Below are 47,829 nucleotides of genomic sequence, written 5' to 3' on the forward strand. Positions count from 1 at the left end.
TAGACGGTACGATATTCATTAGAAGACGCAGGATGTTTCATTAATTTACAAGAAAAAAGAAGGAGATTTAAGGTTTTGGGTTTTTTGCTATCATTTTGGAGAGCGAAGATTACCGTGAAACCTCATGTTTTTTTTTGATTTTTTTTCTTTCGTTCATTGAGATTAGCTCTTATTACTAAAAAATTTGGCTCATTAAAAGCGAAGTTTTTTATAAAATTCAATCGTTTTTTCCACACTATGATAGATATATCAAAATTAGATCTAAAATTACTAGAACGCTTAACAAATGCTTTCGGTCCAAGTGGTTGGGAAAATGAAGTTCAGAAAATAGTCCGAGATTATGCAAAACCATATGCTGATGAAATACTTTTTGATCGAACAGGTTCGGTTATTTTACGAAAAGGAAATTCAGGACCAAAATTAATGATGGCAGGACATGCAGATGAAATTGGATTCATTGTTTCTTCAATTGAAAAAAATGGATATTTGAAAGTATCAAATATTGGAGGAATTGTGGGACCTTGGATGTTGGGTACACAAATTCGCATCCGGCCTCTCTCTGGAGGTGAAGATGTTATCGGAATCGTTCAAATTGGATTTCCAAAATCTAAGGATGATATAAAGAAAATGGCTAAGCTTGAAGCTTATCATGTGGATATTGGATGCTCCAGTGCTGAAGAAGTGGAAGCTTTAGGTATACAAGTCGGTGATCTGGCTGTTCCTTATGCTTCTTATCGCCAATTTACTCGAATGAAGAAAAAAGGAAAAAAGGATAAATCAAAAAACAATGGTGATATGAAATCCGAGAAAAAAGATGAAATGATTCCTGTTCCATTAGCTGTGGCCAAAGCATTTGATGATCGAATTGGTGTTTTCATTATATTGGAAGTTCTACGCAGAATAAAAGAAGAAAATTTAGTTCACCCAAATACTGTTTATTTTGTTTCTACTGCACAAGAAGAAGTGGGTGTCCGCGGTGCACGTACTGCAGCTCAAATGTTAAATCCAGATATTGGCTTTTCTTTGGATGTTACACTTGCGGGAGATGTTCCAGGAACGAATGCACCACAGAAAATGGGTGATGGTGTCGCAATTTCCACTTTTGATAATTCAATGATTCCAAATCCAAAAATGCGAAGATTTGTAACCAATTTAGCCAAAGAAAAAGAAATTAAGTACAAAAATGCATTTTTGAAATTTGGAGGAACTGATGCAGGAGCGATTCACTTAACAGGTTTTGGTGTTCCATCTTTGTTTCTAGGAGTTCCAACAAGATATGTTCATTCGGCTCATTCACAATTAAATTTAGAGGATGTCGAATATACAATAAGATTATTGATTGAAATAATTCGATCATTTGATGATAGAACCGTTTCAAGCTTTACTACCTTAGAATAAATTCAACTGCTTTTTGTTTTCGTTGAATTTTTTTTATCAATTGATTTTTTGCATTATTCTTTTTTATTTTGCTTAAAATTCTCTAAGTTCAACCAAAATGGGCAGAATTTCTTTTAAGAATGAACCTGATTTTTCATGAAGTAATAGATTATATAATAGAGTATTTGGATAGACATAAAAATTATCAAGATCTTTAAATTTTTTTAACATTCTTTTTAATTTTAACCAATACATTAGATTTGAAGAAAAGATATCGAATCTAAGTGTCTGCATGAATGTTCTAATCAAATCTGTTGAAATCCAATAAATAGTATGAATATATCCAAATTTTGGATAAAGGTTCAACTGTAATTGTTGAGAAAATTGCTTGATTGTTTTGCAATGTTCTGTATTTTGTTTTTTCTTCATATTTTTTTTAGAATATATTTGATGGCTTTTCTGTGATAATTCTTTTATGGAATCTGCCGAAATAAATGAAACTGATTGAATTTTATTTGTTTTTATGGACCAAAGAAGACCAAAATAATTTTCTTGAACAGAAAAATTATTTGAATGATTAAGTATATGAAAATTATCTCCAAAAATTGCTAAAATTTTTCCTTCAACTCCTATATTTTCAAATACATTCGCGATGACAAACCTTGGAATATTCCAATATGCTAATTTTCGAATATTTAATGGAATTTTAAATGCATACTGCCAATACCTAAATTGTTCATTCATAATTAGAGGCGATGGATGCATTAACCACTCAAATCCATACGAACGGTAATTTTTAATAAGACTTTGGAAAATAATATCCAGTCGATAAAGACTTACTGGGAATGGGCTTTGAATAAACATTTCAATATTTTTCAATATCGGAGCAAGATCAAAAATAAAATTTATTGGTGTATGGTATTTTTTCTTTAAAAATTTAAGATATTCCAATTTGGATTTGTTATTTTTTATATGTTTATCTAAAAGTGAAGGATTTAATGGTAGATATTTTATTAATATTGATGGATTTCGAGAATCAACGAGATAAGCAATTACTTTTGTCGAAGATTGAATTGATAATGAAAATTTTTTTCGAGGAATACAATTTTTTATGAATGATATTAATGTATTTTCCAGTTGAGATTTGGAATCTTCTAATATGAAATCAAATGTTTCATTTATTCCATCAATGAAACGAGTAAAATCTGTTTCGGGAAAGCATTCAAAAAATATTTTTTCCTTATTATTGCGATTTCTTGCTTGTATAAAAAGTAAAGAGTATTTTACAATAACTTCGATGAAATCTAATTGTTGACTAGTTGTATGTGAAAAAATCGAAAAAAGTTCTTCAATAAAGTTATTTGAGTAAATATGAATATTCCCAATATTTAAATTATAATTTTTCTTGATTATTGGAAAGATTTCATCGAATTTTTCTTTTAGGGTCAATTTTTCTTTAAATTGATTTGTAAATAGTGCGATATCGATAGAATTGATATTTAATAATAAACCTTCATTTGTACATTCCAATAAATAAGCACGTGCTGGTGAACCATCTTTATTTAAAATAATTTCAATCGAATTTGCATTTGTATTAAGAATATAATAATAGCAAGATTTCCAAAATTCTTGAAAGGCAGAAATGTCACAAGTTAGATTCAAAAAGGGAATTTGAAAGAGTTCGTATTGAAATTTCTTGTTTTTTTGATAATACTGGGTTGATTCAATTAATATTTTCATATTATATTGTACTTGAGCTTGAGTAGAAGATTCCCTTTTATAATTCTTCATTTTTTTTTTATGATTATCATATTTAAGCACTTTTATTTTCCTCCTTGATATCTTCTTGAATATCCTTAGGGTTTTTTAATGAAATTTTCTCTTTATCCTCAACTAATTCTTTTTTTACTGAAGATTTGTTAAGAAAAGAATTTGAAAATCTCTGCAACTGCATTAAAAATCTTTTTCGGTGATGTTTCTTTTCTTCTTTTTTGAGATTCTTAAGTTTTTTCTTTAATAATAGAATTTTAGGGTCATAATCATTTTTTATTTTTTGTTGAGCTATTTTTTCTTGAATTTTGATTTTTTTAAATTCTTGATTTCTTTGACCTTCCACTTTTTTTAATTTTCTCTGAATTTCTGGTAGAAGAGGTGTGCTTATCTCGCTAATTGTAGTTTTTAGAACTTCTTTGAGTTGATTAATAATTATTTTGTTCCATTCTTTTTTAGGTTTTGAAAATTGATAAAATGCGGCAAGTTTATTGTAAAAGAAGTGAAATGATGGAGCTTCTTTCCTCGACCATTTCTGTATTAAATAAGGAATAATATCTAAACTTGATGTTGCTTCAAATGGGATTCTTATTATTTTTTGATTTATAATGATATTTGGTTTTTCTAATTTTATTTTTCGAATCTCATTTTTTATAAATAAATCTATCCTTATTTTTTCGATTTTGGTCCGAAGACTTTGAATTTTCTGGTCATATTTCTTTTTAGCAGTTAAGATTAACAGATTTCGCTCTTCTTCTATTGATTTATCCCCAATAGAATCAATAAAAGCATTTATTTTTGCTTCAAGTTTTTCAATTTTATTTCTAATTTTTCTTTGTTTTCGAAGAATTTCACGTTCAAGTTCATCATCATTAAGTATTTGATTTCCACCGATTTCAAAATCAATTATCTTAAAAGGTTCTTTTGGGAGTTTATTTTTGTCCAATAATGTAAATGGGGCATTTAAAGTGGAATTTATTGCATTTTCTCCAAAAATTAAGATCCAATCTGCTTGTTTTGGCACCGGAGGGTTATTTCCCATTAATAAAGCAATATGGCTTACATTTTGAAAATCATCAAATAAAAGATCATTTAATAAATCAGGAATATTATTAGCAAAAAATCGTTCTTCTTCTGAAAGTTCGCCGAAATAAGTGTGAATGTGGAATTTTTGTTTTCGATTCTCTTTTATTAAATCAGAGACTGCGAAAGAAGAAAGATTGTTGTTAGTTAATAGCTCAAGATCTTTTTTGAGGTTTTGATTAAATATTTCTCTAAAAATTGGATAAAAAAATGATTTTGAAAGAGTTTTCTTTAAATTGTGATAAATCATATTTTCTATTTCAGAAAATGAATCTGAAAGAAAAATCATCTTTGGTTTAAGAGGAATAAGTGTAGGATCATAAATAATTGAGTTTTTAGAAACTATTGAAAAAGCGTTTGAAATAAAAAGTGTCAAATTATTTTTTTTAGCAGGATAATTATCTTGAATGTAATTTTTAGAATCCATCTTTTTTGGGAAAAAATGTAATAACCAGTTCCATATCCATTGGGCTTGCAAAAATTCATTTGAAGTGATTTCTTCGGATGGATAAACTGAAATTTTATTAAATAAAGATTGAAAATTTAATTGAAGTTGATAGAGAAGTGTCGATCCAGACCATAGTGTATTTTCATCCAGCAAACCAATTTGAGTATAAAGAATAACCGTTTTAAATGATTTAAATGTAGGAATTGAATTATCTATTTTTTCAAACTTAATTTCATTATCAATAATTGAGCTTGTTGCTGTGATTTTATCAAGATATAGAATGGAAATATTCTCTCTTTTTAGGAAGGCACTTAGTCCCCAATTTTCTAATACACGCTCTGAATTATAATTGATTGGTAATGAAGGTAAAATTGTAATGCATCCTGAAAAATTCTCAGTTAACCATTGAATTAAAATTACTAGAGAATTTGGATTTATTGACCAAGGATATCCCACGATTCCTGGAATATCTACTATTAAAAGAATTGGCTCTTCAATATTTTTCTCTTGATTTAATATATTTTTCTTTAGTTTGAATAATATATCTTTCAGTGTTTCTTCTTCTGTATCGTTTTGAGCTGCAATTACAACCATTAAGTTAAATTACACGTTCAAACATTTGAATTTTCAGTGTTCATTTTGATTATGATCAAATTATAGAAAATCGATTTGTTATTAATCCAGCTTGACTTTGATATTCTCCATAGGCTTTGCCTTGTTTTGCCAATTTACCTATAATTTCATGAATTCTAGGAGATACTTTACCATTTGGCTCATTTTCAAATGGGGTACCCGGAAGGGGCATAAATGTATGTGTATGTATCCTGACATTGGATAAACGATTTGTGAGAACATCTTCAAAAAAATTAATGTTTGCTTCAATATCATCAATCGTTTCGCCGGGAAGTCCGAAAATAAAATCAATTTCACATTTATATCCAAATTGATTTAATATTTCAATTGCATGATAAATGTCTTCAATTGTATGCCCACGCCTAATTTTTCTCAATAACCGGTTTGAAGCAGATTGAGCTCCAAGAAGGATCTTTTTGTTTGCTAAAAAAGGAGAGATTGTCTCCATTACTTCAGAAGTTACTGATTCTGGTCGAACTTCACTAGGGAAAGTTCCAAAATAAATTCCTTTGATATTTTTTATTTCATAAATATGAGAAAGAAGTTGATAAAGCATATTTACATTGGGAGTAACTCCATTTCGTGAGCCGTAAGCAAATGCATTAGGTGATAAAAACCATAATTTATCATATTTAATTTCAGCACCTAATTTAATCCATTTGATCAACGCAGCTAATGGTGCATGTCTCATGGATTGGCTTGAATTTCCAGTTTGGCAGAATTTGCATCTAAATGGACAACCACGACTGATTTCAATTGGACCAAATAAGCGAAAATATGGAGAAAAAGAAGGTGTTTTTCCCAATTCGTGAAGTTGTGGGGAATTCGCTGGAATATATTTTGGATGGGTGCGCGCCACACCATTTAATTGAGAAACATCTATTTGATCTTTTGATTCATGTAGTATTGCATGAAGTAGTTGTTGAAAGGCAATTTCTCCTTCATTTGGGATGATAAAATCGATGTTATGTGTTAATTTTGCAAATTTTTCTGGAACTGCGTTAATATGAGCGCCACCAACTATTGAAACTATATTGTTGTGATATTCTGAAAAGAAATCGGGAAATTCTTCATGAAATTTAATGAACTGTGGGATCTGAATCGATAATAAGGAATATGCTAAAATAATAACTTCATATTTTTGAAAATTAATCTTTTTTAGTGCTTTTCTGTGTTTAGGGGCATGATATAATTGAAAAGTAAGAGGGTGGAAATCATAATGCTTTATTAATTCTTGATCTTGCTCCAAATAACCCATTAAGATTGCCCACGTATAACGATTAGGCTTATCATAGCCAAACAACACTAATCCTTTCTTTATCATTCAGTTTTTCTACTCCGTTACTCATAATTGTGCTCAAATTATCAACATTTGGAAACGAAGTTAATTAATCTTTATAATGATGGATCAATTGTACCGTCTGGAAGCATATTATCTGGATGAAAAATTCCTTTTTCTTCCATTTGGTATCGAACACACTTTGGATTTGCTTGTAGACAATACTCTTCAATCCATTTTTTTGGTAACTTTCCTTCTTTTGTAAACCAATTAATTGGACAGACATTATACCACTTACAGATATTATTTTTTGGCTTTCTCATAGCAATATCCTTTTGTAATTAAATAAAAATTCCCCATTTAAAATAAATCAAAAAAATAAAAGAAAATTAAAAATTTATTGTGAAGAAAAAAACTTTTTTTAGATTAAATTTCGATTCTTCAAGAATTTTTCAATTCGATTAAATCCCTCTTCCAATTTTTCATCAGTGGTCGCATATGAGATTCGCAATGAATTTTCAGAGAATGATCCGAATGCTGTTCCAGAAACGCAAGCAACTTTTTGTTCTTTGACTAAGTCTTCAGAGAATTCATCTGCGGTTAAATTCCATCCTTGATTAAGTTTTGGCATTAAATAGAACGCTCCTTGAGGTTCAACTACCTCAAATTGCAATTCTCTCAATCGCTTCACACAAAAGATCCTCTTTTTATTGTATCGTTGGATTATATCAGGAAAATTCATCTTTTCACTTTGCTTAAGAGCGCGAACTGCTCCATATTGAACTGGATGATTAACACCCGCTGTAGTGTATTGGATATATTTTTCCATATTTTGAATAATTGGAAGACTCGCGCCAATATATCCACATCTTAATCCAGTGGCTCCAAATGATTTACTTAGGGCATTTAATGTAATGGTTCGTTCATCCATTCCAGGATATGAACCAGGGCTAATATGCATGGCATGATTATATAAGAATTTTTCATAGACTTCGTCACTAACAAGATATAGATCGTGATCTTGAACCAAGTCGACAATTGCTTTAATTTCTGACTCAGAATAAACGTAACCAGTCGGATTATTGGGTGAATTTATTAAAATAAATTTGGTTTTAGAACTAATTTTTTCTTTGATCATTTCGATGTTTGGGGAATAATCTTCTTGGCGTGGAACTTCTACGCATTTAATGTGAAAATAATCTGCAAGATAGTAATAAGAAATAAAATTTGGGCTTGACAAGATCATTTCATCGCCAGGATTTGACAACACTGCAAATGTTAAAGTAAGAGCTTGACTTCCACCATTAGTTACAATTGTATTTTCTGTTTTTATCCATGAGAGTTTATTTTCATTACGAAATTTTTCAGCAACTGCTTTTCTTAATCGAGGAATTCCAAGAGCTGGAGCATATAATGTCTTATGTTCACGTAAAGCTTGAATAATTCCATCGTAAATAAATGCAGGAGTTGTAAAATCTGTTTGACCAATTCCAAAAGAAATTGCTTCGGGTCCGGATTGTAAAAGCATATCAAATAACTTACGAATTTTTGATTTCTTTGAATTCAAAATTGCTTGAGATAATTCTTTCATAGGAACTTTAAAATCGAGGATTATTTAAAGTATTGTGGGAATGCTTTGGGAATAATATTTAGGAAAAAAAGAGAATATGTGAAGAATAAATATAAGAAAATATAAGTAGAAGAGATTCCAGATAATATTTTTTATGTTTCATTCTTGAGAAAAGAGAAAAATAGATTTTGTATTTCAATAGGAACATTTGCCTTTTTTAGTTTAAGCCAATTTTTAATTCCTGCTAAAGTGCTACGAATATGTTAAATTCCCTTCATCAGATAACTTTGGAAAAAATCTTCCAAAGTATTTTTTTCTGTTACAACAATTTCCAAAATTCGATCCAATATATAAAAATCTTGCTTGGAATTTTGGACATATACTGATTTTGGATAATGATTTCTATGATTTCATTTATTTTGCCTCTTTTTTTGTAGAATATTATAAAAATCAAATGCTTTTTGTTTTTGTCGGCGATGCTAACTTCCAATTATTTAGATTACTATTTCACTTAATGAAATTTGGTAATGGTGAAGTGAAACATCATACCAAAGTGGCCCTGCAAAAAGACGAACAGCGCCTTTGCATTTCCTAGAATTTGTTTTCAAATTCTTGGAATGCATTTTTCTATTTTACATTTTTATAATTCTATCTGAAAAGAAATAAAAAAAATAAATGTAAATAAGGATAATACAATTTATTCTCCTAAATCAACCAAAGGTAAACGCTGGTTTTCAACTTTTTCTTGTGTAATAACCATAATATCCATGGAGTTTCCAGCCATTGCATCTCGTTTAACTGCATTGCTCATAACTTTTTTTATTAATTCGAATCCTTCCTTAACAGTTATTTCTGGGGAATATTCTGCTTCTAAAATACCAACTGCAAAAGTGGCTGATGATCCTGCAACACCATATTCTTCTTCAGATAAGGACCCGATTGCATCCATTGTATAGACTGCTGGACCATGTTCATCAATACCGGCTACTAATACATTTGTATATAAAGGTGCCATTTTTCTTTGATAAAGATAATTTGCGACTGTTTTTGCCATGGCTTTAACTGAAATTTTATGTCCTTCTCGAATTTCATAAATATTTGCTTGAGCTAGCATTATTCGACTTAATGCTTGAAAATCACCTATTAATCCATAACAACTGATTGCGACGCGTCCATCTTTAGTAATAGGGAAAATCTTTGTAACGTTTTTATTGTTAACAGTGTACCCCCAAGTACTCCGTGTATCATTAGCTAATATAACACCATCGGTGCAACGCAGAGCAACAGCACACGCTCCAGGAATCCATATTTGACTCATTTTAATTCAACTCGGGATCGGTAAAAAGTATGATCTAATAATTAAATGAATAAGTGTTGCCCTTTAATTTTTTTGGCTATAAGAAAAAAGAAAATGAGATGATTAGTTAACGAATAACTAACATTATGATAATTTTTTATCTTATATCATTTTCAGCAGATACAATCGAATTTAGATCTTTTCCCCAAAAGATGAAATAAATCGTTCCAATTATACCAAATATGCCAGCTGCAATGAAGTTTGCTTGAGGTGCCCAATTCCATAAGATTGCTGCTGAAAATGCAGCTCCTGATACAACAATATCCCGAATTAGATAATATGTTCCAAAAGTACTTGCTTTTGCATGCTCAGGAGCGAGATCCATAATAAGGGCTTTTCGAGTTGGTTCCCCAAATTCTTTTAATCCTCTGATTACAAATGCTATGATAAACATAGTAAAAGTATGCGAAAATATCAATATAAATGGAAATGCTGTAAAAAAACCAAAAGTTATCGCAATAAAGGGTTTTTTTGAAAATTTATCGGCAAAGAAAGCAACAGGGATATAAATAAGAACTGCTGTTGCCATTTCTATGGAAGTTAATATCCCAAATTGAACTGGGGTTATTCCATTCATATTTACTGCCCATACAACAACAAATGCATAAGGGATTTGTTCAGCAAATCTAATTAAGATATCTGAAATTAATAAATTGCGCAAATATGGATTAATATTACTTAAAGAATCTCGTAAGTGCAGTGGTTTTTTTGTATTTTTTGTAGGTTCTGGTATAAGAAACCATTGTACTAAAATAGCAATGAATGCTAAACCTAAAGCAATACTGAAAGCGATCCGTACTCCTTGCTGAAGACCAAAAAGTTGTATGAATAAACCACCAACAATGGGACCTATTGCCATAGGTAGACGTCTAACTAATGAATGCATTGAAACTCCTAATGTTCTCCTATTTTTAGGAAATATATTTGAAACCATACTCATTACAGAAGGAAGTGAAATTGCAGTCCAAGATATAAAAAAGATTGCACCGATTAGTACTGCCCACCATGTTGCAATTATAATAACAATAGAATAACCCAGCATTGCCATCAAATTAAAAACAACCATCGCTTGTTTATAACCAAGTTTATCACTCAGAAAACCTCCTGGAAAAGAATATAGTGCAGATAGTAAATTATCCATTCCATTAAGTAAGCTGATGCTATATGCTCCACCACCTAATGCGACTAAATATAGTGGTAAAAATCTTTCTGCCATTTTTTCACCCATACCAATCAAAATGACCATAGTTAGAAGGGCGAAAACGCTAGGAGTGAAAATATCTTTTTTGAAATCTTTTGTGTTTTTTTGATAATTTGAATTTTCTTCCATTTTTTTCATCTTTAGTAAAATTTTATTGGTTTTTTCTCTTATATTCATTTTTTTTTAATTCAAATAATTCAGAATAGAGTTCCTTAAGAAACTTTTTTAAATCTTTAAAAACCTGGATTCCTTTTGGGCTAATTGAATAGTAAATTCTTCGTTTTCCTTCTACAATTTGTGTTGTATGATAGAGTATTTTCTGTTGTTTGAGATCGTTTAACCAAGGATAAAGAGTTCCAGGACTAATCTTATAACCATGAGAAGAAAGTTCTTGAAGTAACCATGCACCATATACTGGTTCTTCAGATGCATGATATAGAATGTGGGCAATTATTGCCGATCGTTTGAAATTTTCTAATATATTCATAGGAATCAGATAAAGATTGATAATTTTCACAGTATCGAGGATCAATATCGATATTCAATACTATCAAATTATTAAACAATATAAGTTTTTCTTTCATTTTCTTGAGTTTTGAATGAAAATTTATGTTTTCATAACTGTTTTTTTATTAAAAATCCTTTCTTTTTTTTTTCAAATGTTATTATTAACTTAACAAATTTACTTTTATCAATCATGATAAATTATATAAAATGTGGATTCCTTCACTTACAATCCCCGAGGCTCTGAAATGTCTGGTATTCATATATTCCAAAAATCTTTTAAATATCTAACAAATCATGTTCGCTATACCATCGAAAATTTGGATCACAGTAAATTACTTCGAATTTTTGAAATTTTGATTCAAACTCGAAAAGATCAAGAAAATGGTCAAGCAAAAATGATTATGGTCGATGGCCAAGGTAGGTCCTTGCAAAGTTTACTCCTTACAGAGGATTGTCTAGAACATAATGGATTTAATATTATTCTTCCCGTTTCCAATGCAAATTTGCGAGCATGGCAATCAGGAGATGTATTTATTTTTAATACAGGTTCTGGTTCTGGTTCTCCATTAGCTCATGCTAGGGCTGCCAAGGAAATTGGATTACAAGTATTTGGGATGAGTTACAATCCAGAAATGGAAAAAGAGTTTGAAAATGTTTTGATTTTAAGAAGAAATGAAAATCGAAATAAGCAACTAGCTCCATTAGGAACAGAATTTGAGATATCATCTGCCATTATTGGTGTTTGCTTAGCATATTCTGTAAAGGACACTCCTGAAGAATCATTAACAGAATTCAACAAAAGCACAGAGAAGATCCTAAAACTTTATGATGCCACATATGATTATCTGGAAGAAGAAGTAGAATCTTTAATGTCGTTTATTAACTTAGTTTCTAAATATATTCCAGCATCAAACAGGAAAAAAGTATATTTCCTTGGTGTAGGACGTAATGAGATAATAAACAGGATTGCTGCGATAAGATATGGCCATTTACATAAAAATCCAGATAGTGACCTAACTGTGATTTATGAAGGACATTGGGATCTAAGACAAAGAGGAGATCTTGCAATCATTTTATCAGGTTCAGGTGCTACTTCTCAGACATTGACATTTGCAAATCAAGCATTTATATCAGGAATGCATATTTTTGGGGTTACTTCATTTCATGAATCAGATCTAGCCCAGTTTACTCGACGTGTTGATGGATGTTTGGTACTCCCAGGACGAGAAGATTTCGTATCCATGTACAATCAACCAGTCCATCGTCGTCATAATTATTTTCCTGCTTTTGAATTAAATTGCTATATCACGTTTGATGCGTTATTAGCTCAAATTGCATATAATTTTAATATAGCTGAAGTAGATATGAAAGCCAGTCACCGACCTAAAATACTCGAATAATTTTTTTCCAATTCATTTTTTCCTGTTTTATCATCTTTTTACTACTTTTTTTTCTGATATTAAGAATTAATAGGAGAGAAAAATTACAATTTTATTATGGTAAAGCAAAAACTATCTGAATTTGAAAGTATCGGACAAAAATATGCCCAGATACTGAATAAAACTATGAAAATTCAATCAGTGGATGATTTTCTTCTCTATTCTATTGATGAAATTCAATCTCGCACCCAAATAGATAGAGAACGAATTAAACAATGGTCAGATTTAATCGATTTGTTTCAAATTCCCAACTTAAGTGCACGCGAATGTGAATTACTCTATTATGCAAACATAAATTCAGTAGAAGAGCTAAGTCGTAGACAATCCTTGCGTATATTCTATAAATTGCGCGAATTAGATACAGAAACACGATTTATTGTCCTTTCATTTCCAACATTTGCACAAATCGATGAATGGATTTATTTTGCAAAACATATGAATAAGCGCATTAAATATGGCTTAAATATTCCAATTGTGTTGTTTCCAATGGTAAATCTTGATGTGGCAAGCGAATTCAAAAAATTTAGCATATATACTGCACAACACTTAATTGAAAAGAAAGATCAAATCTCAAAACTGCATAAAAAAGTACATCTTAAGAAGCGAGATTTTCATAAATTATTAGAAATGATTAATTTCATTCAAATTCCTGGAATGGATATCTATTTTGCGAAGGTTTTTTTTGAAGCTGGAATCACTTCAATTCAACAACTTAAAACAACTAGTGCATCTGAAATTTATGAACAAGTAAAAGTAATTCAAAAGAAAAATGAGCCAATTTTAGAAGAATTGACAGAATCTTTAATAAAGCAATTTCAACAATATGAGGGAGGGTTTGAATAATGGAACAGCAAGATCTCATTATTTTAGGTATTTATGCCGTAATTTTCTTGATCACATTTTTAATTGGATTTTTAATGGTAAGGAAAAATCTAGCAGAAATTAATCGAATTGAAAAAGAGAAATTTGATTTAGGCGATTATGGAGCCATGATTAGTTTTGGTTTAATGTTTGGTCTATCTCTTCTATTTATCTGCAATTTGATTTTAGAGGTTATTCAACCTGGAGAATATATTGGAATTGCAGGTTATATCCTTACTACTATGTTAATAATATTGGTTATATATCCTCTCTGGGAAGCTTTCTTTTTAGGAAGACCCACGAGTGATTCTGTTCATGATTTTCATAAATTTCTTGAATCAAAGATATTGGATCGCTTTCAAGGAACTATGGCATATATTGTTTCATTTATAATCTTCATTGTCATCTATATAGTTCCTATTATCGTAATTTGGTATTTTTCTTCTATTTCGATTGCTCAAGTTGCTTTTATGTGGTTTTTAATCTTTCCTCTCTTTTTCCTTAATTATTTTGCTTCTCAAGGCCAAGTTAGTGGTATAATTCAAGCTACATATCGGAGAAACATTCCAAAAACAATTATATCTAATTCCCATTTAGGCCAAAGTACCACTAAACAGATATTAAATGTATTTTTTATCATCATTGCTTGGAGTCCATTCATTTTATCCTTTTATAATTTCTTTAATCCAATCTTGAAAGCAATTAATGGATATACTTTCACTGAGAAAGATAAAATGATGGGCTATCTGTCAATTTTGACAACTGTCCCATTCGGAATAAAAGGATTTTTCCAAAAATTCTGGAATAAAAAAGCGAAAACGAAAATCATTGATTACATTTTCGGAGGTTATATTTTCATTTCTCTGGCTGTTAATATGCTATTAAACTTTGTGCAAATTGAAAAAGCAGTTGTAACCAGTATTTTTCAATCTAATCTTATTCTTGCTCCAATTCAACCGATTTTTGAAAATTACAGTATTCTAGTCCCATTAATTGTAGTTCAATCTTTTATTACCATTGTTTTTGGAACTTATACTTTATTGCAAAGAAATTCTGATTTTCATTCCGACATTCGATTACAAGCCACATCCTTGGCTTATGGTAATTTTGAAATCGCAGAAATAATTAAAACAAGTAAATCACGAAAATCTATAAAAAGTAAGAGCGAAAAAGCAATAGAAAAAGAATTGGAAGATCAGAAAAAGAATAGAAAAGGTAAAAAACAGACAAAAACTAAGGATAAAAAATCGAAAATCAAGCATGATATACTCACATTGTATAAATCAATTTTCCTTCCTTCAGTTTACAGCAAACATGGGGTGGATCTTAATGAACAGATCCGCTTGAAGGCTGAACAGTATCTTTATTTAATTGCAATTGAAAATCAAGAGGAAGCGGAAAAAATTGTATCATTTATATTTAAAATGTCACTGAATTCAGTACAATCTCAGAATAAGTTAATAAATAGAAATAAACTTAACAATCGTGAAGCTATAGGACTTTTAGGTGAAATTGGTGCAGAATATCCCAATATTGTCTTAGAGCGATTAATTCAAGCTCTTTCATATAATGATATTCGAACACAGAGATATATTTTGGATGCTCTAGGTGATATCGGCGAAACAAAGGAGAATTTACTCTTAATTCTTGATAAAATAAAACCACTTCTCGTTGATAAACACACTGAAGTAAGAACTGCCGCGTTTCAAGCTATTACTGAAATGGTTCTTGAAGGTCAAAATCAAGATAAGGAATTTGTAGGGGAAATTCTAAGAGTTGTCTATGGCATTTTGAATGATGAATTTAGTAATTCAGAAGCTATTGATTCAGCTTTCGAAGCTCTAGTTCAAATGAGCGCAAAAATTGCAGATGATTTATCTATTGAAAAAATTGTTCCATTTTTAGAATATCATGAAGGAAATGATAAGGACACGATAGAATATATTATTCAAAATACTTTAGTTGTGCTTTCATATATGGTATATTACAATATAGATACATTTCCACTTGAAAAAGTTCGCTCATTTTTGAAAGATGAACGATCATTTTTGCGATATGTAGCTGCTGATGCTGTAGGAAATTACATTTTAAAGGGACCAGAAGAGGCAAAAGAAGAAATCTTAGTTGACTTAATGATAATGGCTCTTCACGATCCAGATATTGATGTAGTTCAAATGTGTGCAGAAAGTATTGCTGAATTTCTTATTATGAACAAAAATTATGAACCCAGCATTGATGGAAATAAGATTTCAATTATTGATTACTTTACTCAAGCTTTAACTTCATCTGAACCAAAGGTGGCAGAAAATGCTTCAGAAGCTCTTAAAATGATTTCTCCAATGTATGATGAAATTGATATCTATCCCAGACTTGAACCTCATCTAAATGGAGACAACATGGAATTAATAAGGGATTGTCTGCATGTAATTGCACTTTCAGATAGTGAAGAGCATTTAAGCGCAAATCTGGAAATCATCTATAAATTAACCCGTCATCATGATGCCAGCATTCGAGATAAAGCGGTTTATACTCTTGGAATGATTTCAGAAAATAGACCTGATATAGATGAAAAAATTGTTTTTGAACGACTTGATGATGAAGACCCTCAAGTTCGTCAAGAAGCTATTTTTGCTTTAGGGAAAATTGGGATTCAAAAACCGTTAGAAGTTACTCCAGAACTCATTCAACGGTTTTTCCAACTTGATAAAGAATCTGAGCAGTTCATAAGTGAGATTGAGCTCTATGCAGAATCCTTAGGTGTTATTGGTTCACATCATCCATCAAATGAAATTATCATTTCCTTACAAGCAACTTTAATGGGTGACACAAATGTATTTGCTAAAGATGTTATTGCTCGTGCTTTAGGTGCAATTGGTCATGGAATGATAAAATCAGGAGTTGCAATTAGACGAATTGAAGATGAAGCATTTTTAAATCGGATTTCTTGGTTGAAGATAGTAAGGAAGAAAGAATATACTATTGGTAATCTCATTATCTTTTTAATTGAAGCGCTTCAATTGAAAGGAATCCCAAACAGCGTGATGAATGAAATTAGTGATGCAATACAAGATTTACTCCCTGTCTTTTTATTTGCAAAGTATAAAGATGAAGATCCAATCAGTAATAAAACTCTTGAAATTATTAAGAAACTATTAGCTCAAGCATACTACGCAAACTATAATAACGAGATTTTAGAAACAATTGATCGTATCGATTCAATGATTAGCTTTAAGAAATATTTTGAAGAAAAAGATCCAAGAATTAAAGATCAGTTTCTTTTTTATGCAAAACAATATACTCCAGATGGTAAACAATTTTTCGATCAAGGTAATCTCTTTTCAATATTAGCAGAAGATGATCCGACTTATTTAGCATATGCATTGAAATCGTATGAGATTGCTGTCGATCTTTCACCATATGAATATTACACTCCAACTTGTTTATTAAAGATGGGAGAAATATATCGAAATAATAAGGATTATAAGGCTGCTGAGCAAATGTTTACTGATGCTTTAGAATTATTCTCTTCGATGGATGAAGTAAATCAGATGAAATATGTGGAAGATGCTCTATCGTCTGTTCGAAAGAATCTTTCAAACACAGCAAATTAAAAAGAATGAATTTATCGCTTAACTTTAATATTTTTCACCTTTTTTACCTTTTTTGTAATAATAGGATTAAATAAAAAAAAATTTTGGAAAATGATGCATATTATGAAAAGAAAAAGCTTTTTCTACCAAAATGTCTTGATTTTGCTTCTTTTAATTTCTATTTTTTCACCAATGATTAAAGTAAATGGATATACTGAATCAAACACCAGAAAATTAGATTTTACAATCCTTTTTCATGCTAATCAAGCTAATGTGCCTTATTCTGTATTTGCAAATGAGGTATGCTATGAACCTGTATTAAATACTTTGCTTGAACATCCTAATATTCCATTTCCTCTTCATTTTTCTGGGACCCTTCTAACTGATTTGGCATTTTATTCTCCACATACATTGGATCTGCTTAGATTAGGACTAAACAATGGTCAATTTGAAATGATCGGCTCTACATATTCTCAAAATATTATTTATTCTTTAGAATACAATTATGATGAATCGATTCAAATAGAAAAGCACTTAGAAACCATCAATAAAACTTTAAATGTAAAACCAGTAGGGTTTTGGAATCCCGAAAGATGTTGGCGCCATTCTCAGTATGTTCCTCTTCTCTCAGAACATGGATATACGTATACATTTCTTGAAGATCAAATTATTGCTCAAGCTACAAATATTAATGAATATAGTGAATATAAGATTAGAAAGGCAATATATAATGATACGAGTATTTTAATTATTGATGATGATAAATCTATTATAAATTATGTTGATGCTGTTGGCCAGACCACCGAGTCTCCTACAGATTCAAGTGTTGTTCAAGCAGTTGATAATTTAATTTCTTTTCTTTACGATATTTATGAAAATGATACAAATGATGATTACTTAGTATTTTATGGACAGGATATGGAAGCATGGGGCTTATGGCAGGAGGAAGGCAGTTTTGGATTAAATGATAATTATGAAAATGTAATGGCTCGCTTGGATTATCTTTTAAGTCGTTTGGAAGCGGAATCAGATTGGTTACAATTAACCACACCCTCTCAATTTATTGCTAACTTACCAGAAGATTACAATTTTGAAGAGCTTACTTCAATTCCTGATGGCCAGGCTCATTGGATGCAGCAACCTTGTCAAGATCAAGGGTATGTGGATTGGTTTGATTTTAATGCGAATGATATCGATCTAAAAGAATTTCGTTCTGAATTTTCAAAGGTTCGAAATCGTTTAATGTTTATTCAATCTGCTATAGATGAAGCCAAGAATGAAGAAAAGAAGAAAAGTGCAGAGAGATTGATGAGTTATGCTGAATTTGTTTTTGTTGCCAATCAATTTGAGTTTGGATGTGTTGGAGTGAAACCTGATTGGTTTTATAGAGCAAAAAGCGCGCTTCTCACAGCAGAAGCCGCATATTATGCATTAAATCCTTCTCTATCTCTTATAATAGAAGAAGAAGATCTCGATTTGGACGGAATTTCTGAATATATATTGAAAGATTCTTCTAATTATGTTGTTATTTCCCCCAATGGTGCTCGATTACTTAATTGGTACAATATATCCTCTGGAATTATATATACTGCAAATGATGTGCCCAATACATATGTTAAGAAAATAGGAACGCGTTATCGCTCAATTAATTCTCTTTCAGCTCCGATTGAACCAATCGCACCCGGTGATCAATGGGGTCGAAATGATCAAACATTCATAATTCGTCCTAATACTTTTTACGATTCATTTGAAAACGGAGAAAATTCCTTTATTTGGCAAAATATTTATTATACTCCGACATTATTTGAAAATTCAATCGCATTTAATGTAGAATATTCAAATCGAGTAATCTCTAAAATATTTTCATTAGATCAGAATAATGGACAATTAATCGTAAGTTATACATATCAAAATTACGATACTGATGCATATAAGCCTAAAATTGGCTTTACAATTTCACCTAGTAATGAAGAAATATTATTTTCGGGACTTAAGGGAATAAATTACACCGAAATTAATGAAAATTCAATTAGAAAATACTGTGTGCTAAACACAATAGATAACGTAGGAGTTGAAATTCAAATTCAAGATGGAAATGACTTGAATTTTACTAAGGATAAAATTGATCCCATGTTTGCATTTGGTTTCCATTTATCTCTTCCAAGTATTGGGCCAGATCAGACTTATCAGATTGTGATTTCTCTCAAGGGAATTCAAAGTATTCAAATAAACGATCAAAATAATATTAGTGATGATGCTTATAGTGACGAAAATTCTAAAGGTTTAACAAATTTGATCCCAGGTTATCGCTCCTTAATGTTTCCTTCGTTTGCTTTTATTGCAATAGTCATTTTGATTGTTAAACAAAAATCTGAGATATAATTCTTTTTTTTTAATAAAATTTATTATCACTGCTCCCCTTATGGTATTTGTAAGTGATAGGCGTGGATTCGTTAAGTTTAGAGCGTTCAGCGGGGATTTTACTTCATCCTACTTGTTTATTTACTCCTTATGGAATTGGAGATTTAGGTCCTCAAGCATATTCTTTTATAGAATTTTTACAAAAAGCCGGACAGAAATTTTGGCAGATCTTACCTCTTGGTCCTACTGGATATGCTGATTCTCCATATCAAACTCTTTCAGCTTTTGCTGGAAATCCTTTATTAATTTCTCCTGATGGTTTAGTTTCACTTAATTTACTCTCTAAAAATGAGATCTTGGAGAAATTAACCAATTCAGATTTACCTTCTTTTAGTAATTTTACCAATTCTGTAAAAAAATGGGAACAAGCCAAAAAAGTAGATTATGCTAAAGCTTATAAGTTTAAAGAAGGAATTTTACAGAAATCTTACCAAAATTTTATCCAAAATCCAAATAAATTTACCCGCTTAAAAAAAGAATTTACAATATTTTGCAAAGAAAATCATGATTGGTTAGATGATTATGTCTTGTTTTATTCTATTAAAAACAGTCAACAATTACGCTCATGGATAGAATGGCCTGAGAAATATGCAAATCGAGATTCTAAAGTTCTTTTTCAATGGAAATCTGATCATCAGGAAGAATTAGAGTATTTAAAATTTGTTCAATGGTTGTTTTTTTCTCAATGGATGAAATTAAAGCATTATGCCAATTCCAAAGGTATAGAAATTATCGGAGATATGCCCATTTTTGTGGCACATGATTCTGTAGATGTATGGAGTCATCGAGAACTATTTACAGTGGATAAAGATGGAAATTTGATCTTTCAAGCTGGGGTTCCGCCAGATTATTTTTCAGAGACAGGGCAATTATGGGGTAATCCGCTTTACAATTGGGATATTATGGAAAAACAACATTTTCAATGGTTTATTCAGCGATTTAAACAAATTTTTCAACTTTGTGATTGGATTAGAATTGATCATTTTCGAGGATTTCAAGCTTATTGGAAAATTCCAGCTAGTGAAAAAACAGCAGTTAATGGAAAATGGATAAAAGCACCTGGATTAGCACTTTTTAACACCATCACTAAATCTTTAGGTAAATTACCTATAATTGCTGAAGATTTAGGAGTGATAACTCCTGAAGTTACTGCATTAAGAAATAAATTTAATTTTCCGGGTATGAAAGTTCTTCAATTTGCATTCACATCTGATGCAAGTAATTCACATCTTCCCCATAATATCTCTAAAGATACCATAGCATACACTGGCACACATGATAATGATACAACATTAGGTTGGTGGCAAAATTATGCAATGGATAAAGAAAAGGCATATTTGAAGGAGTATATTGGAATGGAACCTTTAAATATAGTAGAAATTATGATTCGTTTAGTTTACTCTTCAAGAGCAATTGTAGCAATATTACCGCTCCAAGATGTATTTGGTGAGGGGAGTGAATCACGTATGAACATTCCCAGCACTACCCATGGGAATTGGCAGTATCAAATCGATTATGGGATGTTAACAGATGAAAAAGCCTCATGGTTGAAGCATTTAACTGAAATTTATGGAAGGAATTTCGCATATAATAAATAATTCTCTTTTTCATTATTTTTTTTTGATACTTTCATCTTTAATTAATTTAATACTTCAGTGTTGAGTATTGTTATTTATCTCAAAATACTTTCTTTTATAATTCACCATAACTTTAAATTTTTCATACGGCGTATTAAATTAGAGGAATAAAGAGTTGAATGAACAATCATCAAATATTTCGACAAAATCTCATAATTCAAGTGATTTTTCCGAAAATAAAGATCATGATAAAGAATCATCATTGGATAAAACTTTTTCATCAAAAGAAACTTTGAAATCCCAAATTAAGATTTCTTTTAATTCTCTTTCAAATTTCCCTAATTTATTCTTTTATTTTGCAGAAAACATTTATTGTAATCTTTATATTTATCAAAATTCATTTATTAAAAAAATTCTTTCGATAAATCAATATTTTCCTGAATATGAGGCTCTTTTTAAATATCTTAATTATTGCCTGCTAATGAATGAAAAACAATCAAATATATCATTTCAAAATCAAAACGCTTCACCAACAGATTCTACATTGAATCAAAGCAAAAATTCTTCAATGTACATAAATCTTAAGTCAAATCTTTTTCCAATTTTCCAAAGATCAATTGTTTTTGTTCCAAATGGTCATGGGTTACGGGATTTTTTTGCAATCTTTAGCAAGCTTTATAATTGTCTCGTAATTTACCTTGATCTATTTATTCCCAATGATTCCAATATTTCTAAATTAAAACAACCGCTTTCAAGGGTTATTTCATCATATCTACAAGATTTAGATTCTGGTAAAGCAATCTTTTCCATTTTTATCCACACTTCTTCAGAAATCTCGCTTCATTCAACTCTTCAAACGGATGTTAATTTAGTTCTTTACAATATTCTCACAGATTTGGGTGCTTCTTCTAAGTTACTCTCTTTTCCTCTTATAATTATTTTAAATGAAGGTATAGATCAACGATTACCTAACCAATACTTCGATTTTATTTTTCATTTTAATTCTCCGTCTTTTAAAACACGTGTTCAATTTTTAAAGGTTCTACCTTCATTAATTCCTAAAAATTCTATTAATTTAGAACATCTCGCTCAGCAAATGAATAAATGGAACTTTTCTCATATTCAAGAATTTTACAAATTATGTCAAAAGTATTTCATTATTGAAAATTCATTTTCTAAGAAAAAATGGGAATCTGCAGAGATCACTACAGAATATGTTTTAAATCTCATGAATCGTCGAATTTTTCAACCAAGTCTTATCAATAATGTGAAATATTCAAAAGATAGCTTCAATAATCGACAAATTTCGAATTTTAAAGAAAATGTGAATAATGTTGAAGCTTTAACAAATAGAAAATTAAGTAACTATAATCGTGATTTTATATATCAGTTATATCAAGAAGTTGCCAGTTCTTGTTATGATGAGATGATATTGATCCTTGATAAACTACAAAAAGGAATAATTCTTCAGAAGTCTGAGTTATCTTTGCTCGCTGATTATTCTTTTTTAATGAAAGAATCGCCTAAAGAGGCAATCACTCAATTACATAAAGCTAAACAGCGTCTTTCACAAATAGATCTTTTTTCTCAAAAAAAATAAATTAATTATAAACGATAATAAATAATATTTATTCTCTGGTAAAAATGTCAAAGTCCGATGAAATTTCAGAATCCATTTCCCATATTTCTACAATTTCTGATGCAGATAAAGAAAAAAAAGTTTCAATATCAGAGAAAAATCTATTTTCATCACCAATTATATTTGTTGAAAAAATAGTCTTACATAACTTTCTTTCCTTTGAATATGATGAAGTGTTATTTGATCCTCAATTTTCAATTATTATTGGACCAAATGGGGCTGGAAAAAGTTCTATTTATCAAGCTTTAAAATTTGTATTAGGTTCTAATGATTACGATGGTAGATATTCTAAATGGGCTGATTTTATTAGGACAGGTGCTAAAAAAGCTGTAGTTCAAATTCATATTTTTATCGATAAAGCGGAATATATATTACAGCGCGTTGTTTCGCTGCATGAAACTCCTAAATTCTTATTTAAATCACCAAAAGATAAAAAATTGAGAATTATATCCGTTAAAAAAGTTAAAGATTTTACAAAACAAATTCAAATTGATCCGAATAATATTTTTGCATTTATGTCTCAAGGAAATATTGATACAATTAAAGATTTCAAAGAAGAAACTCTATGTTCGTTTATCGAAAATGGATTAGGATTAAATTTAACTCGAGAACAAATACTTGAAGTAAAGTCCGAGATTTTTCGATTGAAACAAGAAGAAAATTCGTTATTAGCTGAGCGAGAAAACCTTCTCAATCAGCTAACAGAATTGGAGCCTTTAATTGAACAGCTAAAAAAGAAAGATGAACTCAAATCTCATTTAGATAAGCTAGAATTAGAATTGGTAATTGCTCAAAAATCACAAATTGAAGAAGAAATCAAGAGATTGCAACGTGAAATTTTTATTATTTCTGAAGATATTCAATCTTTTAACAAACAAATTAATGGATTTAGTGAAGAAATTTCTATTTATGAAAATGAAAAGAAAAAAGAAACAAAGTTTTATAATGAATTGATTGAAAAACGAACTAAACTTCAAATGAAAAATGAGCAAATTAAACAGCAAATAGAGGATTGGACAGATGAAAAAAATAATATTGCTACTCAAATTCAAAGTGTGGAACATGAAATTGAGACGCAAATTAAGCAAAAAAAACAAATTTCTTCCGAAATCGTTCTTAATGAGTCAAAAATTAAATCAACTGAAATTCAACTTAGTAAACATCAAAAACAGATCCAAAGTTTACAGACTATAAAGACACAATTACAAAATCAAATGCAGCAATATAAATATACAATTAATCAATTAGATGCCGAAGAACAAGTCTTAAGCATCTTAACTGCAAATTTAGAGGAGTATCAATCTGATTATGACAATTTCACAAAAGAAATTGATCAAAGATTAAGAGAAATCAATAAGATTAAAAATGAATTTCGAAAATATCAATGGTTTTTAAAAAATCCGACTGATAATTTGCCCGCTTTAATGCGACAAGAAGAATATAATGTTTTACAGAGAATCTCTGTTTTAACAAAAAATTTAAGCGATTTACAAGAAATATATAATGAAAATATTAAATCAATAAAAAAAATAAATAATTCTATTATTGATCGAAATTTTCCGAAACCGCGGCAAATTCAAGCTTTAATAGATGAATTGAAAGAACGAAATCTTAATTTTATTGGCCCATTAATCGATTACATAACCTATGATGAATTATATAGATCAGCTGTGGAATCTATTTTTGGTTTTTCTGTACTTTTCAGTTTTATTGCTAAAGATAGCGAAACATTCCATCTCTTAACAACTTTAGCTAAAAAGCATGGTGCTAGATGTAAAATTTACAAAGAACGGACAAATCAAATTAGACCACTCCCTAACCTTAAAACTGATCCAACATCAGGTATTTTTGGGTATTTAGCTGAAAAAATTAAACCAATTTCGGAAGATCCTGCAATTTCGAAAGTAATTTACTCAGTAGCCAATAAGACTTTAGTCGTTAAAGATCACATTATAGGAGAACAATATATTGAACGATATAATTGGTCTTCGTGGGTAGTTACTCTTACAGGTGATCAAATTCGTCCTAAAAGACTCGTTTTAGAAGCTCAACCGCGTATTTCTTCTTCTCAAAGAGTAAAATTTCAAAATGTGGCTCAAGCAAAGAAAAAAATTGCAGAATTATCAAATCAAATGAAACATAATAGAGAATTATATTTGGAACGAGAACAACGATTAAAAGAAGAAAAGCACAAACTCTCCATTTTAAAAAGCAGATTAAAGGATGTTGATCGATTATATTCAAATTATAAACTTTTAGAAATAAAAACCACATCAAAAAATAATTTAGTATCAAAAAAGAAAGAATTATTCAAAAAAATCCAACAAAAAATCCAAGATATTCAAGAAAAACAAAAGAAGATTAATAGTTTAAAGCAATCTTTACCTGATTCATTCGTTGAACAAAAACAGCAACTAGATGAAATTCCTCTGAAAATCGCAGAATTCAATGAAATTTTAATAGAATTAAATGATATGTACGGAAATCTTCAAAAACAGAGAGAACACTTGAAAGAAAATGAGATAAAAATTAAAATTCATCTTGAAGATTTAGAAACGCGGAAATCTAAATTAATTTTTGAGTTGAAATCTAAAGATGATAAATTTTATAGTTTATTTCAAGAAACAATAAAATTAGAAAAAGAAATATATCAATATCAACAGAAAGAAAAAGAGAAAGGCGATAAATTAAAAGATTTAGAAGAGAAAATCTCCAATATTCTAGAAAAGAAGCATGAAATTTCTCTAAAAATCAACACACTTCAATTTAAGCAGTCTCAACTTTCACAATCTTTGGAAGATAATTCTATTAAACTTCAAACCATAGAAAATCTTCTCAAAGGAAGCATATCTTTGAATTCTAAAAGAACAATTGATGAAATTAAAGCAGATATTCAGTTTATTCAACATGAAATCGATAAAATTCAAGTCGATGATGGAATTTTATTAGAAAAAGAAAAATTGGAGAATATTATCGATCGCATTGGTGAAAAAAGACAATCTATACAAAATGAAATTTCTGCTGCTGAAACGTCTCAAAAGCGATTAGAAACAACTTTTTTTAAGAATTTTCAGGAAAAAATTAACTTTCTACAAGATTCCACAAATTCTAAACTTCAATTTTCAGGTCAGAATTTTACAATTCAAATGAATCTTAAAGGTGAGATTGAATCTCTAAAGTTATCAGTAATAACCACAACCAGTATTAACAATTGTAATGTTCAATATCCCCTGCAAGCTGTCAGTGGTGGCCAACGATCGATGGTTGGAATTTGTCTGATGTTATCACTCACCCATCTAAATCCATCTCCTTTGAATATTTATGATGAATGTGATATGTTTTTAGACGAACTTAACGCTGAAACTATTGCTAAGCTAATTCATCAACTTTCAAGAAATGGGATTCAATTTATTCTTTTGATGCCAAGTAAAAATATTCCTCTGCTAAAAAACGCAAATAAGGTAATTGGAGTTAGTCGTAACGGGAAATTTGGGCCTTCATTTGTTCATTATTCTCGTGCGTTTGCTCATGAATCTTAAGCAAGAATCGGAGTGAAAAAATGGTAAATCGCAACGAATTACAAGATTTGATGAAGGAAATTGAGGAATTGGAAAAGCAAGCTAATTCTGATACAGATCAATTAATTGATAAAGATCTTATTCCTATTTTTCATAAGCTTTCTTCACTATTAAATCCTAAAGATATTGATCTTGCACTTTCCATTTTACAAGGCGGAACGGACATTTTAAAGCTGAAAATTGAAGCAATAAAGCAATATATTCTATTATTATCTCAAAAGGAACTTATTGATGCATTTTTGGAGAATGATTCTGATGATATTTTATTGAACTCTCTTTTAACACGATTTTGGATATCACCTTTTCAAATTTCTTCTATTTCTTCAAAATATTTGATTAAAAGTTATAAAAATCTAGTATTGGAAAAAAAATCCAGAAGTGTTTATTCCCCACCATCAGAATTAGTACTAACTTCAGAAAAATGTGTTGAAATGTTTTCACTTGAATCTAAAGAGATACAAGAAGAAATTCTCTCCTTTTATAAAAACATTTTAGACGTACTTCCTTGCGAATTGTCTGTTATTTTGCATAATTATCAAAATCCCAGTAAATATTTTCGCTATTTTTCATACATTTTGCATTTAACACAAGAAGGATTTTTAAAATACGATCAGCAAACAAAATTCTTTTCCATTGCAGCAGACAAAGAAGAATGGGCTGAAAAATATGAAAAAAAAATGGAAAAGAAAGAAAATGTTGAAAGCAATAAGAAAAAGAAAAGAAATCTGAACAAAATAATAAATCATGACGAAAATCCAAATGAATGAAAAGAAAGTGAAGAGATATGAATGAATTTGGCCTTCTCACGCATCTACTCAGCGATACTCAAATAATTAATTCGGATATATCAGATAATATTATTTCAATTGGTTCCACTGAAGATCAACTAATTAAATCTTTAGGATTGAGTGGAAAATATGCAAAAATTCAATTGATACAATTACTTAATTCGTATGCTCAAGCAATTCGTGTTTTTGGTTTGAGAGTTAAAAAAAACCAACTTAATCAAAGATGGTTTTTAGCTAAATCACCTGAAATTCTCGAGTCAATAGGTTCTAATCCATTTCAGAATAAGCCTCGATTAGGGGCAACACTAATGGTTATAATTACATCTATTATGATTTCAAAAAGTCCTATTGATAAAGCGAGAATCTTAGAATTACGCAAAAAACAATCAATTGAAGAAGATCTTAAGGCACTAGCTAAAATGAATTTTATTATAATTTCTAAATCAAAAATATCATTACATCCCAATTTAGGTTATTATCTTGATTTTTCAAATTTTTTCTCAGCTGTGGAGCACTTATCTTTAAAATTTGATAATCAAAAATCTTCATCTTCTTAATAGTTGAATGAGTTGTATTCAAAATGAATTTATAATTATCTAGATGATATTCAAATGTCATTTATATGATTGAGAGATTTATTTCAATTTTTGGTTTGAAATCTATTGAAGATGGGTCTTTTTACACACAAAACCAAAGGAAATATTGAAAATAAATTTCTTCCTGAAAATTTATTCATAAAGCAAATTACATTAAACGGATCGCGTGATTTTGCTTTGCTTCAGCACAATCTTTTAGATGGTAATTTAATGATTGTAAATCTAAAACCTCTACTTCGAATTGCTAAGGGACAAAAATCAGAATCATCAGTACTTCAAGATCAACTTCAAAAAATTAAAAAATACTGCTTACGTACTGGTGGAAATGTAATAAAATTGAAGGAAGGTACACTTTTGATAACACCTAATCATTTATTCAAGATTGAACGCTAATACTTAGTTGTAAATAAAGTCTAAGTTAATTATCCAATTGTTTTAATTTCATCAAATAATGATTGTAAGCTGGAGTTCCCTAAATTCTTAAGAACTTCTATTAAATCTTGAAGTGTTGCAAATTTATCTTTCCATGTTGCTTCATCAATGGCGAGAACAAACCCTGGTTTAAAAACTACTGCAAAGTACTTAGTTCCTTTTGTATTTTTTATTAATTTTGGTTCAATACGTAATACATTATCAGAAAAATTTGGAAAAGAATCTGAAATAATTTTTCCTTTTACATCAAAATAACGATAATTAATTACTATTGCTTTTCCAACACCCACTGATACAGAATACTGATCTTTTATGAACTCTTCTTTAATTACCAATATTTCATTTCCATTTTCAGGAAATTGAACTTCTTTTCCCTTATTTAAAGCTTCCAACTTTAAATTTTCAATTATTGAGCGATGAATCATTAAGATCTTTTGCCATGCAAACCACTTAATTCTTTTGGAAATTATCAAAAAACATTTAAAAGGCGTAACAACAAGTTAAAATAACTAATTCGATCCTTATATGTTGAGTTGATCGAGATCACGAAATGCGAATACAGGAATTCCCGAACTAATATGGATGGTGAAATACACAATGGAACGTGGAACGGTGAAATGGTTCGATCCTCGTCTCGGTTTTGGATTTATTATAAGAGACAGTATTCCCGAAAATGAACCAAATCATGAAATTTTTGTTCATTACTCACATATTAATATGGAAGGTTTTAAAACACTTCTTCCTGATTTGCGGGTAGAATTTGAGGTAGTTGCTGGAATGAAAGAAGGAACAGTAGAAGCCCGTAATGTAACTATTATTCCGCCTGATTTTGTGCTGAATAAGCAAAAAAATGAAGGAAATTAAAATTTAGAAATAGTTATGAAATTGTTTAAATATAATTTTTAAGAATGTAAAAACCAAATGATTTGGGATAATAAAATAGGTTCATATCTAAGAAAATTATGACCTCCTCTTTGAGTTATAAGCCAATTTGATGAATCTAAGCTCAATTCATCTAAATTATCCCAAAAATGCTCAACAGGAATTACTAAATCATTTTTGGCATGGATTAGATAGAATTTTTTATTTATGTAGTTTTTCCAAAAGACTTGGTTTTTCATTTCTTGTTTTTTTTGTTCAATTTGTAAAAGTGGAGATAATTCAAAATTTTTTTTATAAATTGGATTTATTGGAACTCCAAAAAATGTATATCTTAACCAAAACCACCAATTTTTCAGAAATGGAACAGGTGAAAAGGGAATTGATTCACGGTAATTTCCCATTGCTGCTATGGCAATAATTTTTGAAATGTTGTCATTAATAGAATCGTGGTTTTCAATCTGTTTTCCTTTTTTGACTTCTTTATCTAGATTTTTGGAATCATTTTGATTTTTGAAATTATCTTGACTTTCTGGGACAAGGTTTAGGTTCCTCAGACCTTGCTTTATAACAGCAATAGCACCTAATGATAAACCGATAAGATTTATTGTCAAATCACAAAAGCGTGGATCTTTTTTCAGAAATTTGATAACATACTCTAAATCGTTTGTTATATCTACGAACTGAGATTTTGCACCTGCTTTACGGGATTTTTTTGTTCCGCGATTATCATATGCGATTACATTATATCCAGCATGAGCAAGAGGAATTGTGTAATGCCTGATGTAGAGAGAATCATCTGAAAATCCGTGAACGAAAATAATTATTGGTGATCTGTTGCTATTAAATTGGCTATGAATCCATTCTCCATGTAAAAATTTGATTTTCTTTTTTTTGTCTTTATTGTTTTTTTGACTTTCATTATCTTCAAATGAAGAAAGTGGAATTGAAATTGGTGTAATTTCGATTCGATTTCTTTCTACATCCGCTCCAAACCAACGAAATTGCCAGAAATCACGAATTTCAAAATACAATGACCAGCAAAGCCACCAAAATAAGAAAGTAAAAACAGAAAGATATAGAGAATTTCCCAAAGAATTTCCATGAAAAATAAAATAATTTACATAAAAAATTCCAGATGCAAGAATAATGCCTAAAAATAGTAAGAGATAATGTTTCGGCCGAATAATCATAAGACATAATATTATATGAACACTTCCTAAAAAATAGCTAAGGTAAGGACATAGAATTGTTATTTATCGTATTTATTAAATAATACTTCAAACTGCTGAATTACTTTGTTTTCTGTGTCTCCGCGCATTAACTGGTCTGAAATATCTTTTAACTCTGAAAAAAGGTGGGATAATTGCTCTTTGTTGTGTTTAGTTTGATTTCGCCCTCTTATTGAGGATTCGAAATTTAATACATAAAACACTAATGATTTGGGTATTTTTAGTAGAATTCCAAGAATCAGATCTACTATATTTAGTGTATCTTTTATTTGTGAAGAGTTAAATCTTCGACGTTCTGAATCATAGTGTTGGAATAATTTATTCATCAAGTATTCAGCACATTTTTTCAGCAAGGGAGTAAACCGAATAAGCCTTTCTGAAAAATTTACAGGTAATGGAAAAGCTGCAAGAATATCTTTATTCATATGACGTCCATCGCTAAAGATCCGAAACCATGTGTAAAACAAGGATGAATTAATTAAACACAATAGAAATGCTTGAAAAGAAGAAGAAGGAGATTTTAAAGGGAGAAATGCGATTTGAGTCCCGCAATATGGTGGTTTATGCCAAGAATTGTACCAATAATTTCCTGAAATTCGGATCCAAACTCCATCTGAGGATCTTTCAGGGTATTGCTTTAGTATATAGTGTCTTTTTTCTTCATCCTTGCAAATTATTGCTGTTTTTATCCAATTTCCCAATCTCATTTTTAGTTTTGTTTTTCTTATAATATCTATTTTCTCGTTTTTGTGTTGAGAATTGTCATATTTTGGTATTACTTCTGTCCATGATTTAAAAAGTGTTAAAAGTTCTAAAATTGGAGAGGTTCCAATTTTCGGAACTCGATGTGGCTCATTAAAGCTCACTCCGATATAATCTCCTAATAAAAATGAATTAGCCGGCTGATATTCGAGTTCCATTAAAGAAGGAAGTTTGCGGAACATTTGAGTGGTATATAATTTTCCTTCTTTTTTTGGATATATTGGATGATGACCATATGCTAAAAGAATTGAAACAGATTGAGTCATTCCATCAAATAAACGACATTTATCTCGATCAAATGTAGCTATAAATAGAAAATTAAATGAATTAATCAGATTTTTTCTTAATTTCGATAGCTTTTTGTTAAAACAAATTGTATATGATGTCAATAGTCCAAAAGAACCATTTATTCTTAAGAGTCGATTTATTTTTGAAATAAAGAGGCTTGAAATTTCACTTTTTAAGCCATCATAGTTTGGAAGTAGTTTTTTTTCTTGAGATGATAGTAGATTTCCATAAGGAGGATTTCCCAGAATTAAATTAAATCCTGAATTGAAGCACGATATCAGTTCAGGATGGTATAGTGGAGATGGGCAAGGAAATATTTCAGGAAATTCAAGTATCCAGTGAAAAATTTTAATAAAATTGTTATTTGTATTGTTTTTTGTTATAAACTGTTCATATTGGGGTGATTTAGAAATAATTTGCTTAGATTTGAGTGGCTTAGATTTGTTTTGTATAGTTAAATTCGATTTTTCGCCTGAATATTTAAGAAAGTATAATGTATCTAGGATTTTTTGTAAATGATATTTTACATTTGTAATTACTTGTTGTGTCTCGGTTTTACGATATTGTTTTAAAAAGAATATTCTATTTTTTCTGAATTCTGCAATAAGTTTGAAATGTGGAACAATATAATTAAGAAGTCGGGAAGAATCTTGAAGAGAAATATGGTTTATTTTTATTAAAGCAGAAATACCTTGAGGTAACTGATTAGTTCCTGTTTTTTCCAAAAATTGCTGTAAATGGGTGTTGACAGTTAATAAGTTCTTCACAATTTCATTTTTTAATTTAATGTTGATCTTGTGCAGGCTATTCCCATTTAAAAAACAATCTAAATCATACCAAGAGTCCCAACCAATTAAACTGTTACCGGAATGAATATTCATTGGAATTAAGTATGTTTTCTGATTTTTTATCAATTGTTTAGGAATTTGAGATATTATCTTTAGATATAACCTCCATTTTGTTATTCTGCATGATCTGGGGTTAATATCTACTCCATATAGCATTTTTGGAAAAATTTCATATTTACGAAAGAAGTAGATCGCTTCAGAAAAAGATTCGAGTGAAAATAAATTAAATTTTCGGTGATTTTCGAGATAAATTGAGAAAATATCAATATACTGCCGGTTTTTACATATATCCCAAATTTCTTTATAGAAATAGAATAATATATTATCCATAGCAATTAAGAAATCTCCAGTTCCTACTGCTGGATCTAATATTCGAAATTTTAGAGTTTTTTGATAGATTTGTCTTATCAAAGTATATCCTGTTTCATTATCTAAACCTAGAATGAAGGATTTCAAAGAAATTAAATCGAAAACTTCGTTTTCAATATTTAAATTTAATATCTTTGAAGAAAAATTGGGAGCATTTGAATCTTGATTAACAAATGGCAATTCCTTTATCGTTGGGTGAATTATTGAATGTAAAAAAAGCTTCAATGCAATATCTTCACAAATATATGCCGGAGTATAGTATGCTCCTGTTTGTTGTTTTGTCTCATTTTGAAGGAACTTTTCAAATAAAAATCCCAGATCAGTTTGTGTTATATTTCCCCACTTGTGTTCAAAGATTTCACAAGCTGAGAAAATCGCAACAGGAAGAGAATTTGGTGAAGATTCTTTATTTTTATATTTTTTCACTTCTTTCTCTTCATTAACAAAAAAGATCGAGTCTTTCAAATTTTCAATTATTGATAAAGGGATAATTTGATTCTCGAAATTATCGAATAAAGAGGGATCTATTCTTATATAAATTGAATCAAATAGATGGACTGAATTTTGATTTTGATTTTTACTTCTAATCATATTATTTTGTTTTTTTTTCTCTTTTTGATAATTTTCATTATTGATTGGAAAAATAATAGTAGAAATGAGTTTTGATATAAATTTAGAAAAACTTTTTAAATGAAATAGACTACAAGTTTGATTATTTGTTAGTTCACTCTTATCTGAATAATTATTTTGTGATTTTGATATTTTTGTAAATATATATCTGAAAAAATGGGGATTTTCTGCAATTAAACTTCTTTTTTGAAGTATCCAAAGAAATATCATTAAAAAAATAAAATTATCAACTTTTACAATAAATGTTTTATAGAAACGCGATAAATTTTCTTCTATTTTATTTCTTTCTCTTGTACTTGAAGAATTGAGAATTTCATTCAAAAGATTTTGTTTCACATTAGAAAAAAGGCGGAAAAAAAAAAGATGTCGTGCTTTCATTTCACTCTATTTCTCATTTTTCTAATTCTGAAATATTTTTATCTTATCTCTTTTATTAATTTTATTTTAATACCTTCTTTTATCCCTTTTTTATTTCCTTCAACTCAACTGGTGCTTTGTCCCTTAATATTGTTGGGTGAGATGCCCTTCTTTGTTCTTCTAAGCTGATTCTCATTTTTGGTTTAATTTCTGTATGTTTAAAAATTACAATAGAAGACCAAGCTATAAATCCAAAAAAAGCTCCAATTGAAATTAACAACCATAAGGAATGTAATAATAATTCAGATCTCCTAATTTCTTCTGGTGCTCTCTGAAATAGACCTGTTCCTTCAACTATATAATAATATATCCCTCCGATAATAAGAAATAGAGCAAAAGAAGAAATAATTAAAAATATCCTTTTAGTAAAAAGAGAGCATAAAAATTGACTGATTATTAAACCAAAAGCTATATACAGTGTTATCCGAGAAATCCGAAATAATTCATTATAAGAATCCAATGTAGTACCATATGTAAGCAGTGAGATTCGCCACCCAAACATACGAAGATTATTAATTAAAAATGCAAGTAAAGTTAATGAAGCTGAAATGCCCAAAATTACGAAAATTTGCATTAGAATGGTTCTTTCTTCCTTATATGCTTTGGGATCTATATTTTCTCCTAAAAGCAAATCAATTTCTTTTTGTATTGCTAAAGGAACGGCAGTATCTAGAATAATAAAATCATAACCAAATTTTTTTACAATATTTTGGGCTAATTGTTTTCCTAATTCGTGATCTTCTTTAGCCGATTTAGGTCCTGCATAAAAATATACCTTTTTTTCAGTATTCTCTATAAGTAATGCAATATCATGCAGAAATAAGTTGTTAGATTCAATCCAATCCATTTTTGATTTATCAAGAATGTAGCAGTAAATAATACGCACCCCTTAAGTTATCCTATAATTGTATTACATTTGATTAGCAGAACATTAAAATATTCCTATCATTTGAAAAAGGAAGAAAACGCAAAATAACTCTAAAAAAAGGAATTCAATATTACATGTTTGATTTAATTTGTTTTGCCCGTGTTCTTAGAGTTACTTCAGTAACATGAGCAACATCGGCTATTTCTGTTTGAGTCTTTCGTTCAGATGTTGGTTTTGCTGCAATATACAATGCAGCAGCAGCTAATCCTTTAGGATCTTTTCCCATTTTTCGTAAACCATGACTTAGTGCAATTCGTAGCATATTCGATGCCTGCTTTTGAACTGAAACTGATAACTTTAAATCGTTCCCAAAACGGAAAACTAAAGGTTCTGGTGAAATTGGTTTATATTTCATCTTCAAAACTGGAAAGACCATCCTGACGATTAAGCCTAATGATCTATGGACACTACGCAGTGGAATCATGGCGACTTCTACGATTTCTTCTAATAAACGGGGAAAATTGTGGATTCGAATAGCAGCATAAACAGATGCAGTTACAAATGAATCTATTGAACGTCCCATAGTTAGCTTTTGTTTAGCTACTTCTGAATAAATTTTCCATGCAGTCTCTACAATATGTTCTGGAATTGTAAGTTTTCGCGCTAATTGATTCAATTTGGGTCGAGCTTCCCAAAAATTGCGTTCAAGTGAATTAACTAACGAACCTTGAATTTTAGATAATCGGTTAAACATGGCTTGACGTTTTCCATGTAATGCTTGACCTTTTGCATCAGGAGAATTAATACCAATAATTGTTCGCGGGCCATAATTTCGCCATCTTGGTTCTGTTCTTCTTCGATTTTTAACTTCATCAGCTGTATATGCTCGTTTTTCATGTGAAACATATGCTCGACCTAGAACAAGTCCACAATTGGAGCAAACACGCATTCCTTCAGAATTTACAATTATATCTGGAGAATTGCAACATTCGTTATCGAAATCATCGTATTCTTTTTCATAATAATTCGGAATTGCCATAGTAATCAACTAGATAAAGGAGTTAAGGGAAATTAAGAAACATTTTATTTACAATATAGAGGGAGTGATAAAATAGTTCTATCTAATATTTTTGTAGAGGCTTTCATACTTATAGTTAATGGTTAAAAAATTTTTGTAATTTTAGTAATAAAATTGCACCCAATCTCTTTGGCTCGTAATTAATTTAATGGAAAATTTATATTCTCAACTGGATTATTTTAATAATTGTTTAATTTTTCTTTACTGTTTTGGAAATCGAGTAAAATAGAATCCAAAGATTTAGAAATATTCCAATTAAAATTATATGAATTAGAATTATTCATTTTGATTCAATTATTTTTTGTTTTATAAGCAAAAGTGTGGTTATCCTTACACTTATAATTTATAATCAGAGTAGAGATTAAAGAAAAATGCAGAATTATTTTTATCCACATTAAGTGCGTGGCAAAAATCCAATTAATTAATCTGCATTTTTCAATGAGACGCCTAAATCTTTCAATATAAGATGATCCCGAGGACGTATATTTATCATTTTTTCTTTAAATCCCAATAATGATGTAAACCCTTTAAATCGACCATGGGCACTGAAAAATTCCATTTGATTTCGATTACTTAAGAAAATCAAATCAAGAGGATGGCGGGACTTTACAATTTGTCTATTTACTTTTATGAACAAGGGTTGATACTGGTGAGAAATGGGATTAACACCATTATAAATACATGCAGTCAAACGACCTTCTTCAATGCGTAATAGTTGTGCAGTATGTCCAACCAAATGAGTTCGAATTCGACTACTAAAGCCAGATTCGGGGTGAAAAATATGGATTGAGACAGGTAAAGTCCAATGAGTTTGAAGACTAAAAATGAATACATGTTGAATATTTTTAGAGGGATGCTGGAATACGAATACTCGAATTTTATGTCGAAAAATAAAATCCGTTCGCACAGAAATATCCAAATTTCTGTAAAATCCTTTTGATTGAAGAAAACGAAGCAGAAGGTTAATGGTTTTCAAAGAATTTAATTGAAGTTTAGGATTCAAACGGTCTTGACTTAACCATGCCATTAACTCTGGATATGGAATGGCTTCTAAATCTATAACGGGAGTATGTGGTAATTTGAAGTTAATACGAAATAATGCACGAGTTATAAAATCAATAAAATAAAACCAAGCGCTTTTTTTAAGTTCAAAGGGATTTCGAGCATGAAAGAGCAAAATTCCCTTTCTTTTTGGAAAGATGCAAATCTGATGTTTGGCTGATTTCTTTGAAAGACAGCAGCTTTCGACTTCATTTGCCACAAAATCCTTTAACACAGTACATGGTGCAAAATGCTCATCACAATCAGGCAGTTGGCCAAAAAGAAAAACAATACCCCCTCTTTTGATATAAGAAACTAAGTTCTTCTGCACTTCACGACTTAAAAAGAAACTAGATGCAAAAATTAGTATTTTTGGGCGTTTTTTTCCAGATTCATTTCCTTTATCTATCAAATCTGTAAGATGAATGTTTAATGCAGGGGGAATTTTTGCTTCTATATTTTCGTGTTCTAAATTGATAATTTTATAATCCATTCCTAAATGCTGTGCCGCCAAATGAAATTGAGTCCAGACATCTTGACCAAAAACAGGCGGGTGTTTAATATTTAAGTGTCTTCGCTTCCACAATTTCGGATCGTGCCCTCCATAAGCAGCTAACTCAACATACGGCATATATAACCCCAAAGCAAGCATAGTTTCTCTTTTGCTCTGTAAAAATTCACTCCCGTAATAATCCCCAAAATATTTATTGATTCCAGATATCAACTGCAGTTTGTTACCACTAATCCCTGCAGCATCAATTGCTGAATAAGTGGGATATGGCTTTTTATGAGTAGAGTCAATCTTTGATGACCAAGATTTTGTCCCCACAAGAGGTGTTTGTGTATATCCAGTTGTATTTAACGCGCAGGTCAGCAACGTTTGATATAATGAAGTAAACGCATATTCAAATTTTGTCGAAGAATGTTTTCGCAATCCCCAATTAGTTGCTTTGTTAAATCTTTCTGCATATTTCATCATGATTGAGTGTCGAGCAAAACTTGTCTTATGATAGTTTTCTGCTTTACTCCAATTGGTAAAAGTGCAAACGACTCCTGCTTGTTGTTCAATTTTTGCTAAATTTATTCTGGACAACCAAGCATCCAATCCCACCCGTAGATCTATAGGTGACTCCCATTGTATAAGAATAATTGGAAATTCTTTTTTCTTTTCTGGAATTTTTTGTATATTCTTTTCTGGAATTCTTACTTTATTCTTTTCTGGAATTCTTATTTTATTCTTTTCTAGAGTTTTTTCTTTATTCTTTTCTATTTCCTTTTCCTTATTCTTAATTGAGTTTTCTTCACGTAATTCATCGTCAACAGGAAAACCAAGCATTTTTTTCAATAAACGCAGCCACTCAATGTATTGAACTGTATTAAATTGTATCCATTCATTGATTAATAAGAGTTGAGAAGGATGACTAAAATGATTATTACCTGGATATATTATTGGTGGGATAATTTGATTCCAAAAAGAAAAATTTGTGCGGTGTTGCGCATTAAATTGCTCAATTGTTTGATGTTGCTGCCTCAAATAATTCCAAAAAGCATGAATATTTCGTAGATTATAATCTCCCTCTACCCAATATGGTGCTTTTCCTTCTGAGTAATAACCTTGATATCCCAATTGAATAAAGAGGATAGGCCCTGCAGGATAGGCATATGGTTTGAGTATCGATTGATTAATTTGATTAAAAAAATCTTGCACATAATCCAAAAAGACCGGATCATTAGGAGAAGGAAGTGGTTCTCCCTTTAGAGGTTTCCAACGATTCTTCGAACGCTCTTGATGTCCTCGAAGATAAAGATGATTTCGATAACTGTTGATCATTTTATTATATTTTGGGTTGACAAAATCAGGCATTCCGCCATATGTTAAACTCGGATCTGAAAAAGGTCCGACATTCATGCTAACCCATAACCCTATTTTCTTGCAAAGTTCGATAAAATACTTGAAATTACGATTTCCTGCTGTATTTCCTTCGAAATCGAATTTTTGCGATTTAGTTCTAAGATCCCAGTTAACATGATGACGCCATGGAATAGCACATTGGATGGTGTTAATACCGCTATGTTTCAATTTAGCTAAACGATCAAGCCAATTCTTCGGATCGTCGCGATAATATGGATAATCTCCCATGATTACAAACATTGGTTCTCCATTTTTCAGTAATTTTCCGTCGTTAAAATTAAATTTATCACGTAAAATTCCTGATGACAAATCCATTTGACGTCGTTCAGTGTTTAATGTCATCCTTATAAAGTTCAGCATCCGAATCCTTATCAATTTTTTTTAACCAATATTGAAGCAAAAAAAACGATGATGAAATTTGGAGAATAATTAAAATAAAATGAAATCAACTAAAAAAATCAAAACCCAAAAAGCCAAAAATTGTGTTGTACATTTTTATATGCAGATGATGATACATTTAGAGGAAGACCGAAGTTGGAAACAACTAATGAAGATATCTACTCAGGGTATCTGATGCAAGTAGATTTCTTCTTTCAAAACGCACTGTAATCATCTAGAGTAATAATTTATCAATTTTCGCAAATTTTAATCAGTTATTCTCAATTTTTATCAAATATTCCGAATTAATCTTAATTTCTAATCTTATTTCTTTCAATTAATAATTAACTATTCATCATCATCACGAAATCTAGCAGGCGCACATAATTCACTAGCATCGACTGCAATTCTTCCGCAAATTTTACAATCAAATTTCGCTTTACCAACCTTTTCTTTACAAAAATGTCGCCCTTTCTCTATTGTAGTTCCGCAATACTTGCATACAAATGGATACTTAACATCACAGTAATGGCCTGGAGGCTTAACAGGTTGACCACAAACAACACATGAGAGTAAAGTGCTGGATTGGGATTCATGGCTTATTTCTTCCCATTGTTCACGTAATTCTGTTGAAATTGGAACAGGATTACACACATGTGTTTCTTCTACTCCAACAGCGCCACAATTCGCACAGTAGAATTTGATTGCTTTCAATTTTTCTTTGCACATATGACGGTGATTTATATTTTCTTCTCCACAATATTCGCATTTATAATGCTTTACCTCTTCCGCTGGAGTGCAGAAGTGAACGTGTGGTGTCTTTTGTTGACAATGCTTGCAGATATGCTCTTCATCATATAACATAGTCATATTTGATCATCTCGTTTCAGGAGTTTGTTAAAATTAATTTTTCAATGTTATTTATCCTGATAACTATCTATTGACTTTTTCTCATTAAAATATTTAGGATAAATTCTATTAATTATACGAACATATTGATTATACTTAATAAATAATAGAGTGTTAAAAGATCAAAAAAATGAAAGAAAATTTGTTCATTTAATAAAAAGATCATGATTTTTCATGTAACAGAATCTAAAGCTTTTTTTGTATCTACATCCTACTAGAGTTAATTTTGGTGGCACCAAATGGTTCAAGAAATTCCCCCTTCCAAACCTGAAAATGAGACATTACCTAAAAGTTCTCAGACTACGATGAATTCAACTGTAAAACCTGTAAACCGATACGGATTAGGAAAAATGATAAGTCAAGGTATGAGTGGAACTATTGGTGGACCTATTTTCGTAATTCTCGGATATGCGCTTTCTGTAGCTCGAACGGGTTTGCTAATTGCATTGATTCTTAATGGACTATTGATGCTGGGATTTGTAATGATTTTTTCTGAACTTGCACTTTCACTTCCAATTTCAGGTGGAGGATATAGTTTTTCCAAAGAAGCTATTGGTGGAGTCCAGGGATTTCTTATAGGTTGGCTAATTTGGATTGGAAATTTGTTATTCATTGCCATATCTGGGATTGGTTTCGCATTTTCGTTAATAGTTTTTTTACCAGATCGTTGGATCGGTTTACCTCTTGTAAAAATTATCGGTTTTTGTGTTGTAATCATTTTCTTTTTTGTCAATTATAAGTCTAGAAAGTTATCTATGTTTTTATCCCGTGTTTTAACCTTTTCTATCACAGGTGGATTTCTATTTTATATCATCGGGGGTTTAATTTTCGGGTCTCAACTTAATCCTGACTTTTCCTTTGGTGTTTTTAAAGAATCTTTCTCATTTTCTAAAGTTATGACAATGACTGCCTATACATTTGTCATTTACTGCGTCTATGAATGGAATAGCACCTTTGAATCAATGACTGCATCGTTTGATTCCATTAAACGACCCAGAAAAACAATCCCGCGCGCATTCATCTTTTCAATTTTAATTGCAATCGGAATTTACTGGCTTGTTACTTTAGTTACCATGCTAAATATTGGTTCATTTCAGTCTCAAACAGCTGATATTATCCTTTCTTCAGATGTTCCTTTAGCTGATGCATTTGGGATTGTACTTAATCACCAAATCGGCATTTATTTTATGGGCTTTATCGGAATGATTGCCACAATTACATCTATTAATTCTGGATTGCAAATGTCTTCACACGTTTTATATTCAATGGCGCGGGACGGTTTTATGCCACCAGTTTTTAAAAAAGAACGCCACGGAATTCAATGGGTCGCTTTGTTAATTTCTACAATACTAGCATTAGTTGTAGTTTTAACTTTAAATATAGATGTTATTACAGAAATTATTAACTTTATTTTCCTGGTTTCGATGATCTTCATGTCGATTTCATTAATTGTATTACGGAAAACACGACCGAATTTAATTCGCCCTTGGAAAAGTCCATTTTTTCCATATCTTTCCATATTTTCTATTGTTGTCTGCTTCCTTCTTATTTCGACCATGATTACCTCTCCTTTGGGGCTATATGGGATTGTTTTTGGAATTCTTATTGTTGTTTTTGGAGGAATTTATTATCTTTTCCAAATTTCAAGGCGGGATCGCATTTTCCTTATCCTTTATGGCGCAAAAATTGGCATTTCTCTTTTTACACTGCTATTTTTAGAGTTTTTTCAAGTATCCTTCATATGGATTTTACCTGGTGGAAGTTCTACCCAAATCCAACTCTCATTTGTTAGCATTCTGACTTCCGTCTTTTTAATTTTTGGAATCCTTTCTCTCTTTTTTGATTTAGTTCCTACACGACGATTATTTGCTTGGGCAGGCCAACATCGTTCAAATTCTGTAGTTGTCTCTGGAATTGTTCAACTTTCCTCTCGAACTGAAAGACACGCTCACTTCTTTGCCATTTCAATTGCTGTCATTCAATTTGTTTTAAGTACCTTTTTTCTATTACTTGTTCTTTTTTTCAGCATTGGCTCATTATCACTTCAATCTCCTCTTTTTAATGATGAATCAGGCTTTTTATCCACGCTATTTATTACAACTGGAATAGTCATAAGTGTGATTTATACTGTTAACGGTGGTGTAAGAATAATTATCGAGCAAGAATATTTGAACATGATATCAGGCTCAAGCAAGATAGAAAATTGAGATTTTTACTATTCAGCTCAAATATCATATGAAATTCATTTGTTGGGAATTATTTGAAGAAGTTCATCGCTAATACCAAAAGATTTTTTATGCTTCATACTTTAATTTTTATGTCGATGATAATTCTTTGTAGGGGTAGCCAAGCATGGTCCACGGCGCTAGACTGAGGCTCTAGTCCATAGCGGCGCGAGGGTTCAAATCCCTCCTCCTACATATTTCGTTTATTTAAAATTAGAAAATCAGCGAATCTCCTTTTTTGTATGGATAATTAGAATAAATAGCTGAACATTTATGCTTTAGCAATGCAGAATTTTGATTTTATTTGAAATTAAAAAAAAGTATAATCAATTGAAGAATTCAGTCTTTTTTTTGAGATTTTTTGTTTAAAGCGTGAAATCATTCGTAAAAATGATGGAGATCTAGACCTTAATTTTTAATCACCATTAGAATCATATGGAAAATTCAATTTCATATGTAAGCATATTAATCCGCAAGAAAATAAAGGAAAGAGTATAATTAGGTATTGCTCGTAGGATTTAATTAGACGCACCTTTTCCATAACATCGCCTCCCTTTGGCATCCTATTACAATAGGATGTCTTTAATTCATTTGCTTGCAATTTTTCTGAAAGTGATTTCATTACAGAAATCCCCAAAAAAATCCAAACCCAAAAAAAATCCCCAATCCAAAAAAAATCCCAAAGATCTCAAGAAATCTCGAAAAACAAAATTTCAACTTAAAATAATAAAAAAAAAAATATCGTAAAATAATAAAAAATAGAACAGGAAAAAAAATGTATCCCGCAGGAAATAATCGTCGATTGATCAGATATGGCGAAAATGGACATCCAACTTCCATTTTAGGATTAGTATTTCTGATTTTTATAATTTTTAATATTTTGAGAAATGTTAATATTTGGTCAATCTTAACGATAGTTACAATGATTGCTGTCCATTCATATATATATCGTAGAAATCGCTCTTATATTTCAAGATCAAGGTGTTCGTCATATATGGGCTCATCAAATTCTAATTTATCACCATTATATGAAGATGAAAAACTTGAAAAGGATATTGATTTGCATCAAAACGCTTCAAATAATCAAATCAATCAAGATCAATTATCTGAGAATTCGTCAAGATTTAAAAGAAAGAAATCAACCTATGAAAAATCAGGGCATAAAGAATTCTTCTGTGGATTTTGTGGAAATCCTGTGGTAGTCCTTGAAGAATCATCAGGAGAATTTTACTGTCCTTATTGTGGAGAAAAAAATCGCCTATAAATGAGCAGAATCTTCTGATAAAATCTTTACATATAAAGACATCAATCTAAAAAGACAATAAACCAAAAAAACATCAATTTAAAAAGACAGTAATCTAAAAAAATTGTAATCCGATAAGACTATAATCCAAAAAGACATCCATCTAAAAAATACAGTAATTCAAAGGATAATACTATAAAATCGAATCATCATTTTGTAAATAAGGGAATTGTTTCATTACTTACTTGTTCAGTGTATCCTAAAATCTTTTCATCTATATCGATGTTGTCAATTAGAGATGCAATTTTTTAATTACTTGGGTATGAGGTGTATTAGTGATTTTTGTGATTATTTTTAGAGATATTTCTCCTTTTTTATAAAATTCTGCTAATTTTGGCATTATCTTTTCACTCAGAATTGATAGGAATAGTGATATAATAATATAGTAAATTTGTATAATAAATCTATCATATAATTTTCTATGAAAACAAAATTAATTATTGACACAAGCACTTGGATGAAATTCGATGAGTTAAATGAAGAAAAAAATTGAAAAGTTTTAACTAATTGCAAAAAACACTGAAAATACACTGAAAATACATTCAAAATGCACTCAAAAAACTTATTCGCACTTTATTTCCTCTTTCGCTTCAAAAAGCCTCTTTTCTTTTCGTCAAATGACTCCTTTATAATAGTGGATTTTTCATGCCATTTTTCTTTCATATTTTCAGAAATTTCTTCTAAATTTTCCCTTAATCGCGCAATAGCAGGTTTATCTTTATCTGGAATAACCGCTTCAGCTAAGTGCAGTTCTTGTGAATATACATCACATGGATATTCATCAGGTAATGCATCAGAATTCAAACCTCCTTTTTCAAACCACGCTTTGGCTCGTTGGTAAGCAAGATCAATCCATTCTTTCGAATGTGAAAAATCAAACGGATCTAAACGGGTATCATTAGGTGAAGGAAGTATATGTATAGATACTTGAGATCGGTAATGATAATAGTCTGAGATCATTTGACGGGCTAAGATATAAAGAAATGTTCTAGCTAGTACTTGTTCTAAATTTTTTGGATAAAAATCAGGTGTGTTTGGATATCCAATAGGAAAAACGATGATATTCTCGGCACCAAGTTTTATTGCGGTTGAAATTGCACTATTGTTTACTAAACCGCCATCTACAAGCATCATACTATGCATATATTGAGGGGGGTAAACCATAGGAATCGCAATGCTACTCATTAAAGCTTCCAGAGCTATTCCTTTATTAAATACAATTTCTTTTCCCGTTTTCAAATCTGTGGCAACAGCATAAAAAGGTAGGGTTGTTTCTTCTAAGAGTTGGAAAGGTAAGGATCGCTGTATTAATTTACGAATGTTTTTAGGGGATATCAAATATTTTCCAAAAGTTGTTAGGTTTTTAACTGGCGTTATTGGTGAAGGTGTAAAGACATCTGTGAATTTTACTTTATTCCAGACAGATTCTAAATATTCTATTCCCTCTATAGTGGGGTTATATGCAAAGATTGCGCCATTTAGGCTTCCTACAGAAGTTCCAAGAACAAAATCCGCTTTTATTCCGAATTCAATTATCGCTTTTAGCAAACCAACTTCAATTGCACCCAAGCTTGAACCGCCGGAAAATACGAATGCAGTTTTTCCTTTTATATTTGAAGATTGTGAAATTTTTGTTTTTTGTAAAGATTGATTCATGGTTCTTAGTACTGTATGAGAATACTTCTTAAAAGTATGTGGGTATCAATCAAAAATTAAGTTAATTTTAAATACTACAAAAAAAATAATTTAGCAATGATATTACATGAAAAACAGATTCAAATTTGATTTTTACTTTCTTTTCATTATATTATTTTGTGGAATTTTTGTTATTATCACCATTTCACAATTTACTGTTCAATATTCTTTACAGGATGAAAATAATGAGATTGATGATGAAGGTAATGGTTCTAACGATGAAGGACACGAACTTTTTAAAGTTCTTGGCTTGATTGCAATAATTCTATTTGGGATTGTGTTAATTAAACCTCTTTTATTTTTTATAAATAAATTTACCAGAAAATTACCTGAATCTAATGATTTTTATCTAAATTTGAAAAAAAATACAAAAGTTTTATTTCTAAAAACGAGAAAAATTTTACAATATTCGCATTATATTGCAGGAACTATTGCTATAGTGCTATTATATATTCATACAGTTTACTTTTTTGGAGAAAATGTAGTAAGAACTATAAATGGTATAATAACCGCTATAATTTTGACTTTTTATGTGATTACTGGGATGATAAGCAAGTTTAAAAATAAATCATTTTGGAATTCAGAAAAATTTAAGAAATGGTCGATGAAAATTCATCGAAGTTTTCTTTTATATATTTTTATCATCATATTTCACTTGATTCATTTATTTCTCGAAGATTAAATAAAATTTCAATTTATTTTTATAATTTTTGAGATATTGGATAATATTCTACTATGAGATGGGGAGAAAGAAGATTTGCCAATCGCATTCCTTCAATTTCAGTCATCCATGGGCGAATGAGCACTTTTTTTTTCTGGTTTTTCAAGTATATCTCAATTTTCCAATTTGGTACCCGAACACGTATATACAATAAAAGAATTCCTATAAACATAAGAATTGTAGCCAATCCCCACCACAAAAGTTTACGTTTAGGATTATATTGAACGATTATTTTTTCAATTTGATTAAATTGAATGAATGCAGGTTTATGAAATTGTGATTGTAGTTTAACCGTCTTTTTTTGCACATCAAAACGAACTGATTGACCGTATAACATATCTCGGAATTTTACCGGTTCAATACGGTTCAAGATTATAAATTTGGGTTGAGTCGGATTGTATGCATCGCGAGAAATGTTTGAATTATGTGAATCGTTTGGATTGTAAGATTTATTTGAATGATGAATATGCAAATTATCTGAATTGTCTGAGTCGCCTGAATTGTGAGAATTATGCAGATCATTTGAATTAAAGGAGTTATTTGAATTTTGCATTGAATTGATCACTTAAGGAAATAAAATTAATAGTAATAATAAAATTACATCAAATCCAATTTCTAGCACAACAGTCCATTTTTTTGAAGTCAAATCAGGAAGCCATGAAAACCAATTGTTTCGAACTTTATCTATATATGGATGTATGTATGGACCTTTTTTAAAAATGGGGCGCATTATATACCAATCTATGATGTCTGGAAGTGTTGCTGCTAACATAACCCACCAATATTGTGGTAGGTAGAAAATTAGCAAAAGTAAGCTACCAACATAAACAAAGATTATATGATAACTAAGCCAAAATAAGTCTTTCCATTGAGCATTAGGAACATGATAAGTAATTTTCGCAAAACAATCTAATATTAAATGAGAGAAAAGTGCGAGTAAAATGGTGAGATTTATAAGGCTCCAAGTTGGAAAATTCGGTGCTAATAAGATAAAAACTTTATAGATCCAGATGCCAACTAAAAAATGAGTGGTACTTTGCATACGATATTTATTGCCAACACTGGTTAATTTAAAAATTTATTTGAAAGAAAAAATCGTTTTGTATTCAATGAATACTAATGACTACATTTTATCCAAAAATTTAAAAAGAGCATTTTGATCTAGCTCATATTACAGATTTTATTGTTTATATCTATAATTTATTATTAATCCATCACAAAAACTGGTGCTAAATATGGCAAAACAATCTCTTCCTTCTCACACTTCCAGTCATCTTGATTTAAATAAAAAGAGAACAAGATTACGAGATCAGTCTACTTCTTCTTCGACGAGTAATATGGTTTCAGTACGAATGGATCAAGATACCCGAAATCAATTAGATGATATAGGACAACAATTTCATTTAAAACGTAGTGATATTGCTCGCTCTTATCTAAAATTGTGTAAGACTGTAATTGTGAAAACAAATCAAGATCTCCAATTATTTGATGGTACAAAAGTAAGTTTTTTTCCACAGACATTGTTAAAATTTATGTATTCACGACTTAATCCTGAAGATCTAATTATATTGGGAGATCAATTGGCATTATTAGCTTATACAAACTGTCAAATAGAGTCCATTCATGAAACAGAAAAGAAGATAGGTTATCTTGAACAATTAGGATGGATTACAATCAATAGAATTCGTGAAATGGATGCTGAAGGAAAAAGTTGGATCTATTATGCCATTACTGCTCAAAATTCACCCTTAGATTTAATCCATGCTCTTCTCTATCGATTTCTTTTTCGAAAAAAACTACCCCCGGAGTTAACTGCTGGAAATATTAAAGAAAACTTAACAAAAATTACAAAACGATTTAAAAATTCAGATTTGGAGAAATCTCTACCACGATTTAAGAAAGAATTAGGGATTCATAAAGAAAACTTTGATGATTTTGCACCACTTTATAAATTTGATGCACTCAGAGAAGAAGTAAATGATTAAATTAAATCATAATACAAAATTGAGTGTATTTTAAGATCTTAGAATTATAAGTTTTTTCGCTTTTTTGCCAATTCAGCCTCCCACTTCCGCCGCCTATCCCAAAAAGTTTTTTGTCGGTCATTTAAGCCCGGGAGAAGGAGAGG

Annotated in this window: 35 protein-coding genes and 1 tRNA gene; 17 read left to right on the forward strand and 19 right to left on the reverse strand. The window is 30.2% G+C overall.

The features are described 5' to 3' along the window. Positions 1-237 precede the first annotated feature (237 nt). Positions 238-1,398, forward strand: a complete 1,161-nt coding sequence (locus tag ACXLDF_RS12210) for a M42 family metallopeptidase (RefSeq protein WP_457558815.1) — start codon at positions 238-240, stop codon at positions 1,396-1,398. Positions 1,399-1,470: 72 nt separating this feature from the next. On the opposite strand, the gene ACXLDF_RS12215 is transcribed toward ACXLDF_RS12210, so the two are convergent. The 8 genes from ACXLDF_RS12215 to ACXLDF_RS12250 form a co-directional block, all read right to left on the reverse strand. After that, positions 1,471-3,198, reverse strand: coding sequence for a hypothetical protein (locus ACXLDF_RS12215; protein ID WP_457558816.1), 1,728 nt, complete (start codon positions 3,196-3,198; stop codon positions 1,471-1,473). Beyond that, positions 3,191-5,272 (reverse strand): hypothetical protein, encoded by a 2,082-nt coding sequence (locus ACXLDF_RS12220; protein WP_457558817.1) that lies wholly within the window; start codon positions 5,270-5,272, stop codon positions 3,191-3,193. Before ACXLDF_RS12220 ends, ACXLDF_RS12215 begins: the two co-directional genes overlap by 8 nt. A gap of 55 nt (positions 5,273-5,327) precedes the next feature. Beyond that, entirely contained in the window at positions 5,328-6,635 is a 1,308-nt protein-coding gene (locus ACXLDF_RS12225; RefSeq protein WP_457558818.1) for a TIGR04013 family B12-binding domain/radical SAM domain-containing protein, read from the reverse strand. Between the two features lie 71 nt (positions 6,636-6,706). Then, the gene (locus ACXLDF_RS12230; RefSeq protein WP_457558819.1) at positions 6,707-6,913 is read right to left on the reverse strand and encodes a uracil-DNA glycosylase; all 207 of its coding nucleotides are present in this window, start codon (positions 6,911-6,913) and stop codon (positions 6,707-6,709) included. Between the two features lie 98 nt (positions 6,914-7,011). Further along, entirely contained in the window at positions 7,012-8,181 is a 1,170-nt protein-coding gene (locus ACXLDF_RS12235) for a pyridoxal phosphate-dependent aminotransferase (RefSeq protein ID WP_457558820.1), read from the reverse strand. Positions 8,182-8,857: 676 nt separating this feature from the next. Further along, on the reverse strand, positions 8,858-9,478 hold the full coding sequence (locus ACXLDF_RS12240) for an Ntn hydrolase family protein (protein ID WP_457558821.1): 621 nt from the start codon (positions 9,476-9,478) through the stop codon (positions 8,858-8,860). A 136-nt stretch (positions 9,479-9,614) separates the two neighbouring features. Then, positions 9,615-10,895 (reverse strand): MFS transporter, encoded by a 1,281-nt coding sequence (locus ACXLDF_RS12245; RefSeq protein WP_457558822.1) that lies wholly within the window; start codon positions 10,893-10,895, stop codon positions 9,615-9,617. Continuing rightward, complete coding sequence (locus ACXLDF_RS12250; protein WP_457558823.1) at positions 10,870-11,205, reverse strand: PadR family transcriptional regulator; 336 nt, start codon at positions 11,203-11,205, stop codon at positions 10,870-10,872. Before ACXLDF_RS12250 ends, ACXLDF_RS12245 begins: the two co-directional genes overlap by 26 nt. A gap of 265 nt (positions 11,206-11,470) precedes the next feature. Here ACXLDF_RS12250 and ACXLDF_RS12255 point away from each other — a divergent pair, with 265 nt between their 5' ends. The 10 genes from ACXLDF_RS12255 to ACXLDF_RS12300 all read left to right on the forward strand — a co-directional run bounded on the left by ACXLDF_RS12255 (position 11,471) and on the right by ACXLDF_RS12300 (position 28,107). Continuing rightward, positions 11,471-12,625 (forward strand): phosphoheptose isomerase family protein, encoded by a 1,155-nt coding sequence (locus ACXLDF_RS12255; protein ID WP_457558824.1) that lies wholly within the window; start codon positions 11,471-11,473, stop codon positions 12,623-12,625. 96 nt (positions 12,626-12,721) lie between these two features. Continuing rightward, entirely contained in the window at positions 12,722-13,507 is a 786-nt protein-coding gene (locus ACXLDF_RS12260) for a DUF4332 domain-containing protein (protein ID WP_457558825.1), read from the forward strand. Next, complete coding sequence (locus ACXLDF_RS12265; protein ID WP_457558826.1) at positions 13,507-17,136, forward strand: hypothetical protein; 3,630 nt, start codon at positions 13,507-13,509, stop codon at positions 17,134-17,136. The genes ACXLDF_RS12260 and ACXLDF_RS12265 overlap by 1 nt, the downstream gene beginning before the upstream one ends. Before the next feature lie 102 nt (positions 17,137-17,238). Continuing rightward, a complete protein-coding gene (locus ACXLDF_RS12270; protein WP_457558827.1) occupies positions 17,239-19,497 on the forward strand; it encodes a polysaccharide deacetylase family protein in 2,259 nt (752 codons plus the stop codon). Between the two features lie 62 nt (positions 19,498-19,559). After that, positions 19,560-21,134 (forward strand): 4-alpha-glucanotransferase, encoded by a 1,575-nt coding sequence (gene malQ, locus ACXLDF_RS12275; protein ID WP_457558828.1) that lies wholly within the window; start codon positions 19,560-19,562, stop codon positions 21,132-21,134. A 154-nt stretch (positions 21,135-21,288) separates the two neighbouring features. Beyond that, complete coding sequence (locus ACXLDF_RS12280; RefSeq protein WP_457558829.1) at positions 21,289-22,713, forward strand: hypothetical protein; 1,425 nt, start codon at positions 21,289-21,291, stop codon at positions 22,711-22,713. 44 nt (positions 22,714-22,757) lie between these two features. Beyond that, the gene (locus tag ACXLDF_RS12285; protein WP_457558830.1) at positions 22,758-26,291 is read left to right on the forward strand and encodes an AAA family ATPase; all 3,534 of its coding nucleotides are present in this window, start codon (positions 22,758-22,760) and stop codon (positions 26,289-26,291) included. 20 nt (positions 26,292-26,311) lie between these two features. After that, positions 26,312-27,097, forward strand: coding sequence for a hypothetical protein (locus ACXLDF_RS12290; protein WP_457558831.1), 786 nt, complete (start codon positions 26,312-26,314; stop codon positions 27,095-27,097). A 17-nt stretch (positions 27,098-27,114) separates the two neighbouring features. Then, positions 27,115-27,675, forward strand: a complete 561-nt coding sequence (locus ACXLDF_RS12295) for a hypothetical protein (protein ID WP_457558832.1) — start codon at positions 27,115-27,117, stop codon at positions 27,673-27,675. Positions 27,676-27,786: 111 nt separating this feature from the next. Beyond that, positions 27,787-28,107 (forward strand): hypothetical protein, encoded by a 321-nt coding sequence (locus ACXLDF_RS12300; RefSeq protein ID WP_457558833.1) that lies wholly within the window; start codon positions 27,787-27,789, stop codon positions 28,105-28,107. A gap of 29 nt (positions 28,108-28,136) precedes the next feature. Here ACXLDF_RS12300 and ACXLDF_RS12305 read toward each other — a convergent pair whose 3' ends face one another. Next, complete coding sequence (locus ACXLDF_RS12305) at positions 28,137-28,571, reverse strand: hypothetical protein (RefSeq protein WP_457558834.1); 435 nt, start codon at positions 28,569-28,571, stop codon at positions 28,137-28,139. Between the two features lie 172 nt (positions 28,572-28,743). On the opposite strand from ACXLDF_RS12305, the gene ACXLDF_RS12310 reads away from it, so the two are divergent. Further along, the gene (locus ACXLDF_RS12310; RefSeq protein ID WP_457558835.1) at positions 28,744-29,010 is read left to right on the forward strand and encodes a cold shock domain-containing protein; all 267 of its coding nucleotides are present in this window, start codon (positions 28,744-28,746) and stop codon (positions 29,008-29,010) included. 38 nt (positions 29,011-29,048) lie between these two features. On the opposite strand, the gene ACXLDF_RS12315 is transcribed toward ACXLDF_RS12310, so the two are convergent. The 6 genes from ACXLDF_RS12315 to ACXLDF_RS12340 form a co-directional block, all read right to left on the reverse strand. Then, entirely contained in the window at positions 29,049-30,218 is a 1,170-nt protein-coding gene (locus tag ACXLDF_RS12315) for an alpha/beta hydrolase (RefSeq protein WP_457558836.1), read from the reverse strand. Between the two features lie 59 nt (positions 30,219-30,277). Then, on the reverse strand, positions 30,278-33,115 hold the full coding sequence (locus ACXLDF_RS12320; protein WP_457558837.1) for an Eco57I restriction-modification methylase domain-containing protein: 2,838 nt from the start codon (positions 33,113-33,115) through the stop codon (positions 30,278-30,280). Positions 33,116-33,611: 496 nt separating this feature from the next. Then, positions 33,612-34,418 carry a hypothetical protein gene (locus tag ACXLDF_RS12325; RefSeq protein ID WP_457558838.1) on the reverse strand — a complete coding sequence of 269 codons (807 nt, stop codon included), beginning with the start codon at positions 34,416-34,418 and terminating at the stop codon, positions 33,612-33,614. A gap of 151 nt (positions 34,419-34,569) precedes the next feature. Further along, the gene (locus ACXLDF_RS12330; protein WP_457558839.1) at positions 34,570-35,478 is read right to left on the reverse strand and encodes a transcription initiation factor IIB; all 909 of its coding nucleotides are present in this window, start codon (positions 35,476-35,478) and stop codon (positions 34,570-34,572) included. 460 nt (positions 35,479-35,938) lie between these two features. Next, positions 35,939-38,812 carry a beta-galactosidase gene (locus tag ACXLDF_RS12335; RefSeq protein ID WP_457558840.1) on the reverse strand — a complete coding sequence of 958 codons (2,874 nt, stop codon included), beginning with the start codon at positions 38,810-38,812 and terminating at the stop codon, positions 35,939-35,941. Between the two features lie 384 nt (positions 38,813-39,196). Next, positions 39,197-39,718 (reverse strand): hypothetical protein, encoded by a 522-nt coding sequence (locus ACXLDF_RS12340; protein WP_457558841.1) that lies wholly within the window; start codon positions 39,716-39,718, stop codon positions 39,197-39,199. Between the two features lie 278 nt (positions 39,719-39,996). Between ACXLDF_RS12340 and ACXLDF_RS12345 the strand changes: the two genes are divergently transcribed. Further along, positions 39,997-41,964, forward strand: coding sequence for an APC family permease (locus tag ACXLDF_RS12345; RefSeq protein ID WP_457558842.1), 1,968 nt, complete (start codon positions 39,997-39,999; stop codon positions 41,962-41,964). A gap of 129 nt (positions 41,965-42,093) precedes the next feature. Next, positions 42,094-42,177, forward strand: a tRNA-Leu gene (locus tag ACXLDF_RS12350). A 220-nt stretch (positions 42,178-42,397) separates the two neighbouring features. Here ACXLDF_RS12350 and ACXLDF_RS12355 read toward each other — a convergent pair. Then, on the reverse strand, positions 42,398-42,604 hold the full coding sequence (locus tag ACXLDF_RS12355; protein WP_457558843.1) for a hypothetical protein: 207 nt from the start codon (positions 42,602-42,604) through the stop codon (positions 42,398-42,400). A 153-nt stretch (positions 42,605-42,757) separates the two neighbouring features. Here ACXLDF_RS12355 and ACXLDF_RS12360 point away from each other — a divergent pair, with 153 nt between their 5' ends. Next, positions 42,758-43,246: a TFIIB-type zinc ribbon-containing protein gene (locus ACXLDF_RS12360; RefSeq protein WP_457558844.1), complete on the forward strand. Its 489-nt coding sequence runs from the start codon at positions 42,758-42,760 to the stop codon at positions 43,244-43,246. Positions 43,247-43,858: 612 nt separating this feature from the next. On the opposite strand, the gene ACXLDF_RS12365 is transcribed toward ACXLDF_RS12360, so the two are convergent. Then, complete coding sequence (locus ACXLDF_RS12365; RefSeq protein ID WP_457558845.1) at positions 43,859-44,941, reverse strand: patatin-like phospholipase family protein; 1,083 nt, start codon at positions 44,939-44,941, stop codon at positions 43,859-43,861. A 106-nt stretch (positions 44,942-45,047) separates the two neighbouring features. Between ACXLDF_RS12365 and ACXLDF_RS12370 the strand changes: the two genes are divergently transcribed. Further along, positions 45,048-45,662 (forward strand): hypothetical protein, encoded by a 615-nt coding sequence (locus tag ACXLDF_RS12370; protein ID WP_457558846.1) that lies wholly within the window; start codon positions 45,048-45,050, stop codon positions 45,660-45,662. A 19-nt stretch (positions 45,663-45,681) separates the two neighbouring features. Here the strand turns inward: ACXLDF_RS12370 and ACXLDF_RS12375 are convergent, their stop codons facing one another. Next, entirely contained in the window at positions 45,682-46,254 is a 573-nt protein-coding gene (locus ACXLDF_RS12375) for a hypothetical protein (protein ID WP_457558847.1), read from the reverse strand. A gap of 12 nt (positions 46,255-46,266) precedes the next feature. Then, positions 46,267-46,743, reverse strand: coding sequence for a hypothetical protein (locus ACXLDF_RS12380; protein WP_457558848.1), 477 nt, complete (start codon positions 46,741-46,743; stop codon positions 46,267-46,269). 193 nt (positions 46,744-46,936) lie between these two features. Here ACXLDF_RS12380 and ACXLDF_RS12385 point away from each other — a divergent pair, with 193 nt between their 5' ends. Then, on the forward strand, positions 46,937-47,686 hold the full coding sequence (locus ACXLDF_RS12385; protein ID WP_457558849.1) for a hypothetical protein: 750 nt from the start codon (positions 46,937-46,939) through the stop codon (positions 47,684-47,686). The last annotated feature ends 143 nt before the right edge of the window (positions 47,687-47,829 follow it).

The sequence above is a fragment of the Candidatus Harpocratesius sp. genome (assembly GCF_054039255.1).

Excerpts from the sequence above, each read along its gene's own strand:
- ACXLDF_RS12210 (WP_457558815.1), top strand. The coding sequence starts at position 238 with ATGATAGATATATCAAAATTAGATCTAAAATTACTAGAACGCTTAACA.
- ACXLDF_RS12220 (WP_457558817.1), bottom strand. The coding sequence starts at position 5,272 with ATGGTTGTAATTGCAGCTCAAAACGATACAGAAGAAGAAACACTGAAA.
- ACXLDF_RS12225 (WP_457558818.1), bottom strand. The coding sequence starts at position 6,635 with ATGATAAAGAAAGGATTAGTGTTGTTTGGCTATGATAAGCCTAATCGT.
- ACXLDF_RS12230 (WP_457558819.1), bottom strand. The coding sequence starts at position 6,913 with ATGAGAAAGCCAAAAAATAATATCTGTAAGTGGTATAATGTCTGTCCA.
- ACXLDF_RS12235 (WP_457558820.1), bottom strand. The coding sequence starts at position 8,181 with ATGAAAGAATTATCTCAAGCAATTTTGAATTCAAAGAAATCAAAAATT.
- ACXLDF_RS12240 (WP_457558821.1), bottom strand. The coding sequence starts at position 9,478 with ATGAGTCAAATATGGATTCCTGGAGCGTGTGCTGTTGCTCTGCGTTGC.
- ACXLDF_RS12245 (WP_457558822.1), bottom strand. The coding sequence starts at position 10,895 with ATGAATATAAGAGAAAAAACCAATAAAATTTTACTAAAGATGAAAAAA.
- ACXLDF_RS12250 (WP_457558823.1), bottom strand. The coding sequence starts at position 11,205 with ATGAATATATTAGAAAATTTCAAACGATCGGCAATAATTGCCCACATT.
- ACXLDF_RS12255 (WP_457558824.1), top strand. The coding sequence starts at position 11,471 with ATGTCTGGTATTCATATATTCCAAAAATCTTTTAAATATCTAACAAAT.
- ACXLDF_RS12260 (WP_457558825.1), top strand. The coding sequence starts at position 12,722 with ATGGTAAAGCAAAAACTATCTGAATTTGAAAGTATCGGACAAAAATAT.
- ACXLDF_RS12265 (WP_457558826.1), top strand. The coding sequence starts at position 13,507 with ATGGAACAGCAAGATCTCATTATTTTAGGTATTTATGCCGTAATTTTC.
- ACXLDF_RS12270 (WP_457558827.1), top strand. The coding sequence starts at position 17,239 with ATGAAAAGAAAAAGCTTTTTCTACCAAAATGTCTTGATTTTGCTTCTT.
- ACXLDF_RS12285 (WP_457558830.1), top strand. The coding sequence starts at position 22,758 with ATGTCAAAGTCCGATGAAATTTCAGAATCCATTTCCCATATTTCTACA.
- ACXLDF_RS12290 (WP_457558831.1), top strand. The coding sequence starts at position 26,312 with ATGGTAAATCGCAACGAATTACAAGATTTGATGAAGGAAATTGAGGAA.
- ACXLDF_RS12295 (WP_457558832.1), top strand. The coding sequence starts at position 27,115 with ATGAATGAATTTGGCCTTCTCACGCATCTACTCAGCGATACTCAAATA.
- ACXLDF_RS12300 (WP_457558833.1), top strand. The coding sequence starts at position 27,787 with ATGGGTCTTTTTACACACAAAACCAAAGGAAATATTGAAAATAAATTT.
- ACXLDF_RS12305 (WP_457558834.1), bottom strand. The coding sequence starts at position 28,571 with ATGATTCATCGCTCAATAATTGAAAATTTAAAGTTGGAAGCTTTAAAT.
- ACXLDF_RS12310 (WP_457558835.1), top strand. The coding sequence starts at position 28,744 with ATGGAACGTGGAACGGTGAAATGGTTCGATCCTCGTCTCGGTTTTGGA.
- ACXLDF_RS12315 (WP_457558836.1), bottom strand. The coding sequence starts at position 30,218 with ATGATTATTCGGCCGAAACATTATCTCTTACTATTTTTAGGCATTATT.
- ACXLDF_RS12320 (WP_457558837.1), bottom strand. The coding sequence starts at position 33,115 with ATGATTAGAAGTAAAAATCAAAATCAAAATTCAGTCCATCTATTTGAT.
- ACXLDF_RS12325 (WP_457558838.1), bottom strand. The coding sequence starts at position 34,418 with ATGGATTGGATTGAATCTAACAACTTATTTCTGCATGATATTGCATTA.
- ACXLDF_RS12330 (WP_457558839.1), bottom strand. The coding sequence starts at position 35,478 with ATGGCAATTCCGAATTATTATGAAAAAGAATACGATGATTTCGATAAC.
- ACXLDF_RS12335 (WP_457558840.1), bottom strand. The coding sequence starts at position 38,812 with ATGACATTAAACACTGAACGACGTCAAATGGATTTGTCATCAGGAATT.
- ACXLDF_RS12340 (WP_457558841.1), bottom strand. The coding sequence starts at position 39,718 with ATGACTATGTTATATGATGAAGAGCATATCTGCAAGCATTGTCAACAA.
- ACXLDF_RS12345 (WP_457558842.1), top strand. The coding sequence starts at position 39,997 with ATGGTTCAAGAAATTCCCCCTTCCAAACCTGAAAATGAGACATTACCT.
- ACXLDF_RS12355 (WP_457558843.1), bottom strand. The coding sequence starts at position 42,604 with ATGAAATCACTTTCAGAAAAATTGCAAGCAAATGAATTAAAGACATCC.
- ACXLDF_RS12360 (WP_457558844.1), top strand. The coding sequence starts at position 42,758 with ATGTATCCCGCAGGAAATAATCGTCGATTGATCAGATATGGCGAAAAT.
- ACXLDF_RS12365 (WP_457558845.1), bottom strand. The coding sequence starts at position 44,941 with ATGAATCAATCTTTACAAAAAACAAAAATTTCACAATCTTCAAATATA.
- ACXLDF_RS12370 (WP_457558846.1), top strand. The coding sequence starts at position 45,048 with ATGAAAAACAGATTCAAATTTGATTTTTACTTTCTTTTCATTATATTA.
- ACXLDF_RS12375 (WP_457558847.1), bottom strand. The coding sequence starts at position 46,254 with ATGCAAAATTCAAATAACTCCTTTAATTCAAATGATCTGCATAATTCT.
- ACXLDF_RS12380 (WP_457558848.1), bottom strand. The coding sequence starts at position 46,743 with ATGCAAAGTACCACTCATTTTTTAGTTGGCATCTGGATCTATAAAGTT.
- ACXLDF_RS12385 (WP_457558849.1), top strand. The coding sequence starts at position 46,937 with ATGGCAAAACAATCTCTTCCTTCTCACACTTCCAGTCATCTTGATTTA.